51 protein-coding genes and 7 tRNA genes (2 of these 58 cut by a window edge) are annotated in these 56,386 nt (G+C 62.2%); 30 read left to right on the plus strand and 28 right to left on the minus strand.

Translation table 11 applies throughout. The annotated features are described in order from the left end of the window. The 3 genes in view from BKX98_RS02455 to cydC are tightly spaced (at most 26 nt apart) and all read left to right on the plus strand, a layout consistent with a single transcriptional unit that may run on beyond the window. Window positions 1-250 carry the 3' portion of a cytochrome ubiquinol oxidase subunit I gene (locus BKX98_RS02455; protein ID WP_073706037.1) on the plus strand. It extends 1,349 nt beyond the left edge of the window, so the window shows 250 of its 1,599 coding nt (coding positions 1,350-1,599); the start codon falls outside the window, past its left edge; its stop codon occupies window positions 248-250. 24 nt (window positions 251-274) lie between these two features. Continuing rightward, a complete protein-coding gene (gene cydB / locus BKX98_RS02460) occupies window positions 275-1,300 on the plus strand; it encodes a cytochrome d ubiquinol oxidase subunit II (RefSeq protein ID WP_073706038.1) in 1,026 nt (341 codons plus the stop codon). 26 nt (window positions 1,301-1,326) lie between these two features. Then, window positions 1,327-4,656, plus strand: a complete 3,330-nt coding sequence (gene cydC, locus BKX98_RS02465) for a thiol reductant ABC exporter subunit CydC (RefSeq protein WP_073706039.1) — start codon at window positions 1,327-1,329, stop codon at window positions 4,654-4,656. 86 nt (window positions 4,657-4,742) lie between these two features. Here the strand turns inward: cydC and BKX98_RS02470 are convergent, their stop codons facing one another. After that, a complete protein-coding gene (locus tag BKX98_RS02470) occupies window positions 4,743-7,376 on the minus strand; it encodes a DNA topoisomerase (ATP-hydrolyzing) subunit A (RefSeq protein WP_073706040.1) in 2,634 nt (877 codons plus the stop codon). A 98-nt stretch (window positions 7,377-7,474) separates the two neighbouring features. On the opposite strand from BKX98_RS02470, the gene BKX98_RS02475 reads away from it, so the two are divergent. From BKX98_RS02475 to BKX98_RS02485, 3 genes are read left to right on the plus strand one after another with little or no spacing between them, the layout of a single operon-like run. Further along, window positions 7,475-10,135 carry a GNAT family N-acetyltransferase gene (locus BKX98_RS02475; RefSeq protein WP_073706041.1) on the plus strand — a complete coding sequence of 887 codons (2,661 nt, stop codon included), beginning with the start codon at window positions 7,475-7,477 and terminating at the stop codon, window positions 10,133-10,135. A gap of 52 nt (window positions 10,136-10,187) precedes the next feature. Beyond that, window positions 10,188-10,775, plus strand: coding sequence for a DUF5998 family protein (locus tag BKX98_RS02480; RefSeq protein WP_038991869.1), 588 nt, complete (start codon window positions 10,188-10,190; stop codon window positions 10,773-10,775). A gap of 2 nt (window positions 10,776-10,777) precedes the next feature. Further along, window positions 10,778-11,962, plus strand: a complete 1,185-nt coding sequence (locus tag BKX98_RS02485) for an alkaline phosphatase family protein (RefSeq protein ID WP_073706042.1) — start codon at window positions 10,778-10,780, stop codon at window positions 11,960-11,962. 80 nt (window positions 11,963-12,042) lie between these two features. Here BKX98_RS02485 and sepH read toward each other — a convergent pair whose 3' ends face one another. After that, a complete protein-coding gene (sepH, locus tag BKX98_RS02490) occupies window positions 12,043-13,107 on the minus strand; it encodes a septation protein SepH (protein ID WP_073706043.1) in 1,065 nt (354 codons plus the stop codon). A 259-nt stretch (window positions 13,108-13,366) separates the two neighbouring features. On the opposite strand from sepH, the gene BKX98_RS02495 reads away from it, so the two are divergent. Beyond that, window positions 13,367-13,666, plus strand: a complete 300-nt coding sequence (locus BKX98_RS02495) for a DUF4193 family protein (RefSeq protein WP_038991867.1) — start codon at window positions 13,367-13,369, stop codon at window positions 13,664-13,666. Between the two features lie 87 nt (window positions 13,667-13,753). On the opposite strand, the gene BKX98_RS02500 is transcribed toward BKX98_RS02495, so the two are convergent. Continuing rightward, the gene (locus tag BKX98_RS02500) at window positions 13,754-14,287 is read right to left on the minus strand and encodes a DUF3093 domain-containing protein (RefSeq protein ID WP_038991865.1); all 534 of its coding nucleotides are present in this window, start codon (window positions 14,285-14,287) and stop codon (window positions 13,754-13,756) included. Between the two features lie 141 nt (window positions 14,288-14,428). On the opposite strand from BKX98_RS02500, the gene dut reads away from it, so the two are divergent. The 4 genes from dut to BKX98_RS02520 all read left to right on the plus strand — a co-directional run bounded on the left by dut (window position 14,429) and on the right by BKX98_RS02520 (window position 16,787). After that, entirely contained in the window at window positions 14,429-14,887 is a 459-nt protein-coding gene (dut, locus tag BKX98_RS02505) for a dUTP diphosphatase (protein ID WP_073706044.1), read from the plus strand. Window positions 14,888-14,925: 38 nt separating this feature from the next. Then, on the plus strand, window positions 14,926-15,615 hold the full coding sequence (locus BKX98_RS02510; RefSeq protein ID WP_073706045.1) for a DUF3710 domain-containing protein: 690 nt from the start codon (window positions 14,926-14,928) through the stop codon (window positions 15,613-15,615). A 3-nt stretch (window positions 15,616-15,618) separates the two neighbouring features. Beyond that, window positions 15,619-15,993, plus strand: a complete 375-nt coding sequence (locus BKX98_RS02515) for a hypothetical protein (protein WP_073706046.1) — start codon at window positions 15,619-15,621, stop codon at window positions 15,991-15,993. 62 nt (window positions 15,994-16,055) lie between these two features. Beyond that, on the plus strand, window positions 16,056-16,787 hold the full coding sequence (locus BKX98_RS02520; protein ID WP_073706047.1) for a DUF3159 domain-containing protein: 732 nt from the start codon (window positions 16,056-16,058) through the stop codon (window positions 16,785-16,787). Here BKX98_RS02520 and BKX98_RS02525 read toward each other — a convergent pair. Continuing rightward, window positions 16,784-17,449 (minus strand): TrkA family potassium uptake protein, encoded by a 666-nt coding sequence (locus BKX98_RS02525; protein ID WP_038991861.1) that lies wholly within the window; start codon window positions 17,447-17,449, stop codon window positions 16,784-16,786. The two genes, BKX98_RS02520 and BKX98_RS02525, sit on opposite strands and share 4 nt — an antisense overlap. A 15-nt stretch (window positions 17,450-17,464) precedes the next feature. Next, the gene (locus BKX98_RS02530; RefSeq protein WP_038991859.1) at window positions 17,465-18,142 is read right to left on the minus strand and encodes a TrkA family potassium uptake protein; all 678 of its coding nucleotides are present in this window, start codon (window positions 18,140-18,142) and stop codon (window positions 17,465-17,467) included. A 145-nt stretch (window positions 18,143-18,287) separates the two neighbouring features. Here BKX98_RS02530 and BKX98_RS02535 point away from each other — a divergent pair, with 145 nt between their 5' ends. The 3 genes from BKX98_RS02535 (at window position 18,288) to acnA (ending at window position 24,535) form a co-directional block, all read left to right on the plus strand. Next, window positions 18,288-20,282, plus strand: coding sequence for an APC family permease (locus tag BKX98_RS02535; RefSeq protein WP_073706048.1), 1,995 nt, complete (start codon window positions 18,288-18,290; stop codon window positions 20,280-20,282). 30 nt (window positions 20,283-20,312) lie between these two features. After that, the gene (locus BKX98_RS02540; protein WP_073706049.1) at window positions 20,313-21,635 is read left to right on the plus strand and encodes a class I SAM-dependent RNA methyltransferase; all 1,323 of its coding nucleotides are present in this window, start codon (window positions 20,313-20,315) and stop codon (window positions 21,633-21,635) included. Between the two features lie 164 nt (window positions 21,636-21,799). Next, entirely contained in the window at window positions 21,800-24,535 is a 2,736-nt protein-coding gene (gene acnA / locus BKX98_RS02545) for an aconitate hydratase AcnA (protein ID WP_174787688.1), read from the plus strand. 97 nt (window positions 24,536-24,632) lie between these two features. Here acnA and BKX98_RS02550 read toward each other — a convergent pair whose 3' ends face one another. Beyond that, complete coding sequence (locus tag BKX98_RS02550) at window positions 24,633-25,247, minus strand: class I SAM-dependent methyltransferase (RefSeq protein ID WP_073706051.1); 615 nt, start codon at window positions 25,245-25,247, stop codon at window positions 24,633-24,635. A gap of 153 nt (window positions 25,248-25,400) precedes the next feature. Here BKX98_RS02550 and BKX98_RS02555 point away from each other — a divergent pair, with 153 nt between their 5' ends. The 7 genes from BKX98_RS02555 (at window position 25,401) to BKX98_RS02585 (ending at window position 30,888) form a co-directional block, all read left to right on the plus strand. Then, window positions 25,401-26,255: a phosphotransferase family protein gene (locus BKX98_RS02555; protein ID WP_073706052.1), complete on the plus strand. Its 855-nt coding sequence runs from the start codon at window positions 25,401-25,403 to the stop codon at window positions 26,253-26,255. A gap of 169 nt (window positions 26,256-26,424) precedes the next feature. After that, the gene (gene dxs / locus BKX98_RS02560) at window positions 26,425-28,392 is read left to right on the plus strand and encodes a 1-deoxy-D-xylulose-5-phosphate synthase (RefSeq protein WP_073706439.1); all 1,968 of its coding nucleotides are present in this window, start codon (window positions 26,425-26,427) and stop codon (window positions 28,390-28,392) included. Then, on the plus strand, window positions 28,389-28,979 hold the full coding sequence (locus BKX98_RS02565; protein WP_073706053.1) for a DUF402 domain-containing protein: 591 nt from the start codon (window positions 28,389-28,391) through the stop codon (window positions 28,977-28,979). The genes dxs and BKX98_RS02565 overlap by 4 nt, the downstream gene beginning before the upstream one ends. Window positions 28,980-29,034: 55 nt before the next feature. After that, window positions 29,035-29,604, plus strand: coding sequence for a hypothetical protein (locus BKX98_RS02570; protein WP_038991854.1), 570 nt, complete (start codon window positions 29,035-29,037; stop codon window positions 29,602-29,604). Window positions 29,605-29,748: 144 nt separating this feature from the next. Further along, window positions 29,749-30,102, plus strand: a complete 354-nt coding sequence (locus BKX98_RS02575; RefSeq protein WP_369826760.1) for an N-acetyltransferase family protein — start codon at window positions 29,749-29,751, stop codon at window positions 30,100-30,102. A 21-nt stretch (window positions 30,103-30,123) separates the two neighbouring features. Beyond that, window positions 30,124-30,459 carry a hypothetical protein gene (locus tag BKX98_RS02580; RefSeq protein ID WP_073706054.1) on the plus strand — a complete coding sequence of 112 codons (336 nt, stop codon included), beginning with the start codon at window positions 30,124-30,126 and terminating at the stop codon, window positions 30,457-30,459. 45 nt (window positions 30,460-30,504) lie between these two features. Continuing rightward, window positions 30,505-30,888, plus strand: coding sequence for a hypothetical protein (locus tag BKX98_RS02585; RefSeq protein WP_073706055.1), 384 nt, complete (start codon window positions 30,505-30,507; stop codon window positions 30,886-30,888). Between the two features lie 10 nt (window positions 30,889-30,898). Here the strand turns inward: BKX98_RS02585 and argG are convergent, their stop codons facing one another. Continuing rightward, complete coding sequence (gene argG / locus BKX98_RS02590; protein ID WP_038991851.1) at window positions 30,899-32,326, minus strand: argininosuccinate synthase; 1,428 nt, start codon at window positions 32,324-32,326, stop codon at window positions 30,899-30,901. Window positions 32,327-32,461: 135 nt separating this feature from the next. Between argG and BKX98_RS02595 the strand changes: the two genes are divergently transcribed. Beyond that, a complete protein-coding gene (locus BKX98_RS02595; RefSeq protein WP_073706056.1) occupies window positions 32,462-33,436 on the plus strand; it encodes an aldo/keto reductase in 975 nt (324 codons plus the stop codon). Window positions 33,437-33,509: 73 nt separating this feature from the next. On the opposite strand, the gene BKX98_RS02600 is transcribed toward BKX98_RS02595, so the two are convergent. Then, the gene (locus BKX98_RS02600) at window positions 33,510-33,983 is read right to left on the minus strand and encodes a Rieske (2Fe-2S) protein (RefSeq protein WP_038991849.1); all 474 of its coding nucleotides are present in this window, start codon (window positions 33,981-33,983) and stop codon (window positions 33,510-33,512) included. A gap of 997 nt (window positions 33,984-34,980) precedes the next feature. On the opposite strand from BKX98_RS02600, the gene BKX98_RS02605 reads away from it, so the two are divergent. Then, window positions 34,981-36,672: a sodium:solute symporter family protein gene (locus tag BKX98_RS02605; RefSeq protein WP_073706057.1), complete on the plus strand. Its 1,692-nt coding sequence runs from the start codon at window positions 34,981-34,983 to the stop codon at window positions 36,670-36,672. Beyond that, a complete protein-coding gene (locus tag BKX98_RS17195; protein WP_038991847.1) occupies window positions 36,672-36,803 on the plus strand; it encodes a putative transporter small subunit in 132 nt (43 codons plus the stop codon). Before BKX98_RS02605 ends, BKX98_RS17195 begins: the two co-directional genes overlap by 1 nt. Window positions 36,804-36,988: 185 nt before the next feature. Here BKX98_RS17195 and BKX98_RS02610 read toward each other — a convergent pair whose 3' ends face one another. From BKX98_RS02610 to msrB, 8 genes are all read right to left on the minus strand, one after another. Beyond that, window positions 36,989-39,112 (minus strand): 3-hydroxyacyl-CoA dehydrogenase NAD-binding domain-containing protein, encoded by a 2,124-nt coding sequence (locus tag BKX98_RS02610; protein ID WP_073706058.1) that lies wholly within the window; start codon window positions 39,110-39,112, stop codon window positions 36,989-36,991. Between the two features lie 10 nt (window positions 39,113-39,122). Next, window positions 39,123-40,373, minus strand: coding sequence for an acetyl-CoA C-acyltransferase (locus tag BKX98_RS02615; protein ID WP_174787687.1), 1,251 nt, complete (start codon window positions 40,371-40,373; stop codon window positions 39,123-39,125). 159 nt (window positions 40,374-40,532) lie between these two features. Next, window positions 40,533-41,783 (minus strand): HRDC domain-containing protein, encoded by a 1,251-nt coding sequence (locus tag BKX98_RS02620; RefSeq protein WP_038991842.1) that lies wholly within the window; start codon window positions 41,781-41,783, stop codon window positions 40,533-40,535. 46 nt (window positions 41,784-41,829) lie between these two features. Next, window positions 41,830-42,468 (minus strand): DUF3000 domain-containing protein, encoded by a 639-nt coding sequence (locus BKX98_RS02625; protein ID WP_038991840.1) that lies wholly within the window; start codon window positions 42,466-42,468, stop codon window positions 41,830-41,832. 61 nt (window positions 42,469-42,529) lie between these two features. Next, window positions 42,530-43,591: a low specificity L-threonine aldolase gene (locus BKX98_RS02630; protein ID WP_073706059.1), complete on the minus strand. Its 1,062-nt coding sequence runs from the start codon at window positions 43,589-43,591 to the stop codon at window positions 42,530-42,532. A gap of 81 nt (window positions 43,592-43,672) precedes the next feature. Further along, window positions 43,673-44,377, minus strand: coding sequence for an SDR family oxidoreductase (locus tag BKX98_RS02635; protein WP_233125264.1), 705 nt, complete (start codon window positions 44,375-44,377; stop codon window positions 43,673-43,675). A gap of 22 nt (window positions 44,378-44,399) precedes the next feature. Continuing rightward, window positions 44,400-45,785, minus strand: coding sequence for a DUF6421 family protein (locus BKX98_RS02640; protein ID WP_073706441.1), 1,386 nt, complete (start codon window positions 45,783-45,785; stop codon window positions 44,400-44,402). Between the two features lie 151 nt (window positions 45,786-45,936). Beyond that, window positions 45,937-46,380: a peptide-methionine (R)-S-oxide reductase MsrB gene (gene msrB / locus BKX98_RS02645; protein WP_073706060.1), complete on the minus strand. Its 444-nt coding sequence runs from the start codon at window positions 46,378-46,380 to the stop codon at window positions 45,937-45,939. Window positions 46,381-46,442: 62 nt separating this feature from the next. Here msrB and BKX98_RS02650 point away from each other — a divergent pair, with 62 nt between their 5' ends. Beyond that, on the plus strand, window positions 46,443-47,666 hold the full coding sequence (locus tag BKX98_RS02650; protein WP_038991831.1) for a S9 family peptidase: 1,224 nt from the start codon (window positions 46,443-46,445) through the stop codon (window positions 47,664-47,666). Window positions 47,667-47,757: 91 nt separating this feature from the next. On the opposite strand, the gene ybaK is transcribed toward BKX98_RS02650, so the two are convergent. The 3 genes from ybaK to BKX98_RS02665 are packed head-to-tail and all read right to left on the minus strand — an operon-like array spanning window position 47,758 to window position 49,671. Continuing rightward, complete coding sequence (ybaK, locus tag BKX98_RS02655; RefSeq protein ID WP_073706061.1) at window positions 47,758-48,261, minus strand: Cys-tRNA(Pro) deacylase; 504 nt, start codon at window positions 48,259-48,261, stop codon at window positions 47,758-47,760. Between the two features lie 58 nt (window positions 48,262-48,319). Beyond that, window positions 48,320-48,760, minus strand: a complete 441-nt coding sequence (locus BKX98_RS02660; protein WP_038991829.1) for a SufE family protein — start codon at window positions 48,758-48,760, stop codon at window positions 48,320-48,322. After that, complete coding sequence (locus BKX98_RS02665) at window positions 48,757-49,671, minus strand: sulfurtransferase (RefSeq protein ID WP_073706062.1); 915 nt, start codon at window positions 49,669-49,671, stop codon at window positions 48,757-48,759. The genes BKX98_RS02660 and BKX98_RS02665 overlap by 4 nt, the downstream gene beginning before the upstream one ends. Window positions 49,672-49,886: 215 nt before the next feature. Here BKX98_RS02665 and zapE point away from each other — a divergent pair, with 215 nt between their 5' ends. Continuing rightward, window positions 49,887-50,927 (plus strand): cell division protein ZapE, encoded by a 1,041-nt coding sequence (zapE, locus tag BKX98_RS02670; protein WP_073706063.1) that lies wholly within the window; start codon window positions 49,887-49,889, stop codon window positions 50,925-50,927. A gap of 24 nt (window positions 50,928-50,951) precedes the next feature. On the opposite strand, the gene BKX98_RS02675 is transcribed toward zapE, so the two are convergent. The 9 genes from BKX98_RS02675 to BKX98_RS02715 form a co-directional block, all read right to left on the minus strand. After that, the gene (locus BKX98_RS02675) at window positions 50,952-52,139 is read right to left on the minus strand and encodes a benzoate/H(+) symporter BenE family transporter (RefSeq protein WP_073706064.1); all 1,188 of its coding nucleotides are present in this window, start codon (window positions 52,137-52,139) and stop codon (window positions 50,952-50,954) included. A gap of 157 nt (window positions 52,140-52,296) precedes the next feature. After that, window positions 52,297-52,506 carry an antitoxin gene (locus BKX98_RS02680; protein WP_038991825.1) on the minus strand — a complete coding sequence of 70 codons (210 nt, stop codon included), beginning with the start codon at window positions 52,504-52,506 and terminating at the stop codon, window positions 52,297-52,299. A 241-nt stretch (window positions 52,507-52,747) separates the two neighbouring features. Further along, a tRNA-Gly gene (locus BKX98_RS02685) sits at window positions 52,748-52,820 on the minus strand. A gap of 15 nt (window positions 52,821-52,835) precedes the next feature. Then, a tRNA-Gly gene (locus BKX98_RS02690) sits at window positions 52,836-52,911 on the minus strand. Window positions 52,912-52,956: 45 nt separating this feature from the next. After that, window positions 52,957-53,028: transfer RNA gene (locus tag BKX98_RS02695), tRNA-Val, on the minus strand. A 54-nt stretch (window positions 53,029-53,082) separates the two neighbouring features. Beyond that, a tRNA-Gly gene (locus BKX98_RS02700) sits at window positions 53,083-53,155 on the minus strand. Window positions 53,156-53,200: 45 nt separating this feature from the next. Further along, window positions 53,201-53,272: transfer RNA gene (locus tag BKX98_RS02705), tRNA-Val, on the minus strand. Between the two features lie 26 nt (window positions 53,273-53,298). Further along, window positions 53,299-53,369: transfer RNA gene (locus BKX98_RS02710), tRNA-Cys, on the minus strand. 54 nt (window positions 53,370-53,423) lie between these two features. After that, a tRNA-Gly gene (locus BKX98_RS02715) sits at window positions 53,424-53,496 on the minus strand. 192 nt (window positions 53,497-53,688) lie between these two features. Between BKX98_RS02715 and BKX98_RS02720 the strand changes: the two genes are divergently transcribed. The 4 genes from BKX98_RS02720 to BKX98_RS02735 all read left to right on the plus strand — a co-directional run. After that, window positions 53,689-54,531: a PD-(D/E)XK nuclease family protein gene (locus BKX98_RS02720; RefSeq protein WP_073706442.1), complete on the plus strand. Its 843-nt coding sequence runs from the start codon at window positions 53,689-53,691 to the stop codon at window positions 54,529-54,531. A gap of 93 nt (window positions 54,532-54,624) precedes the next feature. Next, on the plus strand, window positions 54,625-55,188 hold the full coding sequence (gene def / locus BKX98_RS02725) for a peptide deformylase (RefSeq protein ID WP_066138885.1): 564 nt from the start codon (window positions 54,625-54,627) through the stop codon (window positions 55,186-55,188). 3 nt (window positions 55,189-55,191) lie between these two features. After that, complete coding sequence (gene fmt, locus BKX98_RS02730; protein WP_073706065.1) at window positions 55,192-56,124, plus strand: methionyl-tRNA formyltransferase; 933 nt, start codon at window positions 55,192-55,194, stop codon at window positions 56,122-56,124. Beyond that, window positions 56,121-56,386: the beginning of an RsmB/NOP family class I SAM-dependent RNA methyltransferase gene (locus tag BKX98_RS02735; RefSeq protein ID WP_073706066.1), read on the plus strand. The gene runs 1,258 nt beyond the window's last position; 266 of the gene's 1,524 nt are visible here — the first part of the coding sequence; the start codon lies at window positions 56,121-56,123; its stop codon lies beyond the right edge, outside the window. Before fmt ends, BKX98_RS02735 begins: the two co-directional genes overlap by 4 nt.

The following is a 56,386-nucleotide window of genomic DNA, read 5'->3' on the forward strand; positions in this document are numbered from 1 at the left end:
CCAGGTGTTCATGTATACCGCGGCCTCGGTCTCTCCTACCGTCAGTGCAGGTGAAATGCTGTTCTCGCTGATCTCGCTCACTGCAATCTATGGCGTGCTGCTGGTTGTGGAACTGGTCCTGCTCACTCGCTACATCCGAGGCGGCGTGGCATCGGCAATGCCGGAGCTCGAAGCGGCAGATCATTCGTCATCCGGGGGCCCTAAGGGGCCTGACAACGATGATGACGACGTACTGGCATTCGCCTACTAGCGGAACGGACGAAGGAGAATTTCAATGGATTGGCTTCCAACACTTTGGTTCGTTGTGATAGCGCTGCTCTGGTGCGGCTATCTCTTCCTTGAAGGCTTCGACCTCGGGGTCGGCATGCTCATCGGGCTTGGACGTTCCACTGAGAAACGCAAGCGCCTCTTGCTGAATACCATTGGCCCGGTCTGGGACGGCAACGAAGTGTGGCTGCTGACCGCCGGTGGCGCGACCTTCGCCGCCTTCCCGCACTGGTACGCTTCGCTGTTCTCGGCACTCTACATTCCGTTGACCATTGTCCTGGTGGCATTGATCTTCCGTGCTGTGGCCATCGAATACCGGGGCAAGGCGATCACCGCCGCAACCCGGAAAGCATGGGATCTGGCCCTGGGCCTCGGATCGTTGGTCGCTGCCTTCGGCGTCGGAGCCATGCTGGCGTTGACCACCTTGGGGTTGCCCTTGAATGAGAACGGGGACCGGATCGGCGGAGCCTTCGCCTGGCTGAATTGGCATGCCATTCTCGGTGGCGTAGCGGTGGTGGCGTTCTGCTGGATCCATGCATTGGCTTTCCTGCGGTTGAAAACCGACGGTGCGGTCCGCCACGAAGCAGGCAAGCTCGTAGGCCGCTGGCTGCCGGTAGCAATCCTGCCCCTGGTCGCGTGGGCACTGCTGGTGCTGCTGGATAACGACTCCGGCATCGCATGGGCAGTGATGGGCCTGGCGGTCATCGCCCTGGCTGCATCGATGATCAGCGGACGCGCTGGACGCGAAGGAGTTTCCTTCATCGCACTGGGAGTAACCCTGTTGGCCGGAGTCGCCGCGATCTTCACCGCCGCTTACCCGGTGGTGCTGCCGTCGACCATTGACTCGGCCTTCGATCTCACCGTGGCCAACGCGTCAAGCACGGCCTACACCTTGAAGCTCATGAGCATCGTCGCTGCCTTTGGCGTGCCGATGGTCCTGGCCTACCAGGCGTGGAGCTACTGGGTATTCCGCAAGCGCTTGCGCGAAGAGCATATTCCCGACACCCATCGTGTCGTCTCGATCATCAAGTAACTGCGTTTTCGACGGAAAGAGTAGCAATGCCAACCCCGCGATTCCTGCCGCGTGAACTGATCACGCCACGACAATTCCTGGTCCTGGCGCTGTTCTCAGCGCTCAAGGTCGCGGGGCTGGTCCTCGTCGCCTACGCCCTGGGCCAATGGATCGCCACCATGGCCGCGGGGGGCGCCAATGAACCGCAGTTGCTGGTCCTGGCATTAGCCGGGGCCGCGCTTCGAGCACTCAGCGCGTGGGGCTTGAATGCAGGAGCCCGGCGCATGGGCCTAGGCGCAAAGGAACGCTTGCGGTTGAACCTGGTCCGCAGGCAAGCCGAGCAGCCGGCCATCGTCCCCGCGGCACAGCAGCAGTCCATACCGGTCACCGCCACCCTGGCCAGCCATGGCCTTGAGAAGCTCGATGACTACTTCACCAAATTCATTCCCGCGTTCATTGGCGCCGTGGCCGTACCGCTGCTGCTTGGCATCTTCATCCTCCAGCTGGACTGGATCAGCGCGGTGGTGCTGGTCCTGACCATCCCGCTGGTCCCGGTGTTCATGGCACTGATCGGCCTGCACACCCAGGACACCCTCAATGAATCCCAGGCCACCCTCGACCGGCTTGCCCATCAGCTCTATGAACTGGCCCAAGGCCTGCCGGCGCTGCTGGGACTTGGCCGAGCCCGTTCCCACGGCAACGCCATCGCGGCCGTGAGCAACAAGTACCGGGTGGCCACCATGGCCAACCTGAAGACCGTCTTCATGTCCAGCTTCTGGCTGGAACTGATCTCGACCCTCTCGGTGGCGGTCCTCGCGGTGATGATCGGCGTGAGGCTGGTCGGCGGGAACATGGATCTCGCCTCCGGGCTGATCATCCTGATCCTGGCACCCGAGCTGTTCTCCGCACTGCGTGAAGTGGGCTCCGCCTACCATGCGGCTGATGACGGGCTGGCCGCCTACCAGAAGTACACGGCCCTCACCGCACCCACCCCGGCCCGTCAGCTGCGGGCTGGCACCGCAGCGAATCCGCAGAACGTCCTGGAAGTCTCGGATCTGCAGATCAGCTATGATTGCGAGCATCCAATCCACCGCGCCGTCGATATCCAGTTGCGCGCCGGCGAACGGCTCGTGCTGTCCACGGCCAGCGGCACGGGCAAGAGCACGCTGCTCAAGCTGATCGCCGAGGCGCACAGCAGCGACAACACGTTCGACCCGGCCTTGGCTAGCGGGCGGATCTTCATTGCCGGCCAGTTGGCCATGATCAGCCAGCATCCGCAGTTCAACGCAATGACCGGCAGCGAACAACTTGACCAGGATGCCCCGGCGGCACCTGCCGAATTGCGCGAGGAGCTCAGCACCCGGCTGTCGCTGCGCTCCATGCTCGACCGTCCAATCGGAGAATACTCGCCCGGCGAGCTGCGCCGCCTGGAAGTGCTGCGAGCCCTGCTGCGGGTCCACAGCGACGATCAGTGCACGGTGCTGCTGGCCGACGAGCCAACCGCGCACCTTGATGAGGCCAACGCCCGGGCAGTGCGCGAACTGCTTGGGGAATTGCCTGCCCGCTGCGCCATCCTGCTCGCCAGCCATGACCCAGCCTTTGGCCAGAGCCAGAATCCGGGACGTGCCGTTGAGGCTGCTGAAGCCGTGGCGTATGGGCAAGCCATGTGCCACCAGCAGCCGGATGCCTCGCAGACCCAGCCGGGGGCAACAGCCCAAGCGCCTGGGAACACCCGCTTCAATCCGATGCGCGATTTGCTTATGGGCTACAAGGCTGCCCCGAAAGCGGTGCTCTGGGGGACCGCGAGCGTGCTGTGCGCCGTGGCGCTCGCGGCGCTGAGCGGATGGCTGATCGTTGAATCCAGCTACCAGCCGGCCATTCTCCACCTGACCGTAGCTTTCGTCATGGTCCGCACCCTCGGCATCGGGCGAGCAGTCTTCCGCTACCTGGAACAACTGGCAATCCACGACGCGGTCCTGGCCTACGCTGCTGATCTGCGCGAGAAGATGTGGAACGCCATGGTGGCCAACCCGGCACGATGGGGCCTGCTCAGCCGTTCCTCGGTCATCCTGCGATTCTTGCTGGCCGAGGTGGATGAACTGCGCGACCTCTTGGCCCGCGTGCTGTTCCCGCCGCTGCAGGCAATCGCACTGTGGGTGGCCGCTGCTGCGGCCTTGTACATCATCCAGCCGGAGTTCGGTTATCTTGCCCTTGGCGCGTTCGGGGTGCTGGTCTTCCCGGTTCGTTGGCTTGTCCAGCGCATTGAAGGCGAGCACTTCGTGCTCCAGCTGCGCCACCGGATGCAGATGAACCAGAGCGTGCTGGGCATCTTGCGGCACAAGTCCGCGCTGCGCAGCAACCAGGTACTGGAACGCATCCTAGGCCGCTTCCAGGAAGCAGAAACCCGCAATACGCAACGCGCTCGCCGGCACGCACTAGGCCAAGGCAGCGCCACCGCCCTGGCCACGTTGGCCAGCGTGCTGCTTGCCATCGCCATCACCGCGCTATCGCACAGCAGCGCATCCCATACAGCGCTCGCCGTGCTCTTGAGCCTCGCGCTGGGGGAGAGCGCTGGAAATGCCTTGCTCGCGGTGCAGCAGGGACGTGCGCTGAAGGAACTGTCATCGAAGCTGGCCGAACGCGGCATGCGCAGCAGCCCGGCACCAGCGGCGCAAGGCAATGCTCCAGCCATGCCGCGAAAGATCGCCGGCTACGAAGCGCAAGATCTCAGCCTCGGATACGACGATGGTCCATCGGTCGTGGAGAATCTGAGCGTGCGCATTCCCGCGGGACAGTGGACGGCCATTACCGGGCCTTCGGGCTCAGGGAAATCCACATTGCTCACCGCCTTGCTCGGCGCGTTGCCTGCACGCTCGGGAGCGCTGAAGGGAATCGATGCCCACGGCAACCTGCTGGATCTGCAGCAGGCAAACTTGTCGTCGGTGGCGTGGTGCCCGCAAGAAGCGCACCTTTTCGACTCGTCGATTCGCCGGAACCTGATGCTGGGAGTCGATGACGACCAGCAGCGCAGCGATGCCCAGCTGGAAGCGGTTTTGGCGCAGGTCGGGCTTGCGGACTGGCTGGCAACACAGCCCGAAGGCCTCGAATCGCGCATTGGTTCCGGCGGGCACCAGCTGTCCGGCGGGCAACGCTGCAAGCTCGCCGTAGCGCGCGCCTTGGCAGGCGGCCACCAGGTCATCCTGCTCGATGAGCCGACAGCACACCTCGGCGTCGATGAGGCCCGAGAGCTGCTCTCGACCTTGCATCAGGCTCTTGCCGGGCGAACCGTCGTCATGATCACCCATGACCAGCAGCTCGCTGCGCAGTGCACCCACCGCATTGAACTGGGCAGCCAGAAGCCCCCCGTCTACGCATAGACCGGCGGCGCCGTTTCTATCTTGGCATGCAAGGTGGACACGGCGCCGCGTTCAATCCTGGCGCTGACGGCTCAGCGCATTTCAGTTCAGAGGATTACGCCGCCGTCATCGAAAGGCAGCGCATCTTCTCCCGGCGTGATGGCGGGAGCTGGCTTGGCCTTGGCCGGTTCGGGAATCAACGCTTCCTGTGCTGCGGCTGGGATGGGTTCCTGGGCAGCGGGTGCCGCCGGAGCTTCGTCTCCTCCGCTGATGGCTCCGCCAATGATGTTCACTGATTGGGCCAACGGGGCTCCCGAACCATCGCGTTTGCCGTATTCGGTAGGCAATGCACGCACCACACCCGCCGTGGAACTGGCGCGTGCCGGGCCCTGGCCGGCATAAGCCAGCTGCAGGTGGTCCTCGCCCTTGACGAAACGGTGCGCCCGCACGCCCGCGGTGGCGCGGCCCTTGGCCGGGAACTCGGAGAACTCGGTGAGCTTCACCGACTGGCCCGACGTCCAAGGAAGGGTTTGCGAACCGGCAGCGATGGTGGCTACCACGGCGTCGCTGGCACCGGCAGGGACCACTCCGAAGAAGATCACCTGGTCGTCGGCAGCGAGCTTGATGCCCGCCATGCCTTGGCCGGTGCGGCCCTGGGCGCGCACGGCCGAAGCGCTGAAACGCAGCAACTGCGCGTTCTTGGTCATGAACACCAGCTCGTCGGCGTCTTCGGCCGGTGCCGCGGCAATCACCACGTCCTTGTCCTTGAGCGTAATCGCCTCGAACTCGTCACGGTTCAGCGGGTAGTCAGGGCTCACGCGCTTGACCACGCCGTTCTGCGTGCCAATGGCAAGGACCCGGTTCAGCGGAACCAGCGCCACCGCGCTTTCGCCCTTGCCCAGCTTGAGGAATTCGGAGATCGGCACGCCATGGGCCAGCTGCGGGAAGCCGTGGGACTCGGGGAGTACCGGAACATCGATCAGCGAGATGCGGATAATGCGGCCGGCAGATGTCAGGGCGCCGATTTCTCCGCGGGCGCTGGAGGCGACCTGCGAGGTGAGCACATCATGCTTGATGCGCGCCGCGGCGTAATCCACGGCCTGCCGATCGGGGGTCCGGGCGATCTGCCCGGTGGCAGAGAGCAGAACCCAGCATGGGGTATCGGATACTTCCATCGCCAGCTTGGCCTTCTTGCCGGTTCCGACTTCTTCGGGCAGCGCGGTGCCCTTCAGCGGTGCCAGCTGGGCAGACTTCAGCAGCTTGGTCCGGCGCGGGGTGCCGAAGGTCTCGGCCATTTCACCGAGTTCGTTGGAAACCACGGTGCGCAGCAGCTCGTCGGACTCCAGGATGGCGCGCAATTCCTCGATTTCGTTGCGCAGCTGCTCGGCCTCGGTTTCAAGCTCCAGCTTGGAGAACTTGGTCAGCTGGCGCAGCCTCAGTTCCAGGATGTGGCTGGCCTGCGGTTCGCTCAGGTCGAAGACCGTCATCAGGCGTTCGCGTGCTTCAGCGGTCTGCTCGGAAGAACGGATGATGGCAATGACATCGTCAATATCAACGATGGCAATGAGCAGGCCCTCAACCAGGTGCAGGCGGTCCTCGCGCTTGGCCAGGCGGTGCACGGTGCGGCGGCGTACTACATCTATCCGATGGTCCACATACACGGTCAGCAGCTCACGCAGCCCCATGGTGCGCGGCTGGCCATCGACCAGGGCAACGTTGTTGATGCCGAAGGAATCTTCCATCGGGGTGTACTTGTACAGGCTGGCAAGCACGGCGTTCGGGTTGAAACCGTTCTTCAGCTCGATGACCAGCTTCAGGCCGTGATGCCGGTCGGTCAGGTCCACGACATCGGAAATGCCGGAGATCTTCTTGCTGTTGACACCATCCTTGATTTTCTCGATGACCTTTTCAGGACCCACGCCATATGGCAGTTCGGTGACCACGAGGCCCGACTTGCGTGCTGAAATCTTCTCCATGATCACCGTGGCCCGGGTGCGGAACAATCCGCGACCGGTGCGGTAGGCATCCTTGATGCCGTCCAATCCGATAATGCTGCCACCTGACGGCAGATCCGGGCCCGGAATGAACTTCATGAGCTCTTCGACGGTGGCTTCAGGTTCCTTGAGCAGGTGCTGCGCAGCGGCGACAACTTCGCCCAGATTGTGCGGAGCCATGTTGGTGGCCATGCCCACGGCAATGCCGGTGGTGCCATTGACCAGCAGGTTCGGGAACGCAGAGGGCAGCACTTCTGGCTGCATGAACTGGTTGTCGTAGTTCGGCACGAAGTTGACGACGTCTTCATCCAGATTTGCGGTCATCGCGACGGCAGAAGCTGCCAGGCGGGCCTCCGTGTAGCGCGGGGCTGCTGGTCCGTCATCGAGCGAACCGAAGTTGCCATGGCCGTCGATCAGCGGAAGCCGCAGCGAGAAATCCTGGGCCAAACGGACCATGGCGTCGTAGATTGCGGTGTCGCCATGCGGATGCAGCTTGCCCATGACCTCGCCGACCACGCGGGCCGACTTGACGTGGCCCTTCTCGGGGCGCAAGCCCATCTGGGCCATCTGGAACAGGATGCGCCGCTGAACCGGCTTCAGGCCGTCTCGGGCGTCGGGAAGCGCACGGGAGTAGATGACAGAGTAGGCGTACTCCAAGAAGGATGATTCCATTTCATTGGTGACGTCTATATCGACGATATTTTCAACGAAATCCGCTGGAATCTCTTCAGACTTCTTAGGAGCCATTACTCTGTTCGTCCTTCATCTACTGTCTTAGGGCCGGAACTGCCGAATCTTCGTGTTGCATCTGGGCGCAACGCCGAACTGCCGACTATCCTAAGCCTATGGTGGATCGTAAACTTTCGGCGGCATATCCGGCGCATTGGGAAGCAGATGTTGTGCTTCGCGACGGGACAACAGCGCACCTGCGGCCAATCACCCCGCAGGATTCCCAAGCGCTCCAGGACATGCACAAGCAGCAGTCCGAGACGTCAGTCTACCTACGCTATTTTACGTACAAGTCGTCGCTGACCCCCAAAGAGCTGGAGCGATTCACGAATGTGGACCATGTGAATCGCGTCGCCTTTACAGTGGTTCGTGGCGCAAGGATCATCGGTGTCGGCCGCTACGATCGCTTGGATGATCCGCGGGAAGCCGAAGTAGCTTTCAACGTCTCGGACGAGTACCAGGGAACTGGGATCGGCTCGATCCTGCTGGAGCACCTGGCCGCGGCGGCCCGTGAAAACGACATTGAGAAATTTTCAGCCGAGGTGCTTCCGGAGAACCGCAAGATGCTCACTGTCTTCTCCGATGCGGGCTACGCCGTCGCCCGCCATTTCGAAGATGGCGTGGTGATGCTCGAATTTTCCATCAGCCCCACCGAGAAGTCCCGCGAAGTGACCGAGGCGAGAGAGCACCGCGCCGAAGCGAGCAGCGTGGCAGCGCTGCTGGCGCCCAAGTCGGTGGCAGTGATCGGTGCCAGCCGCACCTGGGGCAAGCTCGGGCACGACGTGCTGGAGCAAATTATCGAATCCGGGTACACCGGTGCGGTCTATGCGGTGAACGATGCGGCCCTGGAAGTCGGCGGCATGGTGGCCTACGGAAAGGTCACCGAAATTCCAGGACCGGTGGATGTCGCCGTACTGTGCATTCCGCGTGAGGGGGTCAAGGACGCCATTGCCGACTGCGCCGCCCACGGGGTGAAGTCCCTGGTCATCATGACCACAGGATACGAAACCCTTGAAGGGCTGGGCGCACAGCGCGAACTTGTGGCGCTGGCTCGTGCCAACGGCATGCGCGTAGTCGGGCCGGGATCGGCCGGGTTGATGAATACCGACCCGCAGGTGAAGCTGTATGCCACTGGGAGCCAGCATGTCCCGGCCGCAGGAAACGTAGGATTCTTCACCCAATCGGCGGCCATGGGCACGATCATCCAGGGCGTCGCCCTGCAGCAGGGGGTAGGCCCCAGCAGCGCCATTTCCGCCGGCCTGCGCGCTGATGTTTCCGGCAACGACGCCATGCAGTTCTTCGAGGACGACCCGCGGACCCATGTGGTGGCGCTGTACCTGGAATCCTTTGGCAACCCGCGCAAATTCGCGCGCATCGCTCGGCGCCTGGCCCGCAGCAAGCCGGTAATCGTGGCCAAGTCCGACGTGATGGGCCGTCGCCTTCCACCCGGCCATTCTGTGCGCGTAGGGCAGGCAGCACCGGGGGCAATGAACGCAATTCTGCGCCAGTCCGGCGTGATCCGCGTCCGCTCCGCCGAAGAGCTCCTGGATGTCACCTCCCTGCTTTCAGTCTTCCCGCCACCCAAGGGCCCGAACGTCGCGATCCTGTCCAATTCCTTGACCATCGCCGAGGTGGTGTGCGATGTCGCTGAAGACCGGAACCTGAACATCACTGTGCGGGGCGACGAGCTGGATTACAGTATCGGCCAGTCCAAGGCCATTCCGGTGCTGCGCGCCCGGATCCAGGAACTGGTGGATGACCCGCAAGTCCACGCCATCATGTTGGCGCACCTGCCCTACTCGGAGCTGGATACCCGAGCGGTCCTCAAGGTAGCCAAGGAGTTCATCGGGCAGCCGAAACCGGTGGTGGCCCTGGTTCCGGGGCTGGCGGATACGAAGATTACCGGAGGCCTGAAGCAAGGAATTCCGGTGTATACATCTCCCACCACGGTGATCGGTGCCCTGGCCAAGGCCTATGGCTACCAGCAGTGGGTGGACGTTCCCTACGAGCCGATGAGCGACCCGGATGGCATCGATGTCGAAGGCGCGGCAGAGTACTTAGATGAGTTGGTGAAGACCATTTCAGGGACCAACTTGCTGGAATTGAACGACGAGCAGGTGCGGAAGCTTCTGGACTTCTACGGCATCAAGTTCCTTTCCCACCGGGTGGTGCACACAGCCGAAGAAGCCGTCGCGGCGGCCGAGCAGCTCGGCTGGCCGGTCGCCTTGAAAGCCAACGACCCCGATCTGCGGCAACGCCTGGACCTGGGCGGCGTGCGCTTGAGCATCCCGGACAAGCAGAGCCTGGAGGCGAACTTCGCGCACATGAAGTCGCTGATGGCCGCATACGGCGTGGACTCCCTGGATGTGCAGAGCATGGCGCCAGCCGGGCAGGCTTGCGTTGTCAAGGCCATGGAGGACCCGTTGCTGGGTCCGGTTATTTCCTTCGGGCTTAGCGGCGATCCGGTCAACCTGCTCGATGACTGGGCCCACGGCGTGGCGCCGTTCTCCACCCATGACCTGGAACAGCTCATCCGCCGTCCGCGCAGCAGCGTGCGTCTATTCGGCTACCAGGGATTGCCGGCAGTGGATCTGGAGGCCTTGAAAGACTTCATCACCCGTGTCTCGCTCTTCAAGGACAACCATCCTGAAGTGACAGTTGCCAAATTCGCGCCGATCACTGTTGCCACAGATTCGCTGAGTGTGCTGGCAGTGAGCATCCAGATCAGCAACGCAGAGCAGCGCACGGATAGCGTCCGCCGTGCGCTGCGCAGCTGAGTGCAAACGCCGAAACGTGAATTGCCGGTGGCGACTGAGTAGAATTGGGGGCATGAGTTCTCCAACGTATTCGACCACTCCTGGCGCTGAGCTTCAGCATGACTTGGTCCGTGCGGGTTTTTATCCGCAGATGGTCCAAGATGTCCTGGCTGAGGCCATGATGGGCCAACCGGTGCTTGACCACTATGTGCATCTGGAAACTCACTTCGACCATACCGAGGTCCACCGCCACATCACCGTCATGGTGATGAGCGAAAAGGTGCTTTTCATCTTGCACGTAGATGACCAGCAGCTTGATGACCATGGCAAAGATGTCATGGCGCAAGTATCAGTCGAGATGATTTCGTTGGCGCGCATCGCTTCGGTTGCCACGAGCTTCGTCTATCACCAGCCGCAGCATTACTCGTCCGCTGACCCAGTCAAGGAACTGACCTTCGGGCTGTCCTGGGACGGAACCAAGCGGATCGACCTGGCCCCTGCTTCCTGCGGAGATCCGCAGTGCGATGCTGACCACGGGCTGAATGGCACCTCGCAGCCTGAGGACTTGGTCATCCGCGTCAGTGCCGAAGCCGATGGCCAGCAGGCCGTGAACAAGGCCCGCGAGTTCGCTGTGCGCCTGCGCCTGGCCACGATCGCCTGAGCATGATCGAGGAACAAAAGCTCAGCAGCCTGCCTGAACCGCCGCAGAAAATCCCGGAAGCACCCAAATATGGCCAGGCTACGCTGTCGGAGATTCTTCCCTCAGCGGCAGCGGCAATGGGGGTTGACGGCTATCAGAATGCCTTGGGCTTCGCCCCAACCAAGCGAGTAGCCCTGATCATGGTTGATGGACTGGGCTGGAACCAGCTTAAAAGCCATCTCGGGCATGCGCCCTTCCTGCGCGGCCTGTTCGAGAAGGGGCAGAAGCTGGGCACTGGCTTCCCTTCGACCACCGCGACATCCCTGAGCAGCCTGGCCACGGGCTTGGCTCCTGGCGAGCATGGAATGGTCGGCTATGACGTCATCGACCCGGCCAAGCGTCGTGTGGTCAACCAGTTGGGCGGGTGGCCTGGGGACTTGGACCCCGAAACCTGGCAGACTCGCCCGACCGTTTTCCAGAAGATCGCCGAGCACGGCATCCACGTGGCGACCGTGTCGATCCCCATGTTTGCCAAGTCGGCGCTGACCCGTGCGTCCTTGCGCGGGCCCAAATTCGTGCCGGCCAACCAGCCGGCAGCGCGCGCACGTGCCACCCGCACGATCTTCGACTCGAACCGCAACGCGCTGGTCTACACGTACTTCAATGAATTGGACAAGGCAGGCCACAAATACGGCGTCGACTCCAGCCAGTGGCGGGACACCCTCGAAGAACTGGACTACGTCATCAAGACCCTGGTGTCCAAGCTGCCGGAAGAAACCACGGTGCTGATCACCGGCGACCATGGAATGGTGGATATTCCAGCGTCGCAGCGCATCGACTACAGCCAGCAGCCTGAGCTGGTCGAGGGCGTCGAGCTGACCAGCGGTGAACCTCGTGGCGTCCAACTGACCTTCGACCCGCAGGCCGATGACGCCTGCCGGCTACGGGTCCGCGAGGCCTGGCAGCGGGCCTATGGCACCAAAGCCTGGGTGATGACGCGCGAGGAAGCCATAGAACGCGGCTACTTCGGCGCCATCACCGAAGAACATGCGGCACGGCTGGGCGATCTGATGATCTTGGCGGCCGAAGCCATCGCATTCTATGACGGCCGACGCGTCGCACCGATGGCCTTCGACATGGTGGGGCAGCACGGGTCGCTCACTGCGGGGGAGCGGTTCGTGCCATTGCTGGTGCACCGCACCAAATAGCCGGCAACGCAAAGGGAGCGGGAACAGCATTGCTTCACTGCTGTTCCCGCTCCCTTGTGCTCTCCAGTGTCAGCTGCGCACTAGGAGTCGGTGTCCTTCTTGCGCTTGCCGAACATGATGTCATCCCAGCTGGGAACGGACGAGCGCTTGGCCTTGCGCGGAGCCGACTCCTCGGCAGGCTGTTCAGCCGGCTTGTCCTCGGCACTGCCCGAACCGTCGTCCTCATTGGTGACGACCACCAGCTGCGAGGTGCGCGCGGAAATCCCTTGCGGAAGATGCGGCAGCGCGTCCTCGTCATCGGTGTCGTACTTGCTCATGCTGCGTTCGATGATCTCGTTGTAACGAGCCTCGCCTTCCGGATCCTGGTCCTTAGTGCGCTGCCCGCGGCGAGCGTTGAGCAAGGTGACCAGTTCTTCGGTCTCATCGGGCTCCGGAGTGCTGGCTGCGGCGGCCGGTTCCGCCTCTGGCTGGTTCAGTGCAGAGACCGGGCGAAAGTATTCAGGAGCTACCTGCTCGCTTAGGGTCTGGGCCCAGCGGTTCAGGTTCTTCAACGTCTTGCGCGCGGGAGTGAAAGCCCACCGTGCAATGTTCTCGGCAGCGGCAGTCGAATCCGAATCCAGTGACTCGACATTCTCGGTCGGCAGCGGGGAATCGAACTCCACGGTGACGATCCACTGGCCTTCCGGATCTTTCCAGGCATTCCAGCGCGCCGACTCGGCATCGATGTGCAGCTGGTGCAGGCGGTGGACCACCATGGAACCGAGATCGGCCGGCTCTTCGCCGAACACCTCGCGGTATTCGGCGTCGGTCTGCGGTCCGGAAACCTCGACGCGGCGTGCCAGCTCGGCGATGTGCTCGCGTTCAGCCAGTACCGGGCCTTCGTACTTGACGATATCCTCGACGGGGACATCCCATTCAAGCGACAGGTCGTAGGCGGACGCGCCAGCGCGCACTCGTGCCTGGATTTCGCGCGGCGAATGGACCGAGGACTCCTCACGGTTCCTCGGAGCCCTCGAACGGGCGATTTCAGCCATTGCACTGCGCAGTGCATCGTCAACAGGCAGCTCGAAGCTCATCCCGTCGTCACTGCTGACCTGCAGGCTGGAACCATTTTCATGAATTCCCACCAGTCTCAGCTGACGCATTTCTACCCTCCACACGCTCTATTTCCTGTGTAAAACTTTGCCACCTTGAGGCCCGAATTCCTACCACCACGCAGGGTGTGGCGCAAGATTAGTCCTCAACTTCACGCCGTAATTCCTCGAACCTTGCGCCCATGGCATAGCGTGGCAGGAACGGGAATGGATTACCCGGAAGAACGTTATACTTCTATGCCGGTACAAGTTTCCACCTCGTGGAGCAGCCGGCTAGGACGAAGACCTGCAGGAAAGAGCAAAAACGATTATGGCAAGTGAATCTGCTGCACCCGTGGCAATGTCAGAAGCGGAACGAGCCAAGGAAATCGCTCAGCTCAAAGCAGGCAAGACCGCAGCCATGGCCAACCTGGTTGACGAAGCGGAAACCCCCTTGGCTGAAGAGTACGTTCTGCCCGGCGGCGAGGCGCCGCAGGAGGAAGCGAGCGTCGAAATCCTGCCGGAACAGGCCGATGAATTCACGTGCGCGTCATGCTTCATGGTGCGCCACCGCACGCAGCTGGTCCGTGAGGACAACGGGCAAAAATTCTGCAGCGAGTGCGAAGGATGAAAACCCGCGCAGCAGTTCCGAAAAGCGCATGGCGCCCAACCAGAAGGTTGGGCGCCATGCGCTTTTCGGGCTCCAAGGCAGTCAACGCTATTCGCCGGCAGCGTCTTCGGACTGTTCCAGCTTGGCTGCTTCTGCCTTGCCTTCGTCGGTGAATTCGTACATCACGCCCGAGAGGGCGGCCGCCAGCTCTTCGGGACGCCGGGTAGACGTCAGCCAGTACGGCGTGGTGTCACGCTCGTCGGTGACCTCCATCCGCACGACTCCGTCGATCCAGCCGCGCAGCAGCATGTAGGCCAGGCCGTGCAGTTTCTGCCCACGCTGCTTGAATGCCTCATCGCCGCGGTAGCCGACAACCTCCCCGATGTACTTGCGTTCAATGCTGGCCCGTCCAACGGTCACCAATTCATCGGTGACCTCGATGGTCGGCGTGCGCAGCAGGAACACCGCGATCAGCGAAAGCAACACGACGGCACCGGCAATCCATCCAAGGATGCTGCTGATCGGAGCTAGCGCAATACCTGCGGTGATGGAAATGATGATTGGCCAAATCCAGGTGCTGGCCGATGGCCAAAGCTTTTCGCTGTACTGGACGTTCGAACCCGCGGGGCTGGAATTACTCATGGTTCCAAGTCTAGGCAATAATTCTCCGATTCAAGACCTCGAAGCCGGTTGGCAGGCCATTGGACGGCGTGCGCGATAGAGTTAGGCACGAGAAACTATCGAGTGACCATTTCACAAGACTCCGGGGGAAGACCTACATCGATGAGTGAGCCATCAATTTCCATTGCCATCAAGATGCTTGACACCGATTTGCCGGTCCCCAGCTACGCGCATCCTTCGGACGCCGGTGCTGACTTGCATGCTCGCGAATCCCTTGTGCTGGAGCCAGGTGCCCGCGCGCTCGTTCCTACCGGCATCGCGCTAGCCATCCCGCATGGCTACGTTGGTCTGGTGCACCCACGCAGCGGCTTGGCAACCAAGCACGGCATTACCGTGGTAAATGCACCGGGTACTGTTGACGCTGGGTACCGGGGTGAGATCATGGTCACCTTGTTGAACACCGACAAGTCCGAGTCCTTCGAAATCAGCCGGGGCGACCGAATTGCCCAGCTGGTTATCCAGAAAGTCGAGCAGGCGGCCTTCATCGCAGTGGATTCGCTGGAGGACAGCGCCCGCGGCGCAGGCGGATTCGGTTCGACCGGCGGATTCAACTCCAAGTAAGTACCCTTGAGAGCAAGACAAGATTTTCTAAGGACACCATGATTTTCAAGCGCAAGAAGGCCAAAGAGCAGCCAGTCGCCGAACCAGCTGAGGATGCAGCCCAGAACGAGCAGGAGCCGAAGACCGGCCCGTTCGACTATGACGACATCGAGAATACGCAGGAGTACCTGGACTTCGGCTCAATCCTGATCAAGCCGGTAGCCGGCTTGAAGGTCCGCATGGACGTTGAAGAGTCCAACAAGCGTGTTATCGCGGTGTCGCTGGAGATCGCCGAGTCGCGGATCCAGTTGATGGCTTTCTCGTCTTCGAAGTCCGAGTCGCTGTGGCCAGGCATCAGCGACAAGATCAAGAGCGACATCAGCGCCCAGAACGGTGAAATCTTCACCCGTGATGGCGAGTACGGCCAGGAGCTGCTCGCCAAGGTGCCGCAGCAGCTGCCAGACGGCCGCGCCGGGCATGTTGCGCTGCGCTTTGTCGGCATCGATGGCCGCCGCTGGTTCCTGCGTGCAGTCATTGGCGGCGCGGCCATCGGCAACGAGGAGGCCGCCAACATTGTCGACGGGATTCTGCGTGACGTCGTGGTCAATCGCGGCGACAAGCCGCTGCCTCCGGCTGAACTTCTGCCATTGAGCGTCCCGTCCAATGCCCAGGCCCGTCCGGCAACCCCCGAGCAGAACCCTGAGCTGAAGCGTCCAGAACGCGGACCAGAGATCACCCAGATCGGCTAGAGAATGTCGCTGAAGGACAAACCCGTCACTCCGCAGCTCGGCCCCTCGGGCCAGAAGCCCACCTACCAGCGGCTGGACAGCCTGGAACAGCTGCCATCCAAGGGGCGGGTCGAGCACACCGGGTACGTCCAATCGGTGAGCTACTCCGCGCCGAATGTCGCCCCGGGGCTGACCGCTGTAGTGGTGGATCGGCTCGGTACCGTGTCGGCCCGTCGCGGAACTGTGCCGCATGTTCGCTTGGCGTTCATGGGACAGAAAACCGTTCCGGGCATCAAGCCGGGCGTGAAGGTGGAGTACTCGGGAATGGTTGCTCCTGTGGATCAGATCCCGACGATCTTCAATCCGCGCTACGTCATCGTGCCGGAAGCCCGTCGATGACCGGCGACGGCCACTCAAGGATTCGAGAACGCCAGCCAGCTGGCGTCTAATTGGAAGTAGGCATGGTGAACAACGACGCATCCCGTCCGGACGATGATTCCGCACCGGAAACTAAGCATCCGAGTTTCGCCGAGATGATCGGCTCGAACTCCAACATCACGCAAAACGCTGACGGCGGAATTGACTTGCTCACCACCGTTGGCGGCGTGCGCGGCATCCTGGAAACCGTGCTTCCCGGTTTCGTGTTCATCATGGTCTTCGCGCTTACCAGCAATCTGGGCTGGGGGCTGATCGCCTCGATCAGCCTCGGCATCGTGTTCATGATCATCCGCCTGGCCAAGCGCTCGACGCTGATCCAGGCAGGCTCTGGGCTGATCGGCATCCTGATCTGCGCCTTCGCCGCACGGACTTCGGGCAATGCCAAGGACTACTACATTCCGGGGTTCTACGTGTCTGCCGCCTATCTGGCGGGACTGCTGATTTCGGTGATGGCCCGCTGGCCGCTGATCGGCCTGCTCTTCGGATTCATCCGCAATGAAGGCACTGAATGGCGCAAGAAGCCCGAACGCCTGCGCCGTTACCAGGTGGCTACCTGGATCATCATTGCTGTTTTCGCGCTGCGCCTGGCGGTGCAGATCCCGATGTACATCGCAGATGATGTCGTGGCCCTGGGCTTGGCCCGTGCCCTGATGGGAGTGCCGCTGTATGCGGCGGGGCTGTGGTTCGCGTGGCTGGTCTCGAAGCCGGCGGCCGTAGCCGGCGACGAGACCAGCACGCCCAAGCCAGCGGCCTAGCGGGTGGCGTCGCGCAACGTGCGGCGCAGCAAGGGTTCTGCGTGCGGGGTGGTGATGAAGAAGATTTCATCGCCACCCTCAATCACATCATCGGCACTGGGCGGGAACGGCGTCTTGTCGCGGACCACTGCCATCATGGTGGTGTCTTCGGGCCACGAGATGCGCCCGATGCTGCGGCCGATCAAGGCCGAATCGTGCGGGACTGTGAACTCGACCATGTAGACCTCGCCGGTCTTCAACGTCAGCAGCCGCACCAGGTCCCCGACCTCCACGGCTTCCTCGACCAGCGCGGTCATCAGCCGCGGCGTGCTGACCGCAACATCGACGCCCCAGGCATCGTCGAACATCCATTCATTCTTCGGATTGTTCACGCGGCCCACAGTGCGGCGGATGCCAAATTCGCTCTTGGCCAGCAACGAGACCACAAGGTTGACCTTGTCGTCGCCGGTCGCCGAAACGACCACGTCGTACTCTTCAAGCTGCGCCTGCTGCAAGACAGCTAATTCGCAAGCGTCGCCAATCAGCCACTTCACCGCTTCAAGATCTGCGCGTTCGGCCATTTCCGGTTGCAGATCGATCAGCAGGACTTCGTGGTGGTTGATGATTAGTTCACGGGCAATGGAGGAACCGACCGAGCCGGCCCCGGCAATCATGACCTTCATGGGATGCCTCTCAGGTTATTCGTTGGTCTGCGCCGCTGGCGGGCTGGCAAGGATCTTTTCCACGTCTTTGGACTCGTCCAGCCGCATCATCACATGCACCAGGTCGCCGCCCTGCAGCCGGGTGCGGTTCTCCGGGATGGTGCCTTCGCCGAAGCGGGTCAAATAGGCCACGCGCACCCCGGCGGCGGCTTCCAGCTCCTTGACCAGGTGGCCATACCAGTCGCGGTGCAAGGCCACTTCGGACAGCACCAGGCGTCCCGAGGGCTCCCGGAAGTCCCCGCGCATCGAATAGTCCGGCAGGATCCGGCGAAGCACCTGATCGGTGCTCCAGCGGACCGCTGCCACGGTGGGGATGCCCAGTCGCTGATAGATCTCCGCTCGTCCTGGGTCATAGATGCGGGCCACGACGTGGGGCACGTTATAGGTTTCGCGCGATACGCGAGTGGCGAGAATGTTGGAATTATCACCGCTGGAAACAGCTGCGAACGCGTAGGCCTCGCCAATTTTGGCAGCGTCCAGCGTGTCCTTGTCGAATCCCATGCCGGTCACCGTGGTGCCGGAGAAATCCTTGCTCAGCCGGCGGAAGGCATGCGGGTCCTGGTCAATGACTGCCACGGAATGCCCCGCCGAATCCAGCGTGTGGGCCAGCGCGACACCGACGCGTCCGCACCCCATGATCACGAAATGTGCCACCGAGAACTCCTTGGTTTTGCTGCTTGCCGCGTGCCGCTTGGCGCCCACGGGCTGTGTGCTACGAATGCAACAATAGCGCTGATCGCGCCCAGTTTATCGATGGTGAAGCACGCCCGCGCCGTGCACCCTGCGATAACGTTGTGTCGTGCCTGCATTATTTGACGGTTTGAAGCGGATCCTGGTGGGCCGGCCTTTCAGCACTGAACAGCTGAAAAAGAAGCCGTTGCCACCCAAGGTCGCGTTGCCGATTTTCTCCTCCAGCGCCCTGTCGTCCTTGGCGTACGCGCCGGACGAGATCCTGCTGACCCTGGCCATTGCGGGCATCGCCGCGACCGCGCTCTCGCCAATGGTTGGACTGGCGGTCCTCGCGGTGCTGGTGGTGCTGGTGCTGTCCTACCGCCAATCGGTAATGGAGTACCCTTCCGGTGGCGGCGACTATGAAATCGTGAAGAAGAACCTCGGTGCACGTCCGGGCACTGCGGTGGCCGCGGCGCTGCTGGTCGACTTCGTGCTCACCGTTGCTGTTTCCAGCTCGTCGGCGGCCCTGTATCTTGCCGCCATTTTCCCTGCAGTGGCCGAATACAAGGCGTGGGTGGCCGCCGCCCTGGTCGCCTTCCTCGTGGTCGGCAATTTGCGCGGCAAAGGGCAAGGCCGCTGGACGCTGGCCATCCCGGTCTACCTTTTCGTCATCGGCATGCTGCTGCTGGTGGCCATTGGCGGCGTGATGGCGCTGACCGGTTCCCTCGGGCTCGCCCCGAGTGCGGACTTCACGATTGTGCCGGAGGCCGAGTTCGCCAATGGCCTGCATGGCGTTGTCGGTGCGCTGCTGATCCTGCGTGCCTTCAGCACGGGGTCGGCCGCGTTGACCGGCATCGAGGTTCCGATCTCCAACGTGCAGACGCTGGCCAAGCCGCGGGCGAAGAACGCGGCGCGGATCCTGCTGGTGCTGGGCCTGCTCTCCGGCGTGCTGACGCTGGGCACGCTGATGCTTGCCCGGGCCACCGGCATCAAGGTCGTCGCCGATCCGCAGGCCTCGTTCCTGCTTCACGGCGAGCCGATCCCCGAAGGCTTCGTGCAGATCCCGGTGTTGGGCCAGCTGGCCCAGGCGGTGTTCGGCGACTTCACCTTCGGCCTGGTGATCGTCTCGGTGCTGACCATTGCCGTGCTGCTGCTGGCCGGCAACCAGGCCTTCAATTCCTTCCCGCTGCTGGCCAGCCATCTGGCGACCGACGGCTTCCTCCCGCGCCAGCTGCGCACCCGTGGCGATCGCCTTGGCTTCTCCAACGGCATCCTGTGCCTGGGCATTGCCGCGATCGCGCTGGTGCTGCTGTTCCAAGGCGATGTCACCTTGCTGGTCCAGCTGTACGTGGTGGGCGTATTCGTTTCCTTCACCCTGAGCCAGCTGGCCATGCTCAAGCACTGGAAACGTGTTCTGGTGCCCATTGCAGACCGCAAGATCCGTGCGGCCAAGCAGCGCAAGCGGCTGCTGAACCTGCTAGGCCTGGTGCTCTCGGCGCTGGTGCTCGTGGTCGTCTTGGCCACCCGCCTGGTCCATGGTGCGTGGCTGGCCGTGCTGGGCATTGCCGTCCTGATGGTGATCATGGATTCGCTGCAGCGGCACTACCAGAAGGTCGACGACGAGCTGGCGGTCGACGAGGACTCCGCCGTCACCGCATTGCCCTCGCGCGTGCATGCGCTCGTGCTGGTATCCACCGTGCGCAAGCCGGTGCTGCGTGCCCTGGCCTTCGCCCGCGCTTCGCGTCCCTCGAAGCTTGAAGCGATCATCGTGGACGTGGAACGCGGCAAGACCGAAAAGACCCTGCAGGATTGGGAACGGCTGCAGATCCCGGTGCCGATCACTGCGCTGGCCTCGCCGTATCGCGATATTCCCGGAGCGCTGATTGAGCATATCCGTTCCATCAAGCGTGAATCGCCGCGGGAACTGATCGTCGTGTACATTCCCGAATATGTCGTGGGCCATTGGTGGGAACAGCTGGTGCACAACCAAACCGCGCTGCGCGTGAAGAACCGCCTGCACCATGAACCGGGAGTAGTGATTGCCTCGGTCCCGTGGCGCCTGCTCAGCGCCTCGCATGCCCTTGGCGGAGGCCCGACCGAAGAATCCTCGGCGCACCGCTGAATTGACTGCTTCTGAAGAAGGACTGGAACGATGACTGACACTCCAATGCTCACCGTCCGCTTGGGCAAGATTGCCCATGGCGGGCACACCGTCGCCCGCCACGAGGGCCGGGTGATCTTCGTGCGCCATGGCATTCCCGGCGAACTGGTCAAGGTGCGCCTGACGGACAGCGCGCCGGAGGCCAAGTTCTGGCGTGCCGACGTGGCCGAAGTGCTCGAAGCCAGCGAGCACCGGGTGCCGCACTTCTGGGATGCAGCTGATGCCTTGAAGCACCGCGATCCGGTGGGCGGCGCAGAGTTCGGCCACATCATCCTGGAGCACCAGCGTGAGCTGAAGTCGCAGGTGGCTGCCGAGCAGATGACCCGGCTGGGCGGCCTGAACGCGGAAGACTACAACTTCCCTGCGGTGCAAGCGGTCAAGGGCTCGGTCGATGGCCTGGGCTGGCGCACTCGGATGTCGTATTCCGTAGACGCCCAGGGCAGACTGGCAATGAGCGCATTCCGCAGCAACCAGTTGACCGGCATTGCGCAGATGCCCTTGGCCCATCCGGCCATTGAAGCCACCGGGCTGTACTCCGTGGACTACACCGGCATTGAACGTGTCGAAGCCGCGGTATCCAGCCAGGATGACCGAACCGTGCTGATCTTGCTGGCCGAGGCCAAGCCCGGCGCCGCGGCAAAGGTTGCCAAGCAATTCGCCGAGGGCGTCAACGTCGCCTCGTTCAGCCAGCAGGGCGGCTCGGCGGCCGACGGCAAGGGGCGGCTGCAGGTTCTGGCCGGTTCGGCGTACCTGACCGAAAAGGTGCTGGGGGAGAAATTCCGGATTACCGGGGAAGGCTTCTGGCAGGTGCACCGCGAGGCGGCCAGCCTGCTGACCCGGCGCGTGATCGAGCTGACCGAGCCGGCCGCCGGCGAGCAAATCGCCGACCTCTATGCCGGTGCCGGCCTGTTCTCCGTTCCGCTGGCCAAGGCGGTTGGCCGCGAGGGCCGCGTCTTCTCGATTGAGGGTGCTCCGGGCACCCATGCGGATGCGAAGAAGAACCTGCGCTCCTACTCGCAGGCCACGGTGATCCGCGGCCGTGTTGAGCGAGTGTTACGGCAGGTCGCCCGGGACGCTTCGCTGGATGCGGTGGTGCTTGATCCACCCCGTACCGGAATCGACAAGCAAGTCGCCGCGGAGCTGGCCGCCAGCGCTGTTTCGCGGATTTGTTACGTGTCCTGCGACCCTGCGGCTTTCGCCCGCGATACCGCGCGCTTGATGGCCCGAGGCTACGAATTAGAGCACATGGAGATTCACGATTTGTACCCGCACACCCACCATATGGAGTCCATCGGGCTGTTTGTGCGCCGTTAAGCACCTGAAAGTGTCCGTTTAGACACGAATTTGGACCAAAATTTATTCCGAGGAGTCTTTTTGCGGGCTTTGGCGATAGACTGTTTTTAGCTCTGCCGCGCTAGGAGCCTGACTATCTCAGTTAGGAACTCCTAACTGGAATTGAAGTGTGCGTGTGCAACAGAATGAGTGTCTGGCGAGAGGAGTCCCACGTGAGCAATGTGGACAGCTTCGGTGCCAAGGGCGTACTTGACGTCAATGGAACCGAATACGAAATTTACCGACTAAATACGGTTGAAGGCTCGGACAGCCTTCCTTACAGCCTTAAGGTTCTTCTTGAGAACCTGCTTCGCACCGAAGACGGCGCGAACGTAACCAACGAGCACATCAATGCACTGGGTCAGTGGGATGCTTCGGCTCAGCCGAACACCGAAATCCAGTTCACCCCCGCTCGTGTCATCATGCAGGACTTCACCGGTGTGCCTTGTGTCGTCGACCTTGCCACCATGCGCGAGGCCGTCAAGGACCTGGGCGGCGACCCGACCCGCGTGAACCCGCTGGCACCGGCCGAAATGGTCATCGACCACTCCGTGCAGATCGACACCTTCGGCTTCGAAGGCGCCGTCGAGCGCAACATGGAGATCGAATACCAGCGCAACGGCGAACGCTACCAGTTCCTGCGCTGGGGCCAGACCGCGTTTGACGACTTCAAGGTCGTTCCTCCGGGCACCGGCATCGTGCACCAGGTCAACATCGAGTACCTGGCCCGCACCGTCATGACCCGCGAGGTAAACGGCGTGCTGCGCGCCTACCCGGACACCTGCGTGGGCACCGACTCGCACACCACCATGGTCAACGGCCTTGGCGTGCTGGGCTGGGGCGTCGGCGGCATCGAGGCCGAAGCAGCAATGCTCGGCCAGCCTGTCTCCATGCTGATCCCACGCGTTGTCGGCTTCAAGCTGTCTGGCTCGATTCCAGCTGGCGCCACCGCAACCGACGTGGTGCTGACCATCACCGAAATGCTGCGCAAGCACGGTGTTGTCGGCAAGTTCGTCGAGTTCTACGGCGACGGCGTGGCCGAGGTGCCGCTGGCAAACCGCGCCACCATCGGCAACATGTCCCCGGAATTCGGCTCGACCGCCGCCATGTTCCCAATCGACGATGTCACCCTCGACTACCTGCGCCTGACCGGCCGCAGCGAGGAGAACGTTGCACTGGTCGAGGCCTACGCCAAGGAACAGGGCATGTGGCACGATCCAAGCCGCGAGATCCGCTTCTCGGAATACCTCGAGCTGGATCTGTCGACCGTGGTTCCATCGATCGCCGGCCCGAAGCGCCCGCAGGACCGCATCGAGCTGTCCTCCTCGAAGGAGCAGTTCCGCAAGGACCTGCACAACTACGTATCGAACGCCGACGACACCCAGGGTGCTGGCCGCCCATCGGTAGCCGTCGAGGTCACCAAGGAAGATGGCACCCAGTTCACCCTGGACCACGGCCTGGTTTCGATCGCTTCGATCACCTCGTGCACCAACACCTCGAACCCTTCGGTCATGCTGGCCGCAGCCGTCCTGGCTCGAAACGCCGCTGACAAGGGCCTGACCTCCAAGCCATGGGTCAAGACCTCGGTCGCCCCAGGCTCGAAGGTTGTCACCGAGTACTACGAGAAGTCCGGCCTGCTGCCATACCTGGAGAAGCTCGGCTTCTACGTGGTCGGCTACGGCTGCGCCACCTGCATCGGCAACTCCGGCCCGCTGGACACCGAGATTTCCGAGGCTATCCAGGCCAACGACCTCGCAGCAACCGCAGTGCTCTCGGGCAACCGCAACTTCGAAGGCCGCATCAACCCGGACGTGAAGATGAACTACCTGGCTTCCCCGCCACTGGTCATCGCCTACGCCCTGGCTGGCACCATGGACTTCGACTTCGAGACCGACGCACTGGGCCAGGACGCCGAGGGCAACGATGTCTTCCTGAAGGACATCTGGCCATCGCCAGTCGAGGTCCAGGAGATCATCGACTCGTCGATCGACAAGGAAATGTTCGCCAAGGGCTACGACGGAGTCTTCGAGGGCGACGCACGCTGGAAGGCACTCGACACCCCAGAGGGTTCGACCTTCGCATGGGACGAGAAGTCGACCTACGCACGCAAGGCACCGTACTTCGAGGGCATGACCGCTGAGCCTCAGCCAGTCCAGGACATCAGCGGCGCCCGCGTGCTGCTGAAGCTGGGCGACTCGGTCACCACCGACCACATCTCGCCTGCAGGTTCGTTCAAGTCGGAAACCCCGGCTGGCCGCTACCTGATCGAGAACGGCGTGGATCGCAAGGACTTCAACTCCTACGGCTCGCGCCGCGGCAACCACGAAGTCATGATCCGCGGCACCTTCGCCAACATCCGCATCAAGAACCAGCTGCTGGACGGCGTCGAGGGCGGCTTCACCCGCGACTTCACCCAGGAAGGTGCTCCGCAGGCCTACGTCTACGACGCTGCAGAGAACTACAAGGCCGCCGGCACCCCGCTCGTCGTTCTAGGCGGCAAGGAATACGGCTCGGGCTCCTCGCGTGACTGGGCTGCCAAGGGCACCGCACTGCTGGGCGTCAAGGCCGTCATCACCGAGTCCTTCGAGCGCATCCACCGCTCGAACCTGATCGGCATGGGCGTTCTGCCACTGCAGTTCCCAGAGGGTGAATCCGCTGATTCGCTGGGTCTGACCGGTACCGAGACCTTCGCAGTATCCGGCGTGACCGAGCTGAACAACGGCACCACCCCGAAGACCCTGAAGGTTACCGCCACCGCTGAAGACGGCAAGGTAACCGAGTTCGACGCCGTTCTGCGCATCGACACCCCAGGTGAAGCTGACTACTACCGCAATGGTGGCATCCTGCAGTACGTGCTGCGCCAGATCGCCGCTGCCAACTAGCAGATCCACCTCGACTACGGTCGAAGCGAATCTCTAAGTAGCTCCGCATCGCGCGAAGACCTGAGACCCAAGGCAATTGCCTTGGGTCTCAGGTCATTTAAGCACGCTTGTGCGCGCTCAGATGGCCATGGGTGCGGGCAGCAGGCCGGGTGCGAGTGGCACCTTCCAGCACGCCAAAGCCCGACCGTTCGAGGATCTCGCCCAGTTCCACGGGCGGCCAATACCAGGCGGGGGCGACCTGATGGCCAAAGACTTCCAGCTGGTCCCCGGCAAAGAAGCCGAGCAGCAGCTTCCCGCCAGGCTGGAGCACGCGGGCCAACTCGTCCAATATGGGTGGAAGATCTGCCGGGGCAGCATGGATCACCGAGTACCAAGCGAGCACCCCGGAAAACTGCTCGTCGTCGAATGGCAGGTGCGCCAGATCGGCGCGCAGGAAATCGGGCTGCTGGAAGGTGCGCCGTGCGAAGTCCAAGAACTCCGGCACCAAGTCGACGCCGGTGGCCGGCCGATTGCCATCGGCAATGAACTGCGTCCAATGCCCGGGACCGCAGCCAGCGTCCAGGACTGGTCCGTGCAGCTGTGCGGCCCACGCCGCAATCAGTTCCCGGTCCTCAGCCACCGCCTGCTCCGGTGAACCGAACAGATCGATATACGCCTCGGCCACCTGCGAGTAACGAGCGGCGGTTTGGCCCGAGCGTTGCGATGCTTCCATGCGACAAGCCTAGCGAGCCGCAGGGGCCTGGAGAACAATCCTTGCTAGGCTCAGGAAAAATACCAGTCATGGAGGTTGCATGGAAGATCTGGCGGCGAATCGCCCGTCTCCTCGTCAATCTGGGGCCAGCACGTTCCGGCACGGACGCCAGCGATGAATGCGCTGAGCCTTGATGCCTTGGTGCCAGCACCACACGCGCAACGGATACGGCAGTGGCTGGGTGACGTCGAGGTTGTAGCCGACATGTCGTGGAATCTTGGCGACACCAAAGTGCTGCACCTGCAGGCGGGGACGAAGCACGTCGTGGCCAAGACCGGGGGAGAAGAGAACCACCACATAGTGCGTGAGCTGCTGGCGCACCGCCGCTACACGGGGCCGCTGATAGAAGCCGGGCAAGCAGCCAAGCTGCTGCACGCCAGCGATTCCTTGCGCTTGATGATTCTGGACTTCCAGCCAGGCGAGCTCAGTGCGGGCAGGGAATATGAATTCGACCCGGAGTTCCATCGTCAGGCCGGCGCGGCGCTGAAGCTGCTGCATTCGCAAGCGCAATGCCTGGATCCCGGCTATGAAGCTCGGCTGACGCAGAAGTTTCTCGCGCTCCTGGAACGCGAACATCGGATCGAGCCAGCGGCTTGCCGGCAGATCGAGCAGATGCTCAGAAGCTATGAACCGCAACCAGCCGTCTTGGTGCCGACCCACGGGGATTGGCAACCGCGCAATTGGCTGGCCGATCAAGGCGAACTGCGAGTTATCGACTTCGGCCGCTTCGAATTCCGCCCAGCTGCCAGCGACCTGGCCCGGCTGGCTGTCCAGCAGTGGAGGGTGCGTCCAGATTTGGAAGCCGCTTTTCTCCAGGGATATGGCCACGATCCACGGGAAGGCGAAGCCTGGCGGATCATGCAATTGCGCGAGGGACTTGGAACGGCAGTCTGGGCTCACCAAGTTGGCGACAGGGACTTCGAAGCCCAGGGGCTCGAGATGCTGGCCGAAACGCTGGCGCAGGCATGAACCAGCTAAAGCGCATGCCTTGACCCGGCAGGGTAGCGAACGTCATTGCCGGGAAATTAGCACCAGCAGGAACGTTGGCGGATAATGAAAGAAGCCTTGGACGCGGTAAACTGGGTATTTCGCATGGGCTTTCCAGCCTATCGTCGGCGAATTTGTGAAGGGGATGAACGTGTCTTTACTGAAGACCATCAAGAAACCAAGCGACCTGCGGGCGCTTACCCTTGAACAGCTCGGCGACTTGGCAGAGGAAATCCGCAGTTTCCTCATCGACAATGTCGCACGGACCGGCGGGCATCTGGGCCCGAACCTCGGCGTGATCGAACTGACCCTGGGCATCCACCGCGTCTTCGATTCCCCCACCGATTCCATCGTCTTCGACACGGGGCACCAGTCGTACGTGCACAAGCTGGTGACCGGACGCCAGAACTTCGAGACCCTGCGCCAGCAAGGCGGGCTGTCCGGCTATCCCGACCGCGGTGAATCGGAACACGACGTTGTCGAGTCCTCCCATGCCTCCTCTTCGTTGTCATGGATTGACGGCATTTCCCGCGCGAACAAGCTGATGAATCACAATGACCGCTACGCCGTGGCGCTGGTCGGCGATGGCGCCCTGACCGGCGGCATGGCCTGGGAAGCGGTCAACAACATCGCTGCCGACAAGGACCGCAAAGCGGTCATCGTGGTCAACGACAACGGCCGCTCTTACGCCCCGACCATCGGCGGCCTGGCCAACCAGCTTTCCGGCCTGCGCCAGCAGCTGGACAAGTTCCGCACCCACCCCGCGTACGAGAACGCCATGGACAAGCTCAAGGTCAAGCTCAAGGGCTCGGGTCCCATCGGCGACTTCACCTACAAGTCTCTGCATGCCACCAAGAAGGGCATCAAGGACTGGTGGGCTCCGCAGGGATTGTTCGAAGACCTTGGCCTGAAGTACATCGGCCCGATCGATGGGCACAACCAGCGTGCCGTAGAAGAGGCGCTGCAGCAGGCGAAGCAGTACGCCGGCCCGGTGCTGGTCCACGCCCTGACCGAGAAGGGCCATGGCTACGCCCCGGCACGCGCCGATGAAGCCGACCAGTTCCACGCTGTTGGCGTAATCGATCCGGTCACCGGGCTGCCAGTGTCCAAGCCCAGTGCACAAAGCTGGACGAGCGTCTTCGGCGAGGAAATCGCCGCTGTGGCCAATGAGCGCGAGGACATCGTGGCGATCACCGGCGCCATGCTGCAGCCGGTGGGCCTGAAGCAGATGTCCCAGGAGCACCCCGACCGCGTGATCGACGTTGGCATCGCCGAACAGCACGCCATGACCACCGCGGCAGGCCTTGCCTTCGGCGGCCTGCATCCTGTCGTCTGCGTCTACGCGACCTTCTTGAACCGCGCCTTCGACCAGCTGCTGATGGACGTGGCCCTGCACAAGGCCGGAGTCACCATCGTGCTGGACCGTGCAGGAGTCACCGGCCCGGACGGCGCCAGCCACCATGGCATGTGGGATATGGCGCTGACCCAGATCGTGCCGAACCTGCACCTGGCCGCACCACGCGATGCGGACCGCTTGCGCGAAGAACTGCGCGAAGCCCTGGATATCGACGATGCGCCGAGCGTCGTGCGGTTCTCCAAGGGCTCGGTGGGAGAGCCGGTGGAAGCCGTGGATCGCCTGCCTGATGGCGTGGACGTGCTGGCCCGGCTGGGGGACCGGTCGGCGCCGGATGTCCTGATCGTTTCGGTCGGTGCCATGAGCGAGCTGTCGCTGGATGTTGCCCAGCGCCTGAACAGCCAGGGTGTGTCGGTCACCGTCGTCGACCCGCGCTGGGTTCTGCCGATGCCGAAGTCGGTGATTTCTCTGGCTGCCCGCCACCGCATCGTGGTGTGCATTGAGGACGGCGTGCGTGCCGGAGGCGTCGGTTCGCGCCTGCGCACCGAGATGCGTGCTGCGGGGGTGGACACCGCGTTGAACGAAGTGGGCCTGCCTACGGAATTCCTGGCTCACGGCACCCGTGGAGAGGTGCTTGAACGCGTCGGCTTGACCTCCAAGCAGGTAGCCCGCGATACGCTCGCACAGGTGCTCGGTACCAAGGTGCCTTTCGCCCGCCCGCTGCCTGGCCAGGACCTTCCCACCGGACAGATCCCGAAGCTGTGAGCACCTTGAGAGGTTGCCCGGCAGATCTGCCCCGCAGCCCTGAGAACATCGGCTTCGGCGCGCTCGTTGTCGCGCGCGCGTGGAAGTTCGACGGGAGTCCGCACTGGGTTGTCCCGGGCTTCTACCTTGGACAGGACGAATTCGGCCACTGGCTGCATCAGCCAGCCGGTTCCCTGGTCGCCCGTCCAGGAACCGCCCACCTGGCTGCCACCAACGCGTTGTGCCTGATCCCGCATCGTGGAGACTGGGTCGCCACGATGTATTCGGATGCCTCAGAGGATTTCGATGTCTACATTGACCTGTCCAGCAATGTCGGTTGGTTGCAGATGAAACGTGACGCGTGGGAAATCAACTCCATTGACCTGGATCTGGATGTCATCCGTTCCCGGAGCAAAGGCACGTTCCTTGATGACGAGGACGAGTTCGCAGAGCACGCGCTGTCGATGGGGTATCCGCAAAAGCTCCAGGATTCAGTTCGCGATACCAGCGAACAGCTCTTGGAATCCGTGGCGGAGAATTCGCCGCCGTTCAACCATGCTCATCGGGAATCATGGTTAGCTAAAGTCGCGGGCCTCCCGACAGCCTGAAGCTGTCCAAGAATTTCATACTTGAATGATTCACTGACCTGAAAAGGGAAAACCTATGGCGATTGTTCGCACCTACCGTTTGGATGAGAAGAACGTACTGCATTTCCGTGAAGCGTGGTTCCAGCAGTTCGAGAACGAAGAACTGGGCCAGTTCGTGATCAACCACGGCTCCGTTGGCCATATGTCGCAAACCAGCGATGTGCAGGACGTCGACAACGATCGCGCGGACGAGTTGTTCGCCGGCTTCATGGAAGCCTGCGCAGAAGCTGGCTACAAGGAAATCGAAGCGGAAGACCAGTCGTGGGTGATCGTCCAGTATGCGCTGAAGTCGGCCAACGGCACCGAGCGTGACCACTACCTTGAAAAGAAAGCCAAGGAAGCATTGACCGGCCACCTGGCATGGCGCGGACTGGGCACCGTGGAGTCCAGCGATTTCGGCAACCGCAAGCTGAACATCAGGGTACTCTCTCCAGCGCCAAAACTGGCAGTTGCGGCGATCAAGACGTGCATCCGCGAAGCGAAGCTGGACTTCACCAAAATGAGCATCGGCGTCGCACCCTACGCTGAAGTGAACAAGCTGAAGATGGCCCACCCAATGCCGTCAAAGCCCATGTCCATCGACTAGCCGCAGATGGGACTGGGCATTCCCGCGCCGCAACCGATGCGGGCAGTGGACTACCCGGCCATCCGCAGGCTGTCCCAAAGCTTGGGGCGCCATGCAGAACCTGAACTGTGGGGGAGCTGAGAGTGCCAGCTGGTCATCAAGAACCTGGATGGCCAACTGCTTGGCTGGTCCCGTGCCCATTGGTGGGAACCGGCTGATGCCACAGCTCCAGCTGGTTATTACCTGGCTGGGATCGAGGTTGCCCGCGGATGCCGGCACCAGGGAGCGGGTCGGAGCCTGACGGAAGCACGGCTGGACTGGATTGCCCAGCGCGCTTCGAGCGCATGGTGCGTGGTCAATGCGCAGAACGCCGCGTCATTGGCGCTCCACCGCTCCCTGGGCTTCGAGGAAGTGGCCCGGGCTGCGCAGCTGGGTACCGTGGTTTTCAGCGGCGGCAGCGGCGTGCTGCTGTCCAAGGATTTGGTGTCTTCGCGCAGTGCAGCGAAGGCGCAGGTTTGAACGAGCAGGATACAAGGAGAAATGATTCCACAAGAAGACCGGGACGAAACCCCTGGCGCTCAGCGTAAGACGCCGCGGATGGGCGCAACCCGCACACCGCTGCACCTGGTGTTCCAGGCCTGCGTTGGCGTCATTATCGGCATCGGCATCACCTCGCTGTTCTCCGGGGCCGGCCACGCGCAGCTGGCTCTGGCTGGCGTCATCGTGGTGATCGCAGCCTGGATCGTCGAGCAGGGTTTCCGCCTGCCAGCACCGAACACCACTTCCGGCGCCCGCATCCGGCTGGTGCTGCGCCTGGTCTCGCTGGTCGGCTTCACCATCGCGGTCAGCCCGCTGCTGCAGCTGATCGAGGCCTAGCCTTGGGGCGTCGGGCGCTCCAAGCTCCAGCGCACGTTGCGTCCGATGCTGTGGCCTGCTGCCCAGGTGCTGATTGGGTTCGCTGCCGGGATCGTGCTGGCCAAGACGATGACGCTGCCCGAGGAGCAAATCGCGTTGATCGCCACCGTGATCACGCTGGTTACCTGGTTGACGGATGAAGCGGTGAAGCTGAGGGCCAAGGACACCCGTGTGGGAACTGTGGTGCACGGAATCCTCAGGTTCCTCCCGCTGGTCGGGTTCATCATGGCCCTGCACTCCCTGGCCGCGCTCAACGGCCTGGCCCCTCTAAGCCCCTGCCGCCCGGCTGCAAACCGGGCAGTGCCCTGGCCTCCTGCACAAGAAAAAGCTCGGGCGGATCCTTCCAGTCAAGGAAGGATCCGCCCGAGCTTTTCAGCGCTTGGGGCGTGAGCCCGCGAGCTTAGTCGGTGCCTGCGTCGAAGGCAGCAGACTCGATAGCGCGGTCGGTAGCCAGATCGTCGCTGTCGACCTGGGTAGCGTTCACGATCGCGTCGGCTCCGCCGGCTTCCAGCGAGCCGACCAGCTTGGCGGTGGTGCCGCCGACCAGTCCCATGTTGGCGTACTGTTCCAGGCGGCCTCGGGAGTCGGCGATGTCCAGGTTGCGCATGGTCAGCTGTCCGATGCGGTCAACCGGGCCGAAGGCTGCATCGCCTACGCGCTCCATGGACAGCTTGTCCGGGTGGTAGCTCAGGTTCTCGCCCTCGGTGTTGAGGATGGTGTAGTCGTCGCCGCGGCGCAAGCGGATGGTCACGGTACCGGTGATGGCCGAGCCGACCCAGCGCTGCAGCGATTCGCGCAGCATCAGGGCCTGCGGGTCCAGCCAGCGGCCTTCGTACATCAGGCGGCCCAGGCGGCGGCCTTCGTTGTGGTAGCTGGCCACGGTGTCTTCGTTGTGGATCGCGTTGACCAGGCGTTCGTAGGCGATGTACAGCAGCGCCATTGCAGGTGCTTCGTAGATGCCGCGGGACTTGGCCTCGATGATGCGGTTCTCGATCTGGTCGCTCATGCCCAGGCCATGGCGGCCACCGATGATGTTTGCTTCGTTGACCAGGGCAACCGGATCGGTGAATTCCTTGCCATTGATGGCCACCGGGCGGCCGGCGACGAAGGAAATCGAAACGTCTTCGGTCTTGATCTCGACGTTTTCGTCCCAGTACTTCACGCCCATGATCGGCTCAACGGATTCGATGGAGCTGTCGAGCAGTTCCAGGGTCTTCGCCTCATGCGTCGCGCCCCAGATATTGGCGTCGGTCGAGTAGGCCTTTTCAGCCGAGTCGCGGTATGGGAAACCGTGTTCCTGCAGCCATTCGGACATTTCCTGGCGGCCGCCGAGTTCTGCAACGAAGTTCGGATCCAGCCATGGCTTGTAGATGCGCAGCTTCGGGTTGGCCATCAAGCCGTAGCGGTAGAAGCGCTCGATGTCGTTGCCCTTGTAGGTCGAACCGTCGCCCCAGACGTCCACGCCATCTTCGCGCATGGCGCGAACCAGCAGGGTGCCGGTGACGGCGCGGCCCAGCGGGGTGGTGTTGAAGTAGGTCTTGCCGCCGGTGCGGATGTGGAAAGCGCCGCAGGCGAGTGCTGCGAAGCCTTCTTCAACCAAGGCAGGCTTGCAATCAACCAGGCGGGAGTTCTCTGCACCGTACTCCAGCGCACGGCCAGGTACTGCATCGATATCTGGCTCATCGTACTGGCCGAGGTCGCCAGTGTAGGTGTAAGGAATGGCGCCTTTGTCGCGCATCCAGGCTACTGCGACCGAGGTGTCGAGGCCACCGGAGAAGGCGATACCGACGCGCTCGCCTACAGGGAGATTGGTAAGAACTTTAGACATGTCTCCATCCTAATGGATAAATATGCAATGCAGTGAATTGTGCCGTGAAATGTTGAGCACATGTACCTACCAGATAGCCTAGGGGTATAACGCCGCTCAGTGAAGCGGATGAGTAAACCAACAGATGAGGTGTCCATGGAATTCCGTCAGCTAGGCCGCAGCGGCCTGAGCGTTTCCGTCGTCGGGCTAGGCTGCAACAACCTTGGCCGCGCAGGTACTGCAACGGAATCCCAGGAAGGAACCGACGCAGTGATTAAGGCGGCCCTCGATGCGGGCATCACGCTCTTCGACGTCGCGGACATCTATGGCAAGGAACCGGGGCTTTCCGAAATCCGCCTCGGCAAGGCGCTGGGTCCTGCACGCAAGGACATCGTGCTGGCCACCAAGTTCGGCATGGATATGCAGGGCGTGAACGGACCGGACTTCAACGCACGAGGCTCGCGCCGCTATATTGTCAGAGCGGTCGAAGCGTCGCTCAAGCGACTGGGAACTGACTACATCGACCTGTACCAGTTCCATACGCCGGATGCGAAGACCCCTATTGAGGAAACCTTGCGGGCCCTGGATGATCTGGTGTCTAGCGGCAAGGTTCGCTATATCGGCCATTCGAACCGCTCCGGCTGGCAAATTGCCCAGGCGGAGTACGTCGCCCGTGAGTTGGGAACCGAACGCTTCATTTCGGCGCAGAACCACTACAACCTGATTGACCGCCGCGCGGAACTCGAAGTGCTGCCGGCTGCTCGTGAATTCGACCTGGGTGTTTTGCCCTATTTCCCGCTCGCGAACGGGCTGCTGACCGGCAAGTACTCCAAGGGGCATGCCCCGGAGGGCACCCGCCTGACGCATGCGCGCCAGCACCTGGTGGAAACCAGCGATTTCGAGCAGCTGGACCGGTTCAATGCCTTCGCTGCCGAACGGGATCTGACGCCGGTCGAATTGGCGTTCTCGTGGCTGGCCACGCAGTCGCCTGTGGCCTCGGTGATTGCGGGCGCTACTCGTCCCGAACAGATACGCGCCAACGCCGCTGCCGTTCGCTGGGTTCCGACGGAGACCGAGCGGGCCCAGATGGACGAGCTCTTCCCGGGTCCGGAAAAGGTTGCCTTGTTCTAGCGGCATCTGGGCCAAGCGCGAAGGGCTGAACCCTGTGGGGTTCAGCCCTTCGCGCTTGATTAGAGCTGGGAAACTACTCTGCGGCGGTGACGTAGGCGATGATGTCGTCGCCTTGAATTGCCGCAGCGTATCGTGGCAAGGCAGCGATAGCTGGACCATCGGTTACGGTTCCGTCAGCGGGTGCAAATCGTGAGCCGTGGCAGGCGCAGTAGAAATCTTCTTTGCTGGATTTAGGGGTTACCGCGCAACCCTGATGGGTGCAAACGTTCGAGTACGCCAATACGGTCTTCTCATCCTTTCGGAAAAGCAGAATGCCGACATCCTTTCCGGACGGATCCTTGGCCGGTGCCAAGGCGCGTGATCCAACGGGCAGATCCTTCGTCTTCATGAGCGCCTGTCCTTCGCCGGTTGGTTCCGGGATCGGCAATGCCTCGGGGGTGTCTGCTTCAGAATGTCCATCACCGCAGGCGGTCAAAAGAGCGGCGGAACCAAGTGCTGCCGAAGCGCACATGAATGTGCGGCGGGCTGGTCGGGCAATGTCAGTCATGATCCCATTCTGGCAGAGATCTCTGTGCTGGCGCTAAGCGCCGAACGCCTGTGCTTGGCGATCGCCGCGTTCGTGGAATGCAACCGGCAAAGGCGCTGTTCATTTGCCGTTCACCTATCCGGCTATCGAACCTTATGCATATTTATGCATCAGCGTCGAATTCACAGCGTGGGCCGTTGGGGGCCGGTCTCGTTGGATGCGGCTTGAGCCCTGGGTTCTGCCCATGGTTAGTAATCTAGGTGGGGTTTTACCTGCGCGTGAAGCTTCGTCGCAATGCCGCCTAGCAGTTGGGCTGGAAGTGGCCAAATCTAGATATTTTCCTGCTGAGGTTTTCCTGTTTTTGTGCGCGCCGTTACGCGCGAATGAACGCCGTCTGGTAATTGATGCAGGAGATGGATTGATTTGAATGGCTTGGTTCGCGCTTGGCGGGCTGGTCGGCTGGCTCACTGCCTGGCGGCTGATAGTTCGGATATCTTTGCATTCATGCTAATATTTGGATAGCTAGTTGAAGCTAACATTTTCGGAGAGTGCTTTAACTGTTCACCTGTCAGGCATATTGACGCCGACCGAGATACTCCGCGCGGTGATCGCGTGTTGAGTTCCGGGTAGCAGTCCTCCGATGGAAAACAGGCGGTATTCGCCAATGCGAATGCCACGCCTGTACTGACCCGAAGCGCCGTTACGCGCAAGGCTGGATAGCCGCAAGCGAGATGCAGGCGAGCCAGGGGTCTGGATTCACGTTGTGAAGCCAAAACACCAGGTTCTGGAGTGAATCCAGAAGATGGTGCTCCCCGTTACCAGGGATGAACGATACGAATGAGAAACGAACGAAACTTGAGTGTAGGGAAGTGATTCATGGGCCCAGGGGCTTGTGCGCGTCAGCTGAAATTTACCCCTTGCGATGACATCTCGCGGGAAGACGTGCAGGACAAGTCGCCGGTTGAGCAAATAGCTCCCGGCGCGGATCTCATCACTGTCTAAAAGAGGGAGGTGGCGCGTGGATAACGAAATCGTGCAATTCAGCGCCCTAACTGTTGTCTTGCTTTTGGTGCTCTTCTACGGAGGAACCTTTTTAGTTTCCACCCGGATCGGGAAAAAGAAGGAAAACGCCGACGATTACATGACGGCGGGAAATAAAATCGGATTCGGCATTTCTGCTGCGAGTATGACCGCGACGTGGATTTGGGCTTCGTCGATGTATGCCTCGGCCACGTCCGGCTACACCTACGGAATCTCCGGCCCCATCCACTACGGTCTCTGGGGTGCGTTGATGATTCTGTTCATCTACCCATTCGGCAAGCGGATCCGCAAGGTCGCGCCACGCGCGCACACCCTCGCCGAGGTCATGCACGCACGCCACGGCCGCTCCAGCCAGCTGATGCTGGCCGGATCCAATATTGTCGGTTCGGTCATCTCCCTGATGTCCAACTTCATTGCCGGCGGCGTATTGATCTCGATGCTCTCGCCCTTCAACTTCATCCAGGGCGTGCTGGCCGTCGCCAGTGGCGTTCTGCTCTACACCCTGTGGTCCGGGTTCCGTGCTTCGGTGCTGACCGACTTTCTCCAGGTCGTTGCGATGCTCGGCGCCGTGGCGATTATCGTGCCAGTCATCTTCTTTGCCGCAGGCTTCCCGGCCGCGTTCGAAACCGGCGCAAGCAACCTGACCCCGCAGCAGTCCAACTTCTTCTCTTCCGAAGCATTCCTGGGCCAGGGCGCACCGTATATTGCCGCGGTACTGGCCTACGCAATCGGCAACCAGACCATTGCCCAGCGTCTGTTCGCAGTGCGCGAGGACCTGATCAAGCCGACGTTTATCACCGCAACCGTCGGATACGGCGCGATGGTCATCGGCGTGGGCATGCTCGGTGTGCTGGCCCTGTACCTCGGATTCGAACCATCCGGTGGCGACATGAACAACCTCATTCCTGAGATGGCAGCCAGCTACCTGCCCGGTGTTCTGCTGGCGCTGTTCTTCATCATGATTATTGGTGCGCTGTCGTCCACAGCCGACTCTGACTTGGCGGCACTGTCTTCGATCATGATGGCTGACGTATACGGGCAGAACGTCGCCGGCAAGGACAAGGCTGATCCGAAGAAGATGCTGCTCATTGGACGTGCGACCATGGTCGTTGCCACGGCCCTGGCAGTCGCTTTCGCGAGCATGCAGCTGAATATCCTGGACCTGCTGGTCTTCGTTGGTGCCCTTTGGGGCGCACTGGTATTCCCGGTTTTGGCCAGCTTCTACTGGAAGAAGGTCACGAACAAGGCCTTCACCGTCTCGGTACTGGTTGCCCTGGCGATCTTCATCCCGGTTCGCTTCGAACTGATCCCAATCAACGGCATCACCGGATTCCTGATCGAGTTGCTCGCGGTGATTGGCATCGGCGTGGTCCTGGCATTGATGAGCTTCGGCTTCTTCGGCCTGCGCGTCGCCAAGATTGTCGGAGTCGTGGCAATCCTGGGCAGCGCTCCGTTCGCCTTCGGTTTCCTCCGCGATTACACCACCTTGAGCGCGTCGCTGGTGGCCTACTCGGTCAGTACCATCGTCTGCTACCTCATGTCCTTCAGATCCAAGATGGAATTCGACTTCGATGTGATCGCGATACGCACCGGCGACTTCGACGTAGTTGAGGCGCAAGCCGAAACCGCAGAATCCGGACGCGACGCACAGAGCCTGGGAGGCAAATAATGACGGCGTTTTTCTTGAGCCTGTATGTGCTGGTATGGCCAGCGATCGTGGCAGGAGTGCTGTTCTTCATCAGCAGGGGTTTTATCCAGGAATGGCTGGAAGCCCGTCGCAACGGCGAGGACATCATCTAGCTGCTAGCGGGCGCAGCTCCTCAGAACGCGCGAACCCCGTACAGCGGATCCAGCTGTACGGGGTTCGCGCATCTTCAAGACAGCAAAGAGCCGAGACCAGCTTCCCGATGGGGAAGAGTCTCGGCTCCTTGCCTGGTTCCACCGCCCAGGGAAAAGCGATGCAACCAAAAACGGCCGGTTGGGTACTAGCCGTTGAACTTCTTGCCGTTGACGCGTTCGGAGGCGCCAACCTGGTCAAGATACGGGGTAATGCCGCCCAGGTGCATCGGCCAGCCGGCACCGGTGATCATGCACAGGTCAACGTCGGCGGCTTCGGCAACGACGCCTTCATCCAGCAGCAGTCCGATTTCTTCGGCCAGCGCGTCCTGGACACGGGCCAGGATCTGTTCTCCGGTCGAGGGCTGATCGCCGAAGGACATCAGCTTTTCAGCTTCAGGGTTGAGCACCTGGTTGCCTGCCTCGTCCTTGACCCAGAGGGTCGTGATCTTTGCATCGATCAGCTTCTGCAGATTCCCCGAGATGGTGAAGCGATCGCCGAAAGCGGCGTTCAGCGACTCGTTGACGTGCTGCGCGACCGGCAGGCCCACCATGGCCAACAGGGTCAGCGGGGTCATCGGCAGGCCCATTGGGGCCAGTGCCGAGTCAGCTGTCTTCGCGTCGGTGCCCTCATCGAAAGCTGCCTGGACTTCGCTCATCAGGCGAAGCAGTACGCGGTTGACCACGAACGCGGCTGAATCCTTGGTTTTCACCGCGGTCTTCTTCAGCTTCTTGCCCAGCACGAACGCGGTGGACAGCGCGGAATCGCTGGTCCATTCGGTAGCGGCGATTTCCAGCAGCGGCATCACTGCGACCGGGTTGAAGAAGTGGAAGCCGACCAGGCGTTCTGGGTGCTCAAGGTCGCGCCCCATCTCGGTGACCGAGAGCGAGGAGGTGTTGGTCGCCAGGATGCACTCGGGGGAGACCACTGCCTCTACCTCTGCGAAAACCTGCTTCTTCACGCTCAGTTCTTCGAAGACTGCCTCGATGACGAAATCGGCATCGGCGAATGCCTCCTTGGTGACCGAGCCGGTAACCAGGGCCTTGGTGCGGTTCACCGCATCCTGGCTCATCCGGCCCCTGGCGTGCAGCTTGTCGATCTCGCCGTGGATGTAGGCCAGTCCCTTGTCCACCCGCGATTGATCCAGATCGGTGATCACCACCGGCACGTTCAGCCGGCGGACGAACAGCAGGGCCAGCTGGCTGGCCATCAGGCCGGCGCCGACGACGCCCACCTTGGTGACCGGGCGGGCGAGCTTGGGATCCGGTGCGCCGGCCGGACGCTTTCCGCGCTTCTGGACCAGGTCCAGGAAGGCGTACACGGTATTCTGGAACTGCGGGGTGCGCATCAGCCCGGTCAATGCCTCGACCTCAAGGGCGGCCGACTCCTGCTGCGAGATGGCCAGGCCCCGGCGGAAGACCTCAAGCACCTTGTACGGCGCGGGGGCCGCGCCGGAAAGCTTTGCGTCGACGAACTTCTCGGCGGCATCGGCCGCCTCAAGCCAGCGGCGGGCAACTTCGGGATCGCTGGGGTCAACGGCGTTGGGGCGCTTGACCTCGGTGGTTCCGGAGATGACGCCGTCAGCGAAGGCAATTGAATGCTCGATGAAGTCGGCCGATTCGAATAGGGCATCGGCAACGCCCATCTTCGCGGCGGCCGGACCGGAGAGCGTACGGTTGTTGTTCAGCGGGTTCTCGATCATGACCTTCAGCGCGTTCTCCGGGCCGACCAGGCGTGGCAGGCGGTAGACACCGGCCCAACCCGGGATCAGGCCGAGGAAGCCTTCCGGCAAGCCCAGTGCGCCGGCGGTGGTGCTGACCGTGCGGTAGTTGCAGGCCAGTGCGATTTCCAGGCCGCCGCCGAGCGCCAGGCCGTTGATGAAGGCGAAGGTGGGGACGCCCAAATCGGCAAGCAGCTCATAGGTGTAATGGCCCAGCGAAGCCATGGCCGTGGCCTGGCTCGGTTCGCTCAGGCGGGTGACGGCCGACAGGTCGGCGCCGGCGATCAGGAAGAATGGCTTGCCGGTGATCGCCAGTGCGTGGATCTCGCCGTTCTTCGCGCGTTCTGCCTGGACTTCAAGCGCAGCGCGCAATTCCAGCAGGCCGTTGGGCCCGAGCGTAGTCGGCTTCTTGTGGTCCAGCCCGTTGTCCAGGGTCAGCAGCGCCATGGTCTTGCCGCTGGGCAGTGCCACATCCTTCACGTAGGAGTGGGTGACGGTCTCGTCGTGCATCAGCTGCGCGACAGCCTGGAAATCTTTGCTCAATGCAGTCATTGTCTCTTCCTTATGCCTTGCTGCCGAAGTCCGCGTGGTTTGGATTTTCCCAGATCACTGTGCCGCCCATGCCCAGGCCGATGCACATCGTGGTGATGCCGTAGCGCACCGAGTGGTCCTCGGAGAACTGGCGGGCCAGCTGGGACATCAGGCGCACGCCGGAGGAGGCCAGCGGGTGGCCCACCGCGATGGCCCCGCCGTAGCGGTTCACCCGCTCATCGTCTTGGTCGATTCCGTAGTAGTCGAGGAAGGAGAGCACCTGGACGGCGAAGGCCTCGTTGATTTCGAACAGGCCGATGTCGTTGATGCCCAGGCCGGCCTTGGCCAGGGCTTTTTCGGTGGACGGAACCGGTCCGTAGCCCATCACATCCGGTTCCACTCCGGAGAAGGCGAAGGAGACCATGCGCATCTTCGGTTCCAAGCCCAGTTCGCGCACTGCGGCGCCACTGGCCAGCAGGGCGGCGGTGGCGCCGTCGTTCAGGCCGGCTGCGTTGCCTGCGGTCACGCGTCCGTGGGCGCGGAATGGGGTGCGCAATTCGGCCAGCGATTCCATGGTGGTTCCCGGCCGCGGAGGTTCGTCAACCGTGTTCACGGCCCAGCCTTCGCCCGGGCGCTTGGCGGCCACGGGGATCAGGTCTGCCTGGATCTGCTGGTTCTCGTAGGCCTTGGCCAGCTTTGCCTGGGATGCGACGGCGTACCGGTCGGCGCGTTCCTTGGTGATCGCCGGGAAGCGGTCGTGCAGGTTCTCTGCGGTATTGCCCATGTTCAATGCCTGAGGGTCGACGATGCGCTCGGAGAGAAAACGCGGGTTCGGGTCGGCTCCGGCGCCCATGGGGTGGTTGCCCATGTGCTCCACGCCGCCGGCGACGACAACGTCGTAGGCGCCGAAGGCGATGCCGCCTGCGGTCGCGGTCACCGCTGTCATGGCCCCGGCACACATGCGGTCGATGGCGAAGCCGGGCACGGACTGGGGGATGCCGGAGAGCAGGCCGACGGTGCGGCCCAAGGTCAGGCCCTGGTCGCCGGTTTGCGTGGTTGCGGCGATGGAGATTTCGTCGATTTTCTCGGCGGGTACTTCAGGGTTGCGTTCCAGCAGGCCGCGTACCGCCTTGACGGCAAGGTCATCGGCGCGGGTACCGTGGTAGATTCCCTTGTCGCCGGCTTTGCCGAACGGGGTGCGTACCCCGTCGATGAAGACGACATCGCGGTCGTCGAGCGATGGGTGCGCGCTGTTGCGCACGGTCGAAGCGTTGGCAGTCACCGTCGGGCTCCTTGGGTTGGTTCATGCTGCCCGTGGAGTACAGGGCAGTGGCCAGCATCACTGTGACCTGAACCATACGTTACTCAGGAGTAACTTGAAGTGCAAGTTGCCGATCCCCGCGAATCGGTGAACCTTCGGCGAATTACTCTGCGGATCCGCTCAGGCCTGCTTCAATGCCGCGGCCAGCTTGTCCGAAAGCAGTTCACGCTGCCATTGGCGGGCACCGAGGTTTTCCAGCATGTCCGCCACACTGGCTTCGCTGATCCGCGCCGGTGCATTCCAGCACACCTCGCGCAGGTACTTGGGAGTCAGCAGATTCTCGCCGGGAATGTTCCACTGCTCGCTCACGTCATTGACCACTTGCTTGGCAGCTTCCAAGCGGTTCGCGGCATCAGGGTTCTTCTCGGCCCAGGAGCGGGGGTGCGGCAGACCGTTTTTGGGTGCCCGCAGATCGGGCAGGTCGCGGGTGCTGTTGCCGCGCTGGATGGCATCGACCCAGCGCGCGGCATCGCGCTTGGCATTGCGTGTGTGGAACCCCGGAATCTGCAAGAGCGCCGGAACGCTGGTGGCGCGCTGCTCCACAGCTGCCATGATGGCGCGATCCGGGATCAGCCGGCCTGGGGCCACGTCGCGGCTCTGGGCCAGGGATTCGCGCGAGATCCACAGTTCGCGGGCTACCGCGAGGTTGCGGCGGCTCTTGAGCTTATGGATGCCGGATAATTTCCGCCACGGCGTTTCTGCCGGGACAGGGTCGGGCAACGTGCGCTCATGCTCGAATTCCTGTCGGGCGAACTCCAGCTTGCCCTGCTCTTCGAGCACCTGGGCGATGGCCTGGCGAAGCTCTTCGAGGACTTCCACATCCAGCGCGGCGTAATTAAGCCACGATTCGGGTAGCGGGCGGGTGGACCAGTCGACGGCCGAATGCTCCTTGGCCAACTGCAGCCCGAGCAATTCGCCGACCATCGTGCCCAGGGAAACTCTGGGGAATCCTGCGAGGCGGCCAGCCATCTCGGTGTCGAACAGCGAGGTCGGTGACATGCCTAATTCATGCAGGCAGGGCAAATCCTGGGTGGCGGCATGCAGGATCCAGGGCTGCTGGTTGACGAACTCGCGCAGCGGCGCCAAGTCATCCAAGGTCTCCGGATCGATCAGCCATGTTCCTGAGCCGTCTCGGCGGATCTGCAGCAGGAAGGCGCGCTGGCCATAGCGGAACCCGCTGGCTCTTTCGGTATCCACGGCCAAGTCGCCGGTGCCCGCTTCCAAGGCACGTACTGCACGGCGCAACGCTGGTGCGGTGTCGATGACTTCGGGGATCCCGTCGCGCGGTGCGGCCAGCGGTGTCAGAACCGGCGCGGCAGCCTCTGCGGCGGGAGTGGATGATGCGGGAGCGGAAGAGTCAGAATTCGGCATGATGCTTCCATTCTAGGACTAATCGGCGCCACCGCAGCGATGATCGCTAGCTCAGGCGGCGGTGGGGCAGTTGCTGCACACCTTCGGGCAAGGGCGGCAGTCCGGCAAAAGTGCAGACCATATCTGCCCACGCGCTCAGGTGCGCGCCGAGATGATCCGAGTCCGGCGACCATGAAGCGCGCAGCTCGATATCGATGTGGTCTTGTTCCCCGGCTAGATTGCCGAAGGACTCGGAAATCACGCGGGTCGCGGTGCCGCCTGCTGAATGGTAGGCGGCGTCGCGCTCGCGCAGAGCTTCTTCGAGCCACGACCACGCGACCGAAGCCAGCATGGAATCCTGGCCCATTTCATGATCCAGCCGGGCGCGAATATAGGTGACGATGCGGAACTGGCCATTCCATAGTTCTTGGCCCGCCGGGTCGAAAAGGAGAATGAAGCGACCGGTGGCAAGCTGCTCGGCTGGTTGCAGGAACGGGGTGCGGCCGATTTCCTGGCCCTGGGGTCCGTGTCCGGGGGCAACCACATCCATCACATCGCCGCTGAGCGCCAGCGCGAAAGGAGCCAGCCTGCCGGGGGCCGGGATTTCGGTGAATTTCAGTTCCTTGCGCACCTTGGCATGCGACAACTCGTCAAGGGCCTTGGCAAAGGCCTTCGGAATGGCGGAAGCAGGGCGATCATTGGTCACAATTTGAGTCTAAGCGTGCCGTACCCGCGCATGGGTACGGCACGCCGACCGGGACTGCATGCTATGCGGCGGCGTAGGCGCCCATCAGCTCGCGCAGCTTCGCGATGAACGCGGCAACATCTTCCTCGGTGGTGTCGAAAGAGCACATCCAGCGCACCTGGCCGGCCGCGCGGTCCCAGTCGTAGAAGCGGAAGTGCTCGCGCAGCTGATCGCTGACTTCGGTAGGCAGCTGGGCGAAGACGCCGTTGGCCTGGGTGGGGTAGACCAGCTGGACGCCATCAATTTCGTCGACTGCCTGCGAGAGCTTGGCGGCCATGGCATTGGAATGGCTCGCCAATTCGCGCCACAGATCGGTGCCGTAGAGCTCGATCAGCTGGGCGGAGATGAAACGCATTTTGGAACCCAGCTGCATGTTCATCTTGCGCAGGTACTTCAGATCCTTGGCCAGCTCGCTGCGCAGGGTCAGGATGCCCTCGCCGAGCAGGATGCCGTTCTTGGTGCCTCCGAGCGAGACGATATCCACGCCGGCATCCGTGGTCAGCGCGCGCAGCGGAACGCCCAGGGACGCCGCGGCGTTGGACAGGCGCGAGCCATCCAGATGCACCTTCATGCCCAGCTTGTGCGCATGGTCGGTGATGGCCTTGATCTCCTCGGGCGTGTACAGCGTGCCCAGCTCGGTGGCCTGGGTGATCGACACGGCCAGCGGCTGCGCGCGGTGCTCGTCGCCCCAGCCCCATGCTTCTTGGTCGATCAGCTCCGGGGTGAGCTTGCCGTCCGGGGTATCCACCTGCAGCAGCTTGAAGCCGCCGATGCGCTCGGGCGCACCGTTCTCGTCCACATTGATATGCGCCGACGATGCGCAAATGACCGCGCCCCAGCGCGGCAGCAACGACTGCAGCGCGATGACGTTGGCACCGGTGCCGTTGAACACCGGGAAGATCTGGGCTTCGGGGCCAAAGGTATTGCGGGCGACGTTGCCCAGTTCCTCGGTGTACTGGTCTTCGCCGTAGGAAATCTGGTGGCCGCCATTGGCGCGGGCAATGGCATCCATGATCCGCGGGTGCACGCCCGAGTAGTTATCCGAAGCGAATCCGCGAACCGAAGCGTCGTGGGTAAAAGTCATGCTGAGGTGGTCCTTAGTGGTTCAAGGGGTGAAGTGGTGTGCGATGCCAGGTCGCGCCTGGGTGCGTGTCCTGGCCAATCATCAGGCCTTGGGCAAGGCGATGCGGGCGCCATTGAACTCGCCGGCATCCTGCTCCAGCAGGTCCACGGCGGCCTGGGCGAGGAATTGCACCGGGGTATGCCCGGAAGGGGCTTCCTCAGGTGACTTGTCGCTCAATGCCTTGACGACCCAACTCACTGCGGCGGCGTTTTCGGCCTGCTTGGCGAACAGGCGGGCGATCGCATTGACCCAATGCTCCGCGGCGGCCTTGATGGCTCCGTAGTTGGCATTGGACGGGGTCGGGTTCAGCACCGCTTCGGCGCTCACGATGGCCAAGCGTCCTGCGGGGGAAGAGACCAGATCATCGACGAACGCGCGGGAAGTGTTGCGCAGGGTGGTCAGCACGCTGTGGTGCAGGAACTCCCAGTCCTCGTCACTTTGCCCGGTAATGGATTTGCCGCCGCGCCAGCCGCCGACCAGATGGATCAGCGCATCGATGCTGCCGTGCTCTTCATGGACCTGCAGCGCCAGTTGCTTGACCGCGGCGAAGTCGCCCAGATCGCATTCATAGCGTGCATGGACGAACGGCAGGCGCTCATCGAGCCGGTCTTGGTTGCTTCCTACCGCAAGCACCCGCGCTCCGGCATCAACCAGCGCGGTGGCGCTGGCAATGCCGGAGGCGGAAGTAGCGCCGGCAAGGAGCACTAATTTGGATGTCTCGTTCAAGGAGATGCTTTCTCTGCTCACATTTTCCAGCCTAGAGGAAAGGCTAGATTTTCGTTGCCCCGGTCATGCCCTTGGTCGATTCGATGACGGAGGCCATCTTCTTGTTCAGTGCTTCATAGAACATCGACAGCGGGAATTCGTCGTCCATGACCTGGTCCGTGATTTCGCGCAGCGGTGCGGTCAACGGCAGGGCCTCGGGGCCCTTGGCCCAGACCGAAGCGGGGTTCGGGGTGACGGTGGCAGAAACCAGTTCGTAGGCTGCAAGCCAGTGAGCCAGCTTCGGGCGGTCGATGGACTTCCAGTACAGTTCGTCGATCGCATCCCCCAAGGCTGCAACCACTTCGGGCACCTGATCCCAGTCAATGCTCAGCTTGGTGTCGGTCCAGTGCAGCACATGGTGCTGGTGCATCCAGGCGAACAGCAGCTGGCCGCCGAGGCCGTCGTAGTTGCGCACGCGCGAGCCGGTGATGGCGAAGCGGAAGATGCGGTCGAAGATCACCGCGTACTGCACGAGCTTGGCCATCTTGGCGCTTTTCGCATCCGAATCCGGATTCGCGGCGATCTTCATGCATTCGCGGAACGCGGTCAAATCGCAACGCAATTCTTCCAGCGAGTACAGGAAGAAGGGCATGCGCTGCTTGATCATGAACGGATCGAACGGCAGGTCGCCACGCATGTGGGTGCGGTCGTGGATCAGGTCCCACATGATGAAGGTTTCTTCGGTCAGGTGCTGGTCCTTGAGCAGCTCTGCTGCGTCCGCAGGCAACTCGAGGTTGGTGATGCGGCTGGCTTCCTGAAGGACCTTGCGGAAGCGCACTGCTTCACGATCCTGGAAGATTGCGCCCCAGGTGAATGACGGGGTCTCGCGGATCGCTACGGACTCCGGGAAGAGCACGGCGGAATTGGTGTTGTAGCCTTCGGTGAAGTCGATGAAGCGCAGCGGCACGAACAGCGCGTTGGTGTAGTCCTTGGCTTCCAGGTCGGCGATGAACTCGGGCCACATCACCTGCACCAGTACAGCTTCGAGGTGGCGGTTGGTCGAGCCGTTCTGCGTGTACATCGGGAAAAGCACCAGGTGCAGCAGGCCGTCGATGCGCTGGGTCTGCGGCTGGAACTGCATCAGCGAATCGAGGAAGTCGGGCACGCCGAAGCCGGCATCGGCCCACTGGCGCAGATCCGCGACCAGCTGCTCGAGGTATTCGGCATCGTGCTCGAAGTGCGGGCGCAGGGACTGCACCGACTCGATGATGGAATCAACGAGTTGGACGGCCTTCGGTGCGAAAGCGCTATCGGCCAAGGAACCGTCCTGAGCCTGCAGTCCCTGGAACTCGGTGGCGGCAGACTTCAGCTTCAGCCAAGCTTGCGAGTTTGCGATCTGCAGTACTTCTGCGTCGGTGGCCGGTACTGGCTTGGAGGAAATCTGAGTCATTTCATACACCTTCTTTTTCATGTTTTGGGGCAGCGTTCAAGTGCTTACCTTGAACGCTACGCCCAAACAACAGAAAAGGTGATGCTAAGACCTTAGTGAATAAGCAACTCTTGCTCTAAATGTGATCCACGCCTTGCCACCGTCAAGGGCATTAGCCCTGGGCCGGGCGCAGGGTCAGGCTCAAGGAGTTCATGCAGTAACGCAAATCAGTCGGGGTCTTGAATCCTTCGCCCTCGAAAACGTGGCCCATGTGCGAATCGCAATTGGCGCAGCGCACCTCAACTCGCTTCATGCCCAGGGACTCATCGCTGATGTAGCGCACCCGGTCCTCGGCCAAAGGCGCGAAGAAGGAGGGCCAGCCGCAGCCGGCATCGAATTTCGTGGTGCTCGCGAACAGTTCCGAACCGCAGGCCCGGCAGGAATACACGCCCTCGGTCGTGGTATCCCAGTACTCGCCGGTGAAGGGGCGCTCGGTCCCGGCTTGGCGCAGTACATGGAATTCCTCGGGAGAGAGGATCTGCTGCCACTGCACATCGCTGCGCGCGGCCACCTCATCTGGTGATGTTGCTGATTGGTTTACCGATTCATCGCTCATGCAATATAAAACGCTTGAGCAGGCTGGATGATTCCCGGGCCTGCTCATGGAAAGATGAAAACATGGCTCGGAACATCGTAGATACCTTGCAACCCCGCAGCGCAGTGCCTGCAACCCTGATTGGGGTGGGACTGGGACTGGGCGCCGGTTCCTTGGTCGCCGCCAGCGTCTCAGCGCTCGCCGGATACTTCGCCCGACGCGTAGTGACCCCGGAAGAACGCCGCACCGGCAACAGCATCATTCGTGAAGTCGTTACCGATGCCGAGGGCAAGCTCTGGCTGCATTTCACCAAGGATTCCGATACCAGCGAACCCGGGCCCTGCAGTTTCCTGACAGAATTCGATTCCTGCGCCCTGCGGCTTTCCGCGCCGGAACCGGTCCCGGGCAAACCTCGGCTGGTGGCGCGCAAGATCGAGAAGGTCTACCACGGCACCCTCCAAGGGGTGCGCCGCGGCAACCTGTCCGGTGCCATCTACGAGCATCCCTCCGACCTGGGCTTCGATGCCGAAGATGTCGTGGTGCCGTTGGAAGGGGGAGACGGGCCGGCCTGGCTGGTGCGCGGCTCCGCCAACGAGGACATCTGGGTAATTGGCGTGCACGGCCGTGGGGCCCGGCGCAATGAGACCATCCGTGCGCTGCCTGCCTTGGGCGAACTCGGGGTCACCACGTTGCTGATGAGCTACCGCAATGACGGCTTGGCTCCCGGCGCGCCAGATGGACGCTATGGTCTGGGTGATACCGAATGGCATGACGTGGAAGCGGGCATCCAATTCGCACTGGATAACGGAGCGAAGCGGATCATCCTGATGGGCTGGTCCATGGGCGGCGCCATCAGCCTGCAAACCGCCGATCGAAGCGAGCTCGCCCGCCATATCGATTCACTCATTCTGGTTGGCCCGGTCATCAATTGGGTCGATGTGCTTTCGCATCAGGCTCGGGCCAACAAGATCCCGCAATCCGTGGGCCTGTTCGGCCAGTGGCTGCTGTCCAACAAGGCGGGACGCTGGGTGACCGGACAAGCGGCGCCAGTCAATTTGCGCCGGCTGAATTGGGTGGAGCGTGCGGATGAATTGAAGCTGCCAACGCTGATCATGCACAGCCGTGATGACGAATTCGTGCCCAACGGCCCGAGCCTGAAGCTGGCGGCGCTGCGACCGGACCTGGTCACGCTCAAGACATTTTCCAAAGCCGGGCACACCCGGGAACCGAATGTGGATCCGCAGGGTTTCGCGCAGGCGATTACCGGTTTCCTGGGCAAGCGCATGGCATTGCTCGAAACCATTTAGCCGCAGATAGCCAAGGGCCCTGTCCGCGAGATGCGGACGATCAACGGATCGCCGGCTCGCAGGCAGGGCCCTTGGCTTGGCTAGCAAAACATCAGCTGGTGGCGATCGGCGCCCAAATGGCACCGGTCGCCTTCGCTGCATCCTGCGGAGCGATCTCCAGGCTGAAACCGCGACGACCTCCGGAAATGAAGATCGTCTCGAACTGCTGGGCGCTGGAATCAATGACGGTATCGGTTTTCTGGCGCTGCCCGAACGGGGAAATCCCGCCCAGGACATAGCCGCTGCGCCGCTGCGCGGCAGCCTTGTCGGCCATCTGGGCTTTCTTCGTGCCCAACGCGATGCCGATCGCCTTCAGATCCAGCTTCGAATCCACGGGAATCACCGCCACGGCCAGGTCCTGGGTGGCGTTGGCTCCGGTGGAAACCATCAGGGTCTTGAAGACCCGGTCGCCGCTGGCTCCCAATTGCTCGGCCGCTTCGGCGCCGTAGCTCTCGGCCGAGTCGCTATGCGTGTAGCTGTGCGCCACATAGCTGATACTTGCGGCGTCCAGCGCGGCGGTCGCCGGGGTGGACGCGGCCTGCTTCTTCTTGCCCACGTGCCTGGGGATCCTTCTCTGTTGCTATTTGGTGCTGCGCGGCGCTTGGGATTCGCCCCTAGGCAGCCAGCTGCTCTGAAATCTGGCGCTTGATGCGGCCGAGCATGGCCGTCATGCCGCGCATGCGCAACGGCGACAGCGCACGGGTCAGCCCCAGCTGCTGGGGCATGTCATCCGGGACTGCGAGAATCTCTGCTGCTTTGGCGCCATCCAGGCCCGCAGCCAGCACCGAAGCGAAGCCGCGGGTGGTGGGAGCTTCCGGGGGAGCGGAGAAGAACAGGCCTACCGGGTTATCGGCTTCGGCCGAGACCTCCACGACGAGGAACAGCGGGGACTGGCACTCGACGACCTGCTCGAAAAGCTCGGGATGATCAGCAAGGCGTGCCGGCAGCTCGGGCAGCTCGCGCGAATACTCCAGCAGCAGCTCCAAGCGGTCCGCCTCGGGAACCTCGGAGAATTCCTCGACGATCTCGTTCAATGGCTCGGGCAGCTGGCTCATGCGCGGGCTCCACGCTGTGCAGGCACTTCGCCGGCAGCTTCGCCGCGGACGATTGGCACACCCACCGCGTTGCCCCACTCCGTCCAGGAGCCGTCGTAGTTGCGCACGGTTTCGAAGCCGAGCAGGTGCTTGAGCACGAACCAGGTGTGGCTGGAGCGTTCGCCGATGCGGCAGTAGGCCACAACGTCATCGCCCGGCTTCAGGCCGGCGCCATCAAGGTAGATGGCTTCCAGTTCCTCGCGCGAGCGGAAGGTGCCGTCCTCGGCCGCCGCCTTGGCCCAGGGCACCGATGCGGCGGTGGGGATATGCCCGCCGCGCAGGGCGCCCTCTTCCGGGTAATTCGGCATGTGGGTGCGTTCGCCGGTGTATTCCTCGGGCGAACGCACGTCGATCAGCGGGTTGCCCAGGTGGTTCAGGACCTCCGGGAGGAACGCACGGATTTCCGAGTCGACACGCTCGATCACCGGGTATTCGGTGGCGGTGACGGCGGGCTTCTCGGTGCTCAGCTCGCGGCCTTCAGCGATCCACTTGTCGCGGCCGCCATCCATCAGGCGCACGTCTTCGTGGCCGAACAGGGTGAAGACCCACAGCGCGTAGGCTGCCCACCAGTTCGACTTGTCGCCGTAGATGACCACGGTCGAATCGCGGGTGATGCCCTTGGCGGACATCAGCTTCGCGAATCCCTCGCCGTCGACGTAGTCGCGGGTGACCTCGTCGTTCAGCTCGGTGTGCCAGTCGATCTTCAGCGCACCTGGCACGTGGCCGGTGGAATACAGCAAGATGTCTTCATCCGATTCCAGTACTACGAGATTCTCGGCTCCGAGGTTGTCAGCCACCCATTGGGTGGAAACCAGGCGTTCAGGGTGAGCGTACGCTGCATACTTCTCGTTGGACTCGACGGGCAACGACATTCCTAATCACGATCCTTGCGGGTGTCAGTTTTTGCCACGCTGGACACAGCGGGCAACGGGCGTTGCTTCTAGCCTAGTCCCCATCTATGGCGAACACAGTGTGGGCTACGACATTTTCGGCAATGTATCGCCGCGTTCAAGGTAAACTGGCCGATGGGCAAGCCACGGCTTCCCGACCATTTCCTGAGCAATCAACTGAAGGACTCCCACAGCCAATGGCGACGATCACCCACCTGAGCGAGACCAAGCCGAATCTTTCAATCGAAGAACTGCTGGCCGGTTTCCACCCGTCCTACCGCTTTGGTGAAGTATCCTTCAATACCTATCGCCCGGATCCCAACCAGCCGTCGCAGGCCGAAGCGGTCACCAAGCTGAAGGCCTTCGCCGAGTCCGTGGGCAAGAACAACTCCGGTTCGTTCCTCTCCAAGCTGTTCGGGAAGAAGAAGGAAACCAAGAACGGCATCTACCTCGATGGCGGCTTCGGCGTGGGCAAGACCCACCTGCTCGCTTCGCTGTGGCATGCGGCTCCCGGCCGCAAGGCCTTCGGCACCTTCGTCGAGTACACCAACCTGGTCGGTGCGCTGTCCTTCCGCCAGACCGTTGAAGTGCTGAGCCAATACTCGCTGGTCTGCATCGATGAGTTCGAGCTGGACGATCCCGGCGACACCGTGCTGATGTCCCGCCTCATGCGCGAGCTGTCCGACGCCGGCGTGAAGCTCGCTGCCACCTCCAACACCCTGCCCGGCGCACTGGGCGAGGGCCGCTTCGCGGCAGTGGACTTCCAGCGCGAGATCAAGACCCTGTCCGAGCAGTTCGACGTGCACCGCGTCGAAGGCGAGGACTTCCGCCACCGAGGCCTGCCCGATGCCCCCGAGCCGCTGGAAGATGCGCAGATCGAAGCCTTCGCCCAGGACCGCTACCCGGACAAGACCCTGGCCGTTGACAACTTCGATGATCTGTTGGCCCACCTCTCGAAGGTGCACCCGTCGCGCTACCGCCAGCTGGTGGCCGAAACCGATGTGCTGGTCCTGCACAACGTGGACACCATCACCGACCAGGCCATCGCCCTGCGATTCGTGGTTCTTGCCGACCGCCTGTACGACAAGGACGTGCCGATCGTGGCCTCGGGCAAGCCGTTCAGCGAGCTGTTCACCCCGGAAATGATGTCCGGCGGCTACCAGAAGAAGTACTTCCGTGCCGTTTCCCGCCTGACTGCCTTGGCCCGCGAGGGCCAGGTCGGGGAACCAGCCATCTAGGCTGGAAAAGCTGCTCTTGCCACTTCATCGTCGAGCGTTGCGCTCGACGATGAAGTGCGTTAAAAGCCCTGCGACCAAGGCCCAGAAAGCTCCGCCGATCCCGAAGAGCGTGAGATTTCCGGCGGCGACCAGCACCGTGGCCAGTGCACTCAGCCGCCACGCGCTATCGGCCATCGCCCCGAGCAGGGCATTGGCGAGCGTGGCCAGCAAAGCCAAGCCGGCCGCCGCCTGGAACAGTCCCTCGGGCGAGGCGCTGGCCACAGAGACGATCAGTGCGCTCAAGGCCCCGAAGACCAGGTAGAACACCCCTGAACTCGCCGCGGCCCGCCAACGCAGCCGGGGATCTGCCCCGGCTTGCTCCCCGGCAGCCAGAGCCGCGGTGATGGCCGCCAGGTTAATTGCATGTCCGCCGAAGAGCGCCCCGCCTGCCGAGCCCAAGCCGGTCACCAGCATGGTGGATCGCCAAGGGGCCGTATACCCGAAGGAGCTGAGCACAGCCACTCCCGGGATGTTCTGCGACGCCATGGTCACCACGAACAGCGGAACGCTGATGCTGGCAATCGCCTGCCAGGAGAATTCGGGGCTGACCCACTGCAGCTGCGGCAACGCCTCGATCGAATCCCACGCCTCGGTGCGGCCAATGTGCCAAAGGCCGAAACCCACTGCGGCCAGCATGCTCAGCGCGACGGCAAATTTTGGAAGAATCCGAAGCCCGATGAAGAACACCAGCAAAATTCCCAGCGCGGGAAACGGGATGCTGGCCACTGCAGTAAAGGGCTTCAGGCATAGCGGGATCAGGACTCCTGCAAGCATGCCGTGGGCAATCGGCACCGGAATCCGGGTGAGCAGCCGGTGCAAAGACGGCACCAACCCGGCCGACATGATGAGTATTCCGCCAACGATGAATGCCCCCACCGCCTGGTTGAACCCGAACTCCCCGGGCGCCAGCGCGGCGAGCATGGCCGCCCCGGGAGTGGACCAGGCGATGCTGATCGGCAGGCGATGGCGCCAGGACAGAGCAATGGTGCTCAATCCTACAGTGAGGGATAGGACGAGCAAGCCCGAGGCAGCTTGTTCGCGCGAGGCGCCGACCTGGAACAAACCGGCCAGAACGACTGCGAAGGATGCGACGAACCCCACCATCGTGGTAATCAATCCTGCAAGGACCGATTGGGAAAGGGCATTTCCAGTCGTGGGAGTTTGACGAGCCATACTCTTTTTCTACAGGGTGGCACCGGCCGGTCGAAAACCAGAGTGTATTAATTCCACGATATGACACTAAAGCGAAGGTTAAAGCAAAGAAGGTACCGACCTCAGTCGGTACCTTCCATGGATGCTCGGGCAAGCCGAGGGGAGTACTGCGAGGGGATTAGCCCTCGTTGTTCTCGCCTTCGCCTCCACCAAGGCCGTTCAGGTAGTCGTTAGCGCCGTCCTGGACGCCGTCTACCTGCTCTGCGAACTTGCCGCCGGTCTTATCATCGATAAAATCGCCAGCCTGCTCGATACCCTGGGATACCTGCTCTGGGTTCTCTTTAGCGAATTCCTCTGCCTTGCCACGCAGATCATCAAATCCTGCCATGCTGCACCTCCATTCGTCTGTGGGAACCCCTTTAGCTCCACAACTACTAACCACCCTAGATGCTCTTGCCAATGCGTGGAAGCATAAAACGAAAATTTCCCCCAGCTATCTAGATGTTTTGCTGGTGTCTGTCAGGCAGTGCACAGGTTGTCCGCTCACGCGGCATGCTGATGGTGGTGGCTGGAAAGGATGGTTAAAGCAAAGATGGGAATCACGAAAAGTGATTCCCATCTTTATCTTGAGCGGTCAACGAGGTTCGAACTCGCGACCTCAACCTTGGCAAGGTTGCGCTCTACCAGCTGAGCTATGACCGCATGTATTCAATTATTTGGAGCGGTCAACGAGGTTCGAACTCGCGACCTCAACCTTGGCAAGGTTGCGCTCTACCAGCTGAGCTATGACCGCATGTATTCAATTATTAGATCCATGGTCTGGTGAACCATGAGTCCGTGCGCGATACTGGGATCGAACCAGTGACCTCTTCCGTGTCAGGGAAGCGCGCTACCGCTGCGCCAATCGCGCCGAAGATCCACAATGAATCTCGACAGAATCCAAATTCAGAATTTGAATTCACAGAGCGGTCAACGAGGTTCGAACTCGCGACCTCAACCTTGGCAAGGTTGCGCTCTACCAGCTGAGCTATGACCGCATATATTCAATTATTAGATCCATGGTCTGGTGAACCATGAGTCCGTGCGCGATACTGGGATCGAACCAGTGACCTCTTCCGTGTCAGGGAAGCGCGCTACCGCTGCGCCAATCGCGCTAAAAAGATCAGCAATCTTCATTGCGAGGTGGGGACGGGATTCGAACCCGCGTATACGGCTTTGCAGGCCGCTGCCTCGCCTCTCGGCCACCCCACCATACTGACCGGAGTCAGAATGACTAGTTTTACCTAGTCGGTGAATCTTTTTGCGAGCGGACAACGAGGTTCGAACTCGCGACCTCAACCTTGGCAAGGTTGCGCTCTACCAGCTGAGCTATGTCCGCAAAATGTGTTGTTTACTGAACGTTTCCGTTCGCTCCAACGAGTAAAAACTCTATACGAGTTTTCGCATCCCCACAAATCGAAACGCTGAGATCTGGTTCACACGCCCGAAAATCCGCGGAACTACGCGGAAAATTCATTTTTCCGGTACGACTAGGAGCGAAGCAGGCCGAGCGCGTGCCATGATCGTGTGCATGACGTCACCAAAACTGGCTATTCAAACAGACCTGGGCCGCATGTACTGCCGACAAGTCGGAGGCGAAGCGATTGTCCCATCCATCACCACAGTCATCTCCATGGACAAGCTGGACCTGTCAGGTTGGGCCGGGTACATGGCGGCCAAGGCACTCTCGGACGATCATCGACTGGTGCACGCAGTGGGTGACCGTGGCCAGTTGCGTTCCCTGATACGCGATGCCGCCGGTGCGGCCGAGGCCTATCGGGACTCCGCCGCGGCCCGCGGTGATCGAGTGCATAACTACGCTGAGCAGCGAGCACTGCGGGCGCTGGATCTGGAACATGATTTGGAAGCAGCCCAAGCCGCGCTCGAAGCGAACAACGAGTTGGGGTTCGCGCGCCACTTTGACCAATGGTGGGATGACTACAATGTCCAGCCCATTGCCGCAGAGGTGACGGTATGGAATCACAGCGTCGGCTACGCGGGCACCATTGACCTGGTCGCACAGATCGGCGGCCGAACCTGCCTCGTGGACTACAAGACCAAAAACACCGATCGGGACGGCTTCGTCAAGCGCCCCGATGACAAAGTCATCATGCAGCTGGCGGCCGCTTGCAAGGCAGAAGAGCAAGTCGTGGATGCCGAGCGCGGCGCATGGAAAGAGTGGGAATACGGCATCGACACGATGCTGCTCGCTGTGGCCCTTGGCGAGACCGGTTCGCGGACCTTCATGGCACCGCCGCCGGCATTGCCCGACTACTGGGCGAAGTTCTATGCCTTGCGGCGGAACTGGGAAGCTGCATTCAAGATTGCCCAGTCGCGTGCTTCACTGGTCGAAATCACGCCGCCAGCTCAGTAAAGCCCTCCCTTCACCGCGTAGACTGGAACGGTTAGCTTTCGGCATTGCGAAACCTAATACCAATATCCACGGCAGGGAAGGTACCAGCGGATTATGGCGATTTTGGGAATTCGGATCATCGGAGACCCCGTTCTACGCACCCCAGCGCAGGAGGTGACCGACTTTGGCCCGGAGCTCCAGAAGCTCGTCGAAGACATGGACCAGACGATGGAAAACGTCACAGGTGCAGGCCTCGCCGCGCCTCAAGTTGGCGTGTCCCTGCGCGTCTTCACCTACCAAATTGGCGAAGAACGCGGACATATCGTGAACCCGGTGCTGGAGCTCAGCGACGATTACCAGGACGACCAGGTAGAAGGCTGCCTGTCCATCCCGGGCATTGCAGCGCCAGTTCGACGCCGGCGCCACGTCAAGGCGACCGGCTTCGACAAGTTCGGCAATCCGGTGGAAATCGAAGGTTCCGACATGCTCGCCCGCTGCTTCCAGCACGAAACTGATCACCTGGACGGCATTCTGTTCCTGGACCGGCTGGAACCAGAAGAAAAGAAAGCGGCGTGGCGCACCTTGCGGGCCAACAACTACTCGCAGACCGCCAACGCCACGGTGAAAAAACGATCAGGGGCCCTCGGCTCCAGCTTTGGCGCAGGATTGGGGTTCTAGCTCATGCGTATTTTGTTCGCCGGCACGCCACAGGTCGCTGTCACCTCCCTGGACTACCTGCACGAAGCCGGCTTTGAAATTGCCGCAGTGCTCACCCGTCCCGATGCTCCGTTGGGTCGAAAACGCGTATTGACCCCCTCGCCGGTCGCTGCCCGAGCCGAAGAACTTGGCCTGCCGATCATCAAGGCCGCCAAGATCACCGAAGAAACTACGGCTGAACTTGGGGCGTTGGACCTTGAAGCCGCGGCCATCGTCGCCTACGGGGGCCTAGTGCCAGAAGCGGCCTTGGCCGTCCCAACCCATGGTTGGATCAACCTGCACTTCTCGCTGTTGCCGCACTGGCGGGGCGCAGCTCCGGTGCAGCATTCCATTATCAACGGCGACGACATCACCGGCGCAGTCACCTTCCAGCTGGAAACCGGCCTTGATACCGGACCAGTCTTCGGGCAAGTCACCGAGAGCATCGGTGAGCTGGACACCGCAGGCATCATGCTCGAACGGCTCAGCCGTTCCGGGTCGACGCTGCTGGTGCAGACCCTGCAGGCATTGGCTTCAGGCCAGGCCGTTGCCGTTCCGCAGTCCGGATCGCACACCTACGCACCGAAGATTACCGACGTGGATGCGGAACTGGACTTCACCCGGACCGCCACCGAAATCCGCCGGCGCGCCCACGGAACCACTCCTGCCCCTGGTGCCTGGGTCAAGGTCGAGGACAAGCGTTTCAAGTTCGGCCCGCTGCGTGAGCACCGTGAGATCACCGACCTTGCACCGGGCGAAGTGCGCATCGAACCGGGAAAGCAGCCGAAGGTTTACATCGGCACCGCCACCTGGGCCTTGCAACCCACCGAAATCCAGCCTCCGGGCAAGAAAATGATGAACGCCAGCGACTGGGCACGAGGAGTGCTCACCCAGGGAACGGAAGTGAGCTTCGCATGAGCGGGCAGGAACCTCGCGGTGGACACCGCGATAACGTACGCCGCAACGAGCAGGGACGTACCCGCAACCGCGGCCAGTCCGGCCCGCGCAAGTATTCAGCAGCCGCACCCGGGCAGCGCAAGCGCGCGGCCGATCCGGCACGCCTGGTAGCTTTCAAGACCCTGCGCGAAGTATCCAGTGCGGATGCCTACGCCAACCTGGTGCTGCCGAAGATGATCCGCGAATACCAGCTCGACCGCCGCGACGCGGGCTTCGCCACCGA

Origin of the sequence: Glutamicibacter sp. 0426, from assembly GCF_001906485.1 — a bacterium.
GTDB lineage: Bacteria > Actinomycetota > Actinomycetes > Actinomycetales > Micrococcaceae > Glutamicibacter > Glutamicibacter nicotianae.

What these genes read in the sequence shown, in the direction of transcription:
- dut (WP_073706044.1), top strand. Translation starts at nt 14,429, where the DNA reads ATGAGTGAGCCATCAATTTCCATTGCCATCAAGATGCTTGACACCGAT.
- BKX98_RS02485 (WP_073706042.1), top strand. Translation starts at nt 10,778, where the DNA reads ATGATCGAGGAACAAAAGCTCAGCAGCCTGCCTGAACCGCCGCAGAAA.
- sepH (WP_073706043.1), bottom strand. Translation starts at nt 13,107, where the DNA reads ATGCGTCAGCTGAGACTGGTGGGAATTCATGAAAATGGTTCCAGCCTG.
- zapE (WP_073706063.1), top strand. Translation starts at nt 49,887, where the DNA reads ATGGCGACGATCACCCACCTGAGCGAGACCAAGCCGAATCTTTCAATC.
- cydC (WP_073706039.1), top strand. Translation starts at nt 1,327, where the DNA reads ATGCCAACCCCGCGATTCCTGCCGCGTGAACTGATCACGCCACGACAA.
- BKX98_RS02630 (WP_073706059.1), bottom strand. Translation starts at nt 43,591, where the DNA reads ATGACTTTTACCCACGACGCTTCGGTTCGCGGATTCGCTTCGGATAAC.
- BKX98_RS02480 (WP_038991869.1), top strand. Translation starts at nt 10,188, where the DNA reads ATGAGTTCTCCAACGTATTCGACCACTCCTGGCGCTGAGCTTCAGCAT.
- BKX98_RS02550 (WP_073706051.1), bottom strand. Translation starts at nt 25,247, where the DNA reads ATGGAAGCATCGCAACGCTCGGGCCAAACCGCCGCTCGTTACTCGCAG.
- BKX98_RS02675 (WP_073706064.1), bottom strand. Translation starts at nt 52,139, where the DNA reads ATGGCTCGTCAAACTCCCACGACTGGAAATGCCCTTTCCCAATCGGTC.
- BKX98_RS02595 (WP_073706056.1), top strand. Translation starts at nt 32,462, where the DNA reads ATGGAATTCCGTCAGCTAGGCCGCAGCGGCCTGAGCGTTTCCGTCGTC.
- BKX98_RS02570 (WP_038991854.1), top strand. Translation starts at nt 29,035, where the DNA reads ATGGCGATTGTTCGCACCTACCGTTTGGATGAGAAGAACGTACTGCAT.
- BKX98_RS02520 (WP_073706047.1), top strand. Translation starts at nt 16,056, where the DNA reads ATGGTGAACAACGACGCATCCCGTCCGGACGATGATTCCGCACCGGAA.
- BKX98_RS02470 (WP_073706040.1), bottom strand. Translation starts at nt 7,376, where the DNA reads ATGGCTCCTAAGAAGTCTGAAGAGATTCCAGCGGATTTCGTTGAAAAT.
- BKX98_RS02525 (WP_038991861.1), bottom strand. Translation starts at nt 17,449, where the DNA reads ATGAAGGTCATGATTGCCGGGGCCGGCTCGGTCGGTTCCTCCATTGCC.
- BKX98_RS02510 (WP_073706045.1), top strand. Translation starts at nt 14,926, where the DNA reads ATGATTTTCAAGCGCAAGAAGGCCAAAGAGCAGCCAGTCGCCGAACCA.
- BKX98_RS02555 (WP_073706052.1), top strand. Translation starts at nt 25,401, where the DNA reads ATGAATGCGCTGAGCCTTGATGCCTTGGTGCCAGCACCACACGCGCAA.
- BKX98_RS02580 (WP_073706054.1), top strand. Translation starts at nt 30,124, where the DNA reads ATGATTCCACAAGAAGACCGGGACGAAACCCCTGGCGCTCAGCGTAAG.
- BKX98_RS02495 (WP_038991867.1), top strand. Translation starts at nt 13,367, where the DNA reads ATGGCAAGTGAATCTGCTGCACCCGTGGCAATGTCAGAAGCGGAACGA.
- acnA (WP_174787688.1), top strand. Translation starts at nt 21,800, where the DNA reads ATGAGTGTCTGGCGAGAGGAGTCCCACGTGAGCAATGTGGACAGCTTC.
- def (WP_066138885.1), top strand. Translation starts at nt 54,625, where the DNA reads ATGGCGATTTTGGGAATTCGGATCATCGGAGACCCCGTTCTACGCACC.
- cydB (WP_073706038.1), top strand. Translation starts at nt 275, where the DNA reads ATGGATTGGCTTCCAACACTTTGGTTCGTTGTGATAGCGCTGCTCTGG.
- BKX98_RS02500 (WP_038991865.1), bottom strand. Translation starts at nt 14,287, where the DNA reads ATGAGTAATTCCAGCCCCGCGGGTTCGAACGTCCAGTACAGCGAAAAG.
- BKX98_RS02515 (WP_073706046.1), top strand. Translation starts at nt 15,619, where the DNA reads ATGTCGCTGAAGGACAAACCCGTCACTCCGCAGCTCGGCCCCTCGGGC.
- BKX98_RS02620 (WP_038991842.1), bottom strand. Translation starts at nt 41,783, where the DNA reads ATGCCGAATTCTGACTCTTCCGCTCCCGCATCATCCACTCCCGCCGCA.
- BKX98_RS17195 (WP_038991847.1), top strand. Translation starts at nt 36,672, where the DNA reads ATGACGGCGTTTTTCTTGAGCCTGTATGTGCTGGTATGGCCAGCGATC.
- BKX98_RS02680 (WP_038991825.1), bottom strand. Translation starts at nt 52,506, where the DNA reads ATGGCAGGATTTGATGATCTGCGTGGCAAGGCAGAGGAATTCGCTAAA.
- BKX98_RS02610 (WP_073706058.1), bottom strand. Translation starts at nt 39,112, where the DNA reads ATGACTGCATTGAGCAAAGATTTCCAGGCTGTCGCGCAGCTGATGCAC.
- BKX98_RS02540 (WP_073706049.1), top strand. Translation starts at nt 20,313, where the DNA reads ATGACTGACACTCCAATGCTCACCGTCCGCTTGGGCAAGATTGCCCAT.
- BKX98_RS02720 (WP_073706442.1), top strand. Translation starts at nt 53,689, where the DNA reads ATGACGTCACCAAAACTGGCTATTCAAACAGACCTGGGCCGCATGTAC.
- fmt (WP_073706065.1), top strand. Translation starts at nt 55,192, where the DNA reads ATGCGTATTTTGTTCGCCGGCACGCCACAGGTCGCTGTCACCTCCCTG.
- BKX98_RS02585 (WP_073706055.1), top strand. Translation starts at nt 30,505, where the DNA reads ATGCTGTGGCCTGCTGCCCAGGTGCTGATTGGGTTCGCTGCCGGGATC.
- BKX98_RS02650 (WP_038991831.1), top strand. Translation starts at nt 46,443, where the DNA reads ATGGCTCGGAACATCGTAGATACCTTGCAACCCCGCAGCGCAGTGCCT.
- BKX98_RS02640 (WP_073706441.1), bottom strand. Translation starts at nt 45,785, where the DNA reads ATGACTCAGATTTCCTCCAAGCCAGTACCGGCCACCGACGCAGAAGTA.
- BKX98_RS02475 (WP_073706041.1), top strand. Translation starts at nt 7,475, where the DNA reads ATGGTGGATCGTAAACTTTCGGCGGCATATCCGGCGCATTGGGAAGCA.
- BKX98_RS02600 (WP_038991849.1), bottom strand. Translation starts at nt 33,983, where the DNA reads ATGACTGACATTGCCCGACCAGCCCGCCGCACATTCATGTGCGCTTCG.
- argG (WP_038991851.1), bottom strand. Translation starts at nt 32,326, where the DNA reads ATGTCTAAAGTTCTTACCAATCTCCCTGTAGGCGAGCGCGTCGGTATC.
- BKX98_RS02665 (WP_073706062.1), bottom strand. Translation starts at nt 49,671, where the DNA reads ATGTCGTTGCCCGTCGAGTCCAACGAGAAGTATGCAGCGTACGCTCAC.
- BKX98_RS02660 (WP_038991829.1), bottom strand. Translation starts at nt 48,760, where the DNA reads ATGAGCCAGCTGCCCGAGCCATTGAACGAGATCGTCGAGGAATTCTCC.
- msrB (WP_073706060.1), bottom strand. Translation starts at nt 46,380, where the DNA reads ATGAGCGATGAATCGGTAAACCAATCAGCAACATCACCAGATGAGGTG.